General features: G+C 57.9%; 46 protein-coding genes (1 of these 46 running past the window's edge). 40 read left to right on the top strand and 6 right to left on the bottom strand.

Annotation, left to right across the window (positions count from 1 at the left end):
* The 5 genes from ctaD to H4Q31_RS00210 form a co-directional block, all read left to right on the top strand.
* Window positions 1-1,043, top strand: the 3' portion of a protein-coding gene (ctaD, locus tag H4Q31_RS00230; protein WP_185177064.1) for a cytochrome c oxidase subunit I. Its footprint begins 763 nt before the window's first position; 1,043 of the gene's 1,806 nt are visible here — the last part of the coding sequence; the start codon falls outside the window, past its left edge; the stop codon is at window positions 1,041-1,043.
* On the top strand, window positions 1,040-1,657 hold the full coding sequence (locus H4Q31_RS00225) for a cytochrome (ubi)quinol oxidase subunit III (RefSeq protein WP_185177057.1): 618 nt from the start codon (window positions 1,040-1,042) through the stop codon (window positions 1,655-1,657). The genes ctaD and H4Q31_RS00225 overlap by 4 nt, the downstream gene beginning before the upstream one ends.
* A gap of 4 nt (window positions 1,658-1,661) precedes the next feature.
* Complete coding sequence (locus tag H4Q31_RS00220; RefSeq protein ID WP_185177056.1) at window positions 1,662-1,979, top strand: cytochrome C oxidase subunit IV family protein; 318 nt, start codon at window positions 1,662-1,664, stop codon at window positions 1,977-1,979.
* A gap of 117 nt (window positions 1,980-2,096) precedes the next feature.
* The gene (gene ctaG, locus H4Q31_RS00215; protein ID WP_185177055.1) at window positions 2,097-3,008 is read left to right on the top strand and encodes a cytochrome c oxidase assembly factor CtaG; all 912 of its coding nucleotides are present in this window, start codon (window positions 2,097-2,099) and stop codon (window positions 3,006-3,008) included.
* A 101-nt stretch (window positions 3,009-3,109) separates the two neighbouring features.
* Window positions 3,110-3,574: a DUF420 domain-containing protein gene (locus H4Q31_RS00210; RefSeq protein WP_185177054.1), complete on the top strand. Its 465-nt coding sequence runs from the start codon at window positions 3,110-3,112 to the stop codon at window positions 3,572-3,574.
* 100 nt (window positions 3,575-3,674) lie between these two features.
* Here H4Q31_RS00210 and H4Q31_RS00205 read toward each other — a convergent pair whose 3' ends face one another.
* Entirely contained in the window at window positions 3,675-4,589 is a 915-nt protein-coding gene (locus tag H4Q31_RS00205; RefSeq protein WP_185177053.1) for an RluA family pseudouridine synthase, read from the bottom strand.
* 155 nt (window positions 4,590-4,744) lie between these two features.
* Here H4Q31_RS00205 and H4Q31_RS00200 point away from each other — a divergent pair, with 155 nt between their 5' ends.
* From H4Q31_RS00200 to H4Q31_RS00180, 5 genes are read left to right on the top strand one after another with little or no spacing between them, the layout of a single operon-like run.
* On the top strand, window positions 4,745-5,470 hold the full coding sequence (locus H4Q31_RS00200) for a hypothetical protein (protein ID WP_185177052.1): 726 nt from the start codon (window positions 4,745-4,747) through the stop codon (window positions 5,468-5,470).
* 27 nt (window positions 5,471-5,497) lie between these two features.
* Complete coding sequence (locus H4Q31_RS00195) at window positions 5,498-5,905, top strand: GntR family transcriptional regulator (RefSeq protein WP_185177051.1); 408 nt, start codon at window positions 5,498-5,500, stop codon at window positions 5,903-5,905.
* Window positions 5,902-6,837, top strand: a complete 936-nt coding sequence (locus H4Q31_RS00190) for an ABC transporter ATP-binding protein (protein ID WP_185177050.1) — start codon at window positions 5,902-5,904, stop codon at window positions 6,835-6,837. The genes H4Q31_RS00195 and H4Q31_RS00190 overlap by 4 nt, the downstream gene beginning before the upstream one ends.
* Window positions 6,834-7,739, top strand: coding sequence for an ABC transporter ATP-binding protein (locus tag H4Q31_RS00185; protein WP_185177049.1), 906 nt, complete (start codon window positions 6,834-6,836; stop codon window positions 7,737-7,739). Before H4Q31_RS00190 ends, H4Q31_RS00185 begins: the two co-directional genes overlap by 4 nt.
* Window positions 7,732-9,012 (top strand): ABC transporter permease, encoded by a 1,281-nt coding sequence (locus H4Q31_RS00180; protein ID WP_185177048.1) that lies wholly within the window; start codon window positions 7,732-7,734, stop codon window positions 9,010-9,012. Before H4Q31_RS00185 ends, H4Q31_RS00180 begins: the two co-directional genes overlap by 8 nt.
* A gap of 277 nt (window positions 9,013-9,289) precedes the next feature.
* Here H4Q31_RS00180 and arfA read toward each other — a convergent pair whose 3' ends face one another.
* Complete coding sequence (gene arfA / locus H4Q31_RS00175) at window positions 9,290-10,801, bottom strand: arabinosylfuranosidase ArfA (protein WP_185177047.1); 1,512 nt, start codon at window positions 10,799-10,801, stop codon at window positions 9,290-9,292.
* 169 nt (window positions 10,802-10,970) lie between these two features.
* On the opposite strand from arfA, the gene H4Q31_RS00170 reads away from it, so the two are divergent.
* A complete protein-coding gene (locus tag H4Q31_RS00170) occupies window positions 10,971-11,954 on the top strand; it encodes an ArsR/SmtB family transcription factor (RefSeq protein WP_185177046.1) in 984 nt (327 codons plus the stop codon).
* Window positions 11,917-15,219 carry a DEAD/DEAH box helicase gene (locus H4Q31_RS00165; RefSeq protein WP_185177045.1) on the top strand — a complete coding sequence of 1,101 codons (3,303 nt, stop codon included), beginning with the start codon at window positions 11,917-11,919 and terminating at the stop codon, window positions 15,217-15,219. The genes H4Q31_RS00170 and H4Q31_RS00165 overlap by 38 nt, the downstream gene beginning before the upstream one ends.
* Window positions 15,220-15,266: 47 nt before the next feature.
* Here H4Q31_RS00165 and H4Q31_RS00160 read toward each other — a convergent pair whose 3' ends face one another.
* On the bottom strand, window positions 15,267-15,842 hold the full coding sequence (locus H4Q31_RS00160; protein ID WP_185177044.1) for a dienelactone hydrolase family protein: 576 nt from the start codon (window positions 15,840-15,842) through the stop codon (window positions 15,267-15,269).
* Window positions 15,843-16,047: 205 nt separating this feature from the next.
* Here H4Q31_RS00160 and H4Q31_RS00155 point away from each other — a divergent pair, with 205 nt between their 5' ends.
* Complete coding sequence (locus H4Q31_RS00155) at window positions 16,048-16,968, top strand: aldo/keto reductase (protein ID WP_185177043.1); 921 nt, start codon at window positions 16,048-16,050, stop codon at window positions 16,966-16,968.
* Window positions 16,969-17,250: 282 nt separating this feature from the next.
* On the opposite strand, the gene H4Q31_RS00150 is transcribed toward H4Q31_RS00155, so the two are convergent.
* On the bottom strand, window positions 17,251-18,060 hold the full coding sequence (locus H4Q31_RS00150) for a helix-turn-helix domain-containing protein (RefSeq protein WP_185177042.1): 810 nt from the start codon (window positions 18,058-18,060) through the stop codon (window positions 17,251-17,253).
* A 136-nt stretch (window positions 18,061-18,196) separates the two neighbouring features.
* Between H4Q31_RS00150 and H4Q31_RS00145 the strand changes: the two genes are divergently transcribed.
* The 17 genes from H4Q31_RS00145 to H4Q31_RS00065 all read left to right on the top strand — a co-directional run bounded on the left by H4Q31_RS00145 (window position 18,197) and on the right by H4Q31_RS00065 (window position 45,421).
* On the top strand, window positions 18,197-19,012 hold the full coding sequence (locus tag H4Q31_RS00145) for a phytanoyl-CoA dioxygenase family protein (protein ID WP_185177041.1): 816 nt from the start codon (window positions 18,197-18,199) through the stop codon (window positions 19,010-19,012).
* Between the two features lie 295 nt (window positions 19,013-19,307).
* Window positions 19,308-21,740, top strand: a complete 2,433-nt coding sequence (locus tag H4Q31_RS00140; protein ID WP_185177040.1) for a glycoside hydrolase family 2 TIM barrel-domain containing protein — start codon at window positions 19,308-19,310, stop codon at window positions 21,738-21,740.
* Window positions 21,718-22,626 (top strand): ABC transporter permease, encoded by a 909-nt coding sequence (locus H4Q31_RS00135; protein WP_185177039.1) that lies wholly within the window; start codon window positions 21,718-21,720, stop codon window positions 22,624-22,626. The genes H4Q31_RS00140 and H4Q31_RS00135 overlap by 23 nt, the downstream gene beginning before the upstream one ends.
* A 13-nt stretch (window positions 22,627-22,639) precedes the next feature.
* Complete coding sequence (locus H4Q31_RS00130; RefSeq protein ID WP_376698197.1) at window positions 22,640-23,575, top strand: carbohydrate ABC transporter permease; 936 nt, start codon at window positions 22,640-22,642, stop codon at window positions 23,573-23,575.
* Window positions 23,576-23,645: 70 nt separating this feature from the next.
* Window positions 23,646-25,238, top strand: coding sequence for an extracellular solute-binding protein (locus tag H4Q31_RS00125; protein ID WP_185177038.1), 1,593 nt, complete (start codon window positions 23,646-23,648; stop codon window positions 25,236-25,238).
* A gap of 129 nt (window positions 25,239-25,367) precedes the next feature.
* Window positions 25,368-26,399: a LacI family DNA-binding transcriptional regulator gene (locus H4Q31_RS00120; RefSeq protein WP_185177037.1), complete on the top strand. Its 1,032-nt coding sequence runs from the start codon at window positions 25,368-25,370 to the stop codon at window positions 26,397-26,399.
* 226 nt (window positions 26,400-26,625) lie between these two features.
* The gene (locus tag H4Q31_RS00115; RefSeq protein WP_185177036.1) at window positions 26,626-28,068 is read left to right on the top strand and encodes an ABC transporter substrate-binding protein; all 1,443 of its coding nucleotides are present in this window, start codon (window positions 26,626-26,628) and stop codon (window positions 28,066-28,068) included.
* Window positions 28,069-28,161: 93 nt separating this feature from the next.
* On the top strand, window positions 28,162-29,052 hold the full coding sequence (locus H4Q31_RS00110) for a carbohydrate ABC transporter permease (RefSeq protein ID WP_185177035.1): 891 nt from the start codon (window positions 28,162-28,164) through the stop codon (window positions 29,050-29,052).
* A gap of 27 nt (window positions 29,053-29,079) precedes the next feature.
* A complete protein-coding gene (locus tag H4Q31_RS00105) occupies window positions 29,080-29,913 on the top strand; it encodes a carbohydrate ABC transporter permease (protein WP_185177034.1) in 834 nt (277 codons plus the stop codon).
* Between the two features lie 176 nt (window positions 29,914-30,089).
* A complete protein-coding gene (locus tag H4Q31_RS00100; RefSeq protein ID WP_185177033.1) occupies window positions 30,090-34,070 on the top strand; it encodes a DUF5722 domain-containing protein in 3,981 nt (1,326 codons plus the stop codon).
* A 156-nt stretch (window positions 34,071-34,226) separates the two neighbouring features.
* Window positions 34,227-35,873: a hypothetical protein gene (locus H4Q31_RS00095; RefSeq protein ID WP_185177032.1), complete on the top strand. Its 1,647-nt coding sequence runs from the start codon at window positions 34,227-34,229 to the stop codon at window positions 35,871-35,873.
* The gene (locus H4Q31_RS00090) at window positions 35,845-38,316 is read left to right on the top strand and encodes an alpha-L-rhamnosidase-related protein (RefSeq protein ID WP_245347369.1); all 2,472 of its coding nucleotides are present in this window, start codon (window positions 35,845-35,847) and stop codon (window positions 38,314-38,316) included. The genes H4Q31_RS00095 and H4Q31_RS00090 overlap by 29 nt, the downstream gene beginning before the upstream one ends.
* 130 nt (window positions 38,317-38,446) lie before the next feature.
* On the top strand, window positions 38,447-39,550 hold the full coding sequence (locus H4Q31_RS00085) for a GntR family transcriptional regulator (protein WP_185177031.1): 1,104 nt from the start codon (window positions 38,447-38,449) through the stop codon (window positions 39,548-39,550).
* 246 nt (window positions 39,551-39,796) lie between these two features.
* Window positions 39,797-41,467, top strand: a complete 1,671-nt coding sequence (locus H4Q31_RS00080) for an ABC transporter substrate-binding protein (protein WP_185177030.1) — start codon at window positions 39,797-39,799, stop codon at window positions 41,465-41,467.
* A 91-nt stretch (window positions 41,468-41,558) separates the two neighbouring features.
* A complete protein-coding gene (locus tag H4Q31_RS00075; RefSeq protein WP_185177029.1) occupies window positions 41,559-43,475 on the top strand; it encodes an outer membrane protein assembly factor BamB family protein in 1,917 nt (638 codons plus the stop codon).
* An 11-nt stretch (window positions 43,476-43,486) separates the two neighbouring features.
* A complete protein-coding gene (locus tag H4Q31_RS00070; RefSeq protein WP_185177028.1) occupies window positions 43,487-44,320 on the top strand; it encodes a carbohydrate ABC transporter permease in 834 nt (277 codons plus the stop codon).
* Between the two features lie 132 nt (window positions 44,321-44,452).
* On the top strand, window positions 44,453-45,421 hold the full coding sequence (locus tag H4Q31_RS00065) for a methylenetetrahydrofolate reductase (protein WP_185177027.1): 969 nt from the start codon (window positions 44,453-44,455) through the stop codon (window positions 45,419-45,421).
* Window positions 45,422-45,485: 64 nt separating this feature from the next.
* On the opposite strand, the gene H4Q31_RS00060 is transcribed toward H4Q31_RS00065, so the two are convergent.
* Complete coding sequence (locus H4Q31_RS00060; protein WP_185177026.1) at window positions 45,486-46,670, bottom strand: epoxide hydrolase family protein; 1,185 nt, start codon at window positions 46,668-46,670, stop codon at window positions 45,486-45,488.
* Between the two features lie 148 nt (window positions 46,671-46,818).
* Here H4Q31_RS00060 and H4Q31_RS00055 point away from each other — a divergent pair, with 148 nt between their 5' ends.
* From H4Q31_RS00055 to H4Q31_RS00020, 8 genes are all read left to right on the top strand, one after another.
* Complete coding sequence (locus H4Q31_RS00055; RefSeq protein WP_185177025.1) at window positions 46,819-47,775, top strand: helix-turn-helix transcriptional regulator; 957 nt, start codon at window positions 46,819-46,821, stop codon at window positions 47,773-47,775.
* A gap of 277 nt (window positions 47,776-48,052) precedes the next feature.
* On the top strand, window positions 48,053-49,051 hold the full coding sequence (locus H4Q31_RS00050; RefSeq protein WP_185177024.1) for a Gfo/Idh/MocA family protein: 999 nt from the start codon (window positions 48,053-48,055) through the stop codon (window positions 49,049-49,051).
* A gap of 3 nt (window positions 49,052-49,054) precedes the next feature.
* Window positions 49,055-49,498: a DinB family protein gene (locus H4Q31_RS00045; protein WP_185177023.1), complete on the top strand. Its 444-nt coding sequence runs from the start codon at window positions 49,055-49,057 to the stop codon at window positions 49,496-49,498.
* Between the two features lie 40 nt (window positions 49,499-49,538).
* Window positions 49,539-49,733: a hypothetical protein gene (locus H4Q31_RS00040; RefSeq protein ID WP_185177022.1), complete on the top strand. Its 195-nt coding sequence runs from the start codon at window positions 49,539-49,541 to the stop codon at window positions 49,731-49,733.
* A gap of 542 nt (window positions 49,734-50,275) precedes the next feature.
* Window positions 50,276-51,472, top strand: a complete 1,197-nt coding sequence (locus H4Q31_RS00035) for a Gfo/Idh/MocA family protein (protein WP_185177021.1) — start codon at window positions 50,276-50,278, stop codon at window positions 51,470-51,472.
* 14 nt (window positions 51,473-51,486) lie between these two features.
* Window positions 51,487-52,392, top strand: coding sequence for an AraC family transcriptional regulator (locus H4Q31_RS00030; protein ID WP_311771647.1), 906 nt, complete (start codon window positions 51,487-51,489; stop codon window positions 52,390-52,392).
* On the top strand, window positions 52,389-53,159 hold the full coding sequence (locus H4Q31_RS00025) for a sugar phosphate isomerase/epimerase family protein (protein ID WP_185177020.1): 771 nt from the start codon (window positions 52,389-52,391) through the stop codon (window positions 53,157-53,159). Before H4Q31_RS00030 ends, H4Q31_RS00025 begins: the two co-directional genes overlap by 4 nt.
* A gap of 161 nt (window positions 53,160-53,320) precedes the next feature.
* Complete coding sequence (locus tag H4Q31_RS00020) at window positions 53,321-53,809, top strand: C40 family peptidase (protein WP_245347368.1); 489 nt, start codon at window positions 53,321-53,323, stop codon at window positions 53,807-53,809.
* A 116-nt stretch (window positions 53,810-53,925) separates the two neighbouring features.
* Here the strand turns inward: H4Q31_RS00020 and H4Q31_RS00015 are convergent, their stop codons facing one another.
* Entirely contained in the window at window positions 53,926-55,239 is a 1,314-nt protein-coding gene (locus H4Q31_RS00015) for an MFS transporter (protein WP_260440073.1), read from the bottom strand.
* A gap of 486 nt (window positions 55,240-55,725) precedes the next feature.
* Between H4Q31_RS00015 and H4Q31_RS00010 the strand changes: the two genes are divergently transcribed.
* A complete protein-coding gene (locus H4Q31_RS00010) occupies window positions 55,726-56,490 on the top strand; it encodes a helix-turn-helix transcriptional regulator (protein ID WP_311771646.1) in 765 nt (254 codons plus the stop codon).
* Window positions 56,491-56,559: 69 nt separating this feature from the next.
* Complete coding sequence (locus H4Q31_RS00005) at window positions 56,560-57,435, top strand: ROK family protein (protein WP_185177018.1); 876 nt, start codon at window positions 56,560-56,562, stop codon at window positions 57,433-57,435.
* Window positions 57,436-57,671 lie beyond the last annotated feature (236 nt).

Raw genomic sequence — 57,671 nt, 5'->3', positions numbered from 1 at the left:
GCACCTTCTCGCGCAAGCGCCTGTTCGGCTACAGCTCGATGGTGTTCGCTACCGTCCTGATCGCCTTCCTGGGCTTCATGGTATGGGCGCACCATATGTTCACGACCGGCCTCGGCCCAGTAGCGAACGCGCTGTTCTCGATCGCGACGATGTTGATCGCGGTGCCGACAGGGGTTAAGATTTTCAACTGGCTGTTCACTCTCTGGGGCGGTTCGATTCGCTTCACAACGTCTTCGCTCTTCGCGATCGGCTTTATTCCGACCTTCGTTATGGGCGGCGTTACCGGGGTTATGCTCGCTGTCGCTCCGGCAGACTATCAATACCATGACAGCTACTTCGTTGTCGCTCACTTCCACTACGTTATCGTAGGCGGATTGGTCTTCGGTCTCTTCGCGGGCCTGCATTATTGGTGGCCGAAGATGTTCGGCCGCATGCTGAACGAGAAGATCGGCCAAGTGACATTCTGGACGTTCTTCGTCGGCTTCCATCTGACGTTCTTCGTTCAACACTTCCTCGGTCTCTTGGGCATGCCGCGCCGTGTATGGACGTACCTGCCGGATCAAGGCTTCGATAACATGAACTTCATCTCGACGATCGGCGCCTTCTTGATGGGCATCGGCACGATTGCGATGATCATCAACGTTATCGTGACTTCGGCTAAGCCGCGCAACGCTCTGGCGGATCCATGGGAAGACGGCCGTTCGCTCGAATGGACGATTCCTTCACCGCCGCCTGAGTATAACTTCAAGCAGCTTCCGCTCGTACGCGGTTATGATGCATGGTGGAAAGAGAAGATGGAAGGCAAGACCGAGATGACGCCTGCCGAACCGGTCGGACCGATTCACATGCCGTCTCCGTCCATTCTTCCGCTCGTCATGAGTATTGGCTTGTTTATCGCCGGCTTCGGCTTCATGTATGACAAGCTGATCGTCACCTTCGTTGGCATGGCGATCACGCTGGGCTGCATGCTGCTTCGCTCGGTATTCGACGATCACGGCTTCCACATCGAAGTGGAAGAGCAAGAGAAAGGGGTGCAGGCATGAGCGCACATCATCACGTAGAAGGCCAACTGCCTCATGAGCCCGAGAGAGCGACGATGGAAGGCCGCAACAAGATTCTTGGCTTCTGGATCTTCCTTGGCGCCGAGACCGTCCTGTTCGGCACCTTGTTCTCGGCTTACCTTGCACTCCGCCACAACATCGGAGATGGCCCGGCAGCGTCCGAGATCTTCGAGCTGTCGACGACCTTCATCGCTACGATGATTCTGTTGTTCTCCAGCTTGATGAGCGTATTCGCGGTACAGGCGATGCATCAGCACAAGGTCAAAGCGATGATCGGGTGGCTCATTGCTACGGTTGTGCTCGGACTTTGCTTCCTCGGCCTGGAAATCTTCGAGTTCAATGCCTACGTTGGAGAAGGCCATCGGATGCCTACCAGCGCATTCAGCTCCTCGTTCTATACGCTGGTTGGCTTCCACGGCGCGCACGTCGCGTTCGGAGTTCTGTGGATTACGCTGCTGATTCTTCAGATTCTGAAGAAGGGGCTTACCGTCGTTACCGCACCGAAAATATACGTGTCGGCGATCTACTGGCACTTTATCGACGTAGTATGGGTATTCATCTTCACCGTTGTTTACTTGATGGGAAAGGTGGGTTAACCAGATGTCGAGCAACCATTCGGTAACTGAAGGAGAAGCGAGACGTCATAAGGTTGAAGGCCCGCGCAAGCATATCGTCGCTTTCATCCTGTCTTTGGCTCTGACGCTGATTGCCTTCGCGACTGTCGCATCGGGCGAGATCAACACGCAATTTACTTACATTATCTTGGTGGGCATGGCGCTTGTCCAAGTGTTCGTTCAGATGGCTTTCTGGATGCACATGAAGGATCGCGGACATCTGTTCCCGATCATCGCGATTATATCCGGGGTGGTCGTTGTCTTCACAATGGTCATCATGGCGCTTTACTGGGTATGGTGGTAAATACCAAAGGTTAAACTGCAAAGAGGCGGAGCGTATTTCCGCCTCTTTTTTGATATTAGGAATGGGGGCTCCCCCTGATGGAATTCAAGGGGGAGATTTAGAAAGGAGGGGATAAGGATGATGGGACTGCAATATTTCTCGTTCGCCGAGCTCTGGAGCCCGTATTTCCTTGTCTTCATGCTAGCTGTCGCGACGCTCTATTCTTTCGTCGTTGGCCCATGGCGCGGCCGGTTCGCTGGAGCGGAGCCGGTGCCTGTTGGCAGGCAATTGACGTTCTACTTGGCGATGGCGCTGCTCTATTTCGCGCAGGGCGGGCCGTTAAGCTTGCTGGCGCACTTGATGTTCACGTTCCACATGACGGATATGGCGGTCTCCTATATTCTCGTGCCTCCCATGCTTCTCGCCGGGATTCCCGCGTGGCTGTGGAGAGCCATCTTCCGTCCTCGGTTCTGGAAGCCATTCAAGTTCATGACGAATCCAATCTTCGGGTTGCTGCTGTTTAATCTGCTGTTCTCGTTCTACCACATTCCTAGCATTCACGACTGGATCATGGTTCATTACGTCCTGCATGGCATCTTCTATGCGGTATTACTCGGGGCGGCCATGTTGAACTGGTGGCATACCAGGTGTCCCGTACCGGAATGGGCGGCATTGTCTTCGCTGAAGAGACTGGGGTATATCTTCCTTAACAGTCTGCTGCTGACTCCGGCTTGCGTCATGATCATATTCGCAAGCACAGCCATGTTCGCGGTCTACAATGATCCGGAAGTGTGGGCGACGGCCATGCGGTACTGCGTCTCCGGCAATACGGCTGAGCTGCTGGCACAGTTCAAGGGACCGGCCTTCTTCAATTTGATGGATGCCCGTGAAGATCAACAGCTGGGCGGCATCGTCATGAAGCTGCTGCAGGAGTTCATTAATATCTGGGCTCTGTTCACCGTGTTCATGGAATGGTATCGCAGGGAGAGGGCGCAGGAAGACGATCCTGCATTCGATCATGCGGCTTCGGGACAATTGAACAATGTGTGACGCTCCGCTGCGATGTTTGAACAACGAGCGAACACAAGGTACAATGTTAACAGTTGGCAGCTTATCTGGCCAATATTGTCGATGGAGCAGGTGAACCGTTCATGACTTGGTATGAGATATTTCCGACGATCAGCACGAGCTTTATTGCCCTTAGCGCGATTCTGGTCGCGATCGGCTGGCGCTTGATTATTCTTGGCAAGAGGGAAGCGCATCAGAAGGTCATGATCGCCGGCGCTATTGCGGCCGTTATCTTCTTCCTGATCTACATGTCGCGGACGATATTCGTGGGCAATACAGAGTGGGGCGGTCCGGATAACCTGAAGACGCTGTATACGATCTTCTTGGTGTTCCACATCGTGCTCGCGATGGTTGCGGCGGTGTTCGGCATTACGACGCTCACGCTGGCGTTCCGCAAGAGCTTTGCGAAGCACAAGAAGTGGGGACGCGTAACGGCGACGATCTGGTTCTTCACAGCGGCGACGGGCATCACGGTCTATGTGCTGCTGTATCTGATGTATCCAGGCGGCCATACGAAGCCGGTCATTGATGCGATCTTTGGCACATGACCATATCCTGAAGGATAAGCTAGGACAATAACGAAGGGGCAGAGCGAATGCGCTCTGCCCCTTCAGGCTGTCTAGAGAGTCTCGATGCTTATACGACAAGTTAATCACGCTGGAACGGACGAAGCAGCGCCTTCGGGATCGGACTCTCGAAGCGCAGCGTCTTCCCTGTCGTCGGATGAACGAACGACAGAACATTGGCGTGCAGCCCAAGCCGGCCAATCGCGCGGGATCTCGAGCCGTACTTCTTGTCGCCGACGATCGGGTGCCCGATGTCCTGCATGTGCACGCGAATTTGATTTTTACGCCCCGTCTCCAGACGCACCTCCAACAGGGAATAGCCATTCCCGGTCTGAAGTGTCTTGTAGTGCGTGACCGCGTGCTGCCCGTCGTCCGGGCGCTGGCTGGAATACATCTTGAGCGTCTTGCTCTCCTTCAGCCACGACTCGATCTTGCCTTCGGCCTGTCGCAATGTGCCTTCGACGAGCGCGATGTAGCTTCTCTCCTGCACCGCCTCCTGCCAGTCGTTCTGCAATGCCTGCTGAACCTTCTCGCTCTTGGCGAACATCATGACGCCGGACGTGTCCCGATCGAGCCGGTGCACGACGAAGATCCGGCTTGTCGGGTTGTCCTGCCGCACGTGCTCCATCAATTGCCGATAGGCAGTAATCGCGTCCGGCTCGTGCGGCGCGGAGATCGAGAGCAGGCCGGCGTCCTTCTGAATGACGACTAGATCGTCATCCTCGTATAGAATGGATAAGCCTATGAAGCGAGGCTTATCCACAATCTTCTCCTTGCTCACGCTAACTTGCTGCCCGGGCCGAAGCGGATAATTATAGGCCTTCTCTACGCGGCCTTCTACCGACACTTGGCCTCTCGCCAGCATCGACTTGACCGAATTGCGGCCTTCTGGGGAGAGCTTATTCAGCAAGAAAGCCAGCAGCTCGCTCCCCTCTGCGACTTCGAATGTTCTGATGCGATCCGGCTTCGTGCGGCTGCCGGTCGTTTTGCGATTCATCGATTAACCTCCTTGGGGTTGTCCCTATGCACTGATTATAAAGCGGCAGAAGAGAGAAGGGAAATCGCAACGGAAATCAGGTTCCATTATTGACAGCGGGTTCCAACTGTGATTATACTGTGTATATAGATGAGCACAGTGGAGGAGTGACCACTATGAATGGCTGGCAGGCGGTTCGAACGATTATCGCTTTCGAGCTGAAGAGGGATTGGTTGGGCGTCTTAGTGACGGTAGTGTTCGCTCTGTATTTCGGTGTGCTCTACTCGGGGTTGACGGAACCGCCGGAAGATGGAAGCTCGGTCTCGAACATGTTGAACGGCATGCGCGACTGGATCTATCTGTTCGCTCTCCCTCTGTTCGGCTGTGTGATGAACCGGACATGCTTCGCTTATTGGCGGAATGATCCCTTCACGAGGAGATTTGCCCATTGGCGTACGATGCCGATTCCGCTGCGGGCGATCGCGTCGGCCAGGCATGTGCAATCCATTCTCCTGCTCCACCTAGCGGGAGGCTTGTTCATCGCCGTTCCGTGCTTACTGAATCCGTCGTGGATGACCGTCGGTGATGGCGCATCCTGGATCCCCGGCGGTATCGTCTGGATCGCGTATGCGCTGATCGTGCAGACAGGGTACATTTACATGGAGCTGGGCTTCTCGGGGAGAACCTTCGTGAAGTTGTATCTTGGCTTCGTCGCTATCACGGGAGTTCTAAGCACGCTGCTGGCCTGGCAGGGCGTAAGTCTCTACCTCGAAGTTCTGAGGCTTGCCGATACTCAGCCGGTGCTGGCGCCGTTGGCTGCGATTACGGCCGCTATCGCTGCCATCAAGCTTGGACATGAAATGACGGTCCGGCGAATGCAGAATAGAAGCTATACCTTCTGACAACTCGGAAGGAAGAGGGGTGGGCATATGTGGATACCCGTGCATATCGATGAGAACCGCCCGGAGCCCCTGTACCATCAGATTGAGTCGCAGCTAAGAGGGCTAATCCTGGGCGGGCAGCTGGCCGAAGGAACGCTGCTGCCTTCCATCCGGGAATTCGCCGCTTCGCTGAAGTGCAGTGTGATCACGGTTCGCCGAGTCTATCAGGACTTAGAGAACGAAGGGCTGCTTCGCACTCGGCAGGGAACGGGGACTTTCGTCTCCCGTGTTGATCCGGAACAGCGGCAAGGGCACCGGTTCGAACGAGTCGTCGAAGCCTTCGAGAAGGCAGTCGAGACGGGACTTCAGCTGCAATGCACGCCGGGAGAGATGGAAGCCATTCTGCGCGAGGTGATGGATCGGCAGCTTGCGCAGCGAGAGGGGGATTCGAGATGATCGATTGGAGTGCGGAGCCAAGGACGGCAGCGGCCTTCTCGCTTCGCCAAGTCACGATCCAGCGGCAGGCGTTCACGTTAGGCCCGCTCGACCTGGACATTCCGGCCGGGTACGTGACCGCCGTTGTCGGAGCGAACGGCTCTGGGAAGAGCACGCTGTTCCGGCTGCTCCTGAATATGGAGCCGTATGACCAAGGCCAAGTTGAGCTGCTCGGCAAGCCCGCCGCAGACGCTGATGCGGATGTGGAGCTCAAGCGGCGAATCGGTTATCTGGCCGAGCTGCCGCATGCCTATGAGAATTCGCTGACCGCCGAGGAGAAAGCCCGCTTCGCCTCGAGGTGGTATCCGAGCTGGGATTGGAGCCGCTATCGCAAGCTGCTGCGCAGCTTCGACGCGGAGAGCTCAGACAAGCTGCGGAAGCTGTCCAAGGGGATGCGGCGCAAGGTCGAGCTCGCCTGCGTGCTGGCGCCTAATCCGGAGCTGCTGCTGCTTGACGAGCCGTCCAGCGGACTTGATCCGTTCGCGTGGCAGACGATGCTGGCCGAGCTTCGCCGCTTCATGGAGCAGGGGGATCGCACGATCGTGATCGCCTCGCACATACCAGACGAGGTGAAGCGGCTGGCGGACTATATTCTTTTCCTCCATCGAGGGAGGCCGTTAGGATTCTATGAGAAGGACGCGCTGTTCGACAGCTGGCGGACGATCGTCTTGTCGGCGCAGGAGGGCGCGTCGGCAGAGAGCGATCTGAAGCGGGTGCCGGGAGTGCAGGGCTGGATTAGATCGGCGCCTGGCATCTATCAAGTGGAGACGGACCGCGCAGACGACGCAGAGGCGTTCTTGAGCTCACAAGGCTATCAGATTCTGTCCAAACAGCGGATGGAATTGGAAGAGATACTAGGTTGTCTTATTCGTGGGGAGGAAGCGAGAAGATGAATCCGTTAGTGATCGAAAATGTAGTGAAGCAATACGGCGACAAGACCGCCGTGAACGGCATCGGGCTGGAGGTGGCCGAAGGGGAGATTTACGGCCTGCTGGGCGCCAACGGCGCTGGCAAGACGACCACGATGCGGATGGTGCTTGGCTTGATTGCGCCTGATGAAGGATCCATTCGCTACTTCGGCAAGCCCTACAGCCAGGAGCAGCTCAGCATGCTGGGCTACTTGCCGGAAGAGCGAGGCATGTACCCGAAGATTCGAGTGAGCGACCAGATCATCTATCTCGCGCAGCTTCGGGGGATGGCGCGCAAAGATGCCGACGATAACCTGAAGAAGTGGCTGAAGCGCTTCGACATCCCGGAATACTACAATAAGAAGGTCGAAGAGCTGTCGAAGGGCAATCAGCAGAAGATCCAGTTCATTGCCGCCATTATCCATCGGCCGAAAATCCTCATTCTAGACGAAGCCTTCAGCGGATTGGACCCCGTCAACGTCGAGCTGCTGAAGTCGACAGTGAAGGAACTGCGGGATGAAGGCGCGAGCATCCTGTTCTCGACGCACCGGATGGAGCACGTCGAAGAGCTGTGCCGCAACATCACGATCATGCACCGATCGAATCCCGTGCTGCAGGGCTCGATCAAGTCGATCAAGTCGAAGTTCCCGCTGGAGCGGGTCGTGCTGGCGGCCGACAAGTCCATCGAAGGGCTGGCGTCGATTCCAGGAGTGACGGAGGTGCAGCGTCATGAGCACGAAGGCTATGAGCTGAAGGTGCAGTCGCCGGATGTCGCGCAGCGGGTATTGAGCCATGCGCTGTCGCAAGGAACGATCCGCAAGTTCGAATTGATGGAGCCAACGCTCAATGAGATCTTTATCCGAACGGTAGGTGAACGCCATGAATAGCATGTGGACTGTTATGTCCTTCACGATGAAGAATAAGCTTCGCAACCGCGCCTTCGTCATTACGACGATCGTACTCGCGCTGCTGATGGTGGTGGCGGCGAACGTGCCGACGTTCCTCGATAAGTTCGCTTCCGGCGGCGGTCCGAAGAAGATCGGCTATGCAGTTGGAGAGCAAGCGGATATTATCAGCGGTCTGGAGGCGTACTTCGCTGGACAAGAGGAGCCGAAGGCGCAGCTCGTGCCGATTGAGGCTTCCGGAACGCCGGATGAGCAGACCGCCGCTTTGAAGCAAGCGATCACGGACAAGAAGATCCGCGGGTATCTGACCTTCACCGAGAACGAAGAAGCAGGCTTCCCGAACGTCACTTATTATTCGAAGAAAATGCTGGATTCCGGCACGGCCGAGGCGCTCGGCACCGGTCTGCGCGAGGTCAAGACCGAGCAGGCGGTGAAGGAAGCGAACCTGACGCAGGCGCAGCTGTCGAAGCTGTTCGACCCGGTTCAGCTGGAGAGCGTACAGATTAGCGACAACGCCAATGGCAAGACGGCGGAGGAGCAAGGAACGGCGATTGGCTTAACCTACGTCGTACTCATTCTGCTGTTCATGTCGACGATGATCACGGGACAGCTGATCGCGACCGAGATTACGGCGGAGAAGAGCTCGCGCGTCATGGAGATTATCGTGACCAGCGTCTCGCCGCTGAAGCAGCTGTTCGGCAAAGTGCTCGGCACGTTCCTTGTCGGCCTGCTGCAGCTGGTTGTCATCGTCGGAGCGGCGGTCATTAATCTGGCATTGCCGCAGAACCAGGCTTCCTTGCAATCGCTCGGCATTCGGTTGGATTCGATCGAGCCGAACATGATTATCTTCGCCATCGTCTTCTATCTGATCGGCTTCTTCCTGTACGCGATGCTGTTCGCGGCGGTTGGCTCCATCGTCAGCAAGACCGAGGACCTCGGCCAGGCAGTCATGCCGATCACACTCATCACGCTGGCGGGCTTCTACATCGCCATCTTCAGCATGACGCATCCGGACAGCTCGCTCGTCACGGTCTGCTCGTTCATCCCGTTCTTCTCGCCGTTCATCATGTTCATGCGCATCGGCCTCGCGAATCCGGCTTGGTGGGAGGTCGTCCTGTCGATCGGTATCCTCGCCGCAAGCGTACTCTTGCTCGGCTGGCTGTCGGCGAAGATCTACCGCACCGGCGTGCTCATGTACGGCAAGCGGCCGTCGGTGAAGGAATTGATCAAGGCGATGAAGGCTTATAAGGTGTGACGGTATCGCGCATAAACTGTGAGTAACGGCTATAATTGAGATGAGTTACAAAAGCCTTGATGGACTAGAATCCTGGTCTATCAAGGCTTCTTTGTAATGAAAACAATTTCTATTAATGGCAAAATTACCGGAGTTGTAATACCCCTTTGATTTGGTGCTTATTTGTCTCATTCATAACGGTTAGCACATAAGTGTGAATAAACAGCAGAACCCCTTGCGGCAGCAAGGGATTCTTTGCTCTACTTCACGCATCCGGGAAGAGCGTCGGATGCCGCGGTTATTTCCTTGTGCTTAAACGAATCACGTTCCAGGAAGCGGGAGCTAGTGCGGCTTCGATTCTTGCGCCGTCGAGCTTCGCGCCGCCGCTCGCATGCGGCTTGACCGTGTCAGGCGATTCGGCGGTATTGACGGCCTTGAGGTCAGCGCCCTCCAGCACGAGATGCTCCAGTACGGTGCACGTTCCGAAGCTTCGGAGATCCACTTCGAACGGCAGCGACTCGCCCAAGTGGCGATTCACCGCGAATATCGTAACCTCGCCGGCTTCTTCATTGTGGATGGCGATCGACTCCAAATAAGGAACGTCGGTGATCTCCTTCGTATCGTACTTAGGCGATTGAGCGAGCGGAACAAGCGCCTGACCGCGGCCGTAAAGCGATGCATGCATGAACGGATAATAGATTGTCTGCGCCCATGCCGCGCCGCCGTTCTTCGTCATGATCGGCGCGATGACGTTGACGAGCTGGGCCAAACACGCGATCTTCACGCGGTCTGCGTGCTTCAGCAGGCTGATGAGCATGCATCCGACGACCAGAGCGTCTTCCAGCGTATAGACGTCCTCGAGCTGCGGGGGCGCGACTTGCCAAGGCTCCAGCTTCTTATCGGATGCGTGCGAATGGAACCAGACATTCCATTCATCGAAGGATAGATACATACGCTTCTTGCTTCGCTTCTTGGCCTTGACGTAATCGCAGATGGCAGAGACGCTGCGGATGAATTCGTCCATCTGCAGGGAACGCGCCAGGAAGGTGGGGGCATCGTTCTCGTGATTGCCGTAATATTGGTGCAAGGATAGATACTCCACGTGATCATATGTATGATCCAGCACGGTGGCTTCCCATTCTGCGAAAGTAGGCATCCCCAGCGCGGAGCTTCCGCAAGCGACGAGCTCGATCGAAGGATCGACCCACTTCATGACTTTGGCCGCCTCCAGAGCGGACCTTCCGTATTCCTCCGCCGTCTTGTGCCCGATCTGCCAAGGACCGTCCATCTCGTTCCCGAGGCACCACGTCTTAATATTGTGCGGCTGCTGGTAACCGTGGCTCGCCCTGAGATCGCTCCAGTAACTGCCGGACGGATGATTGGCATATTCAACGACGTTCCGCGCGTCTTCGATCCCTTGCGTGCCGAGGTTAATCGCCCACATGACTTCAGAGCCGGCAGCCTTGGACCAATCCGCGAATTCATTCATGCCGAAGAGGTTCGGCTCAACGGTCCGCCAGGCGAGCTCAAGCTTCCGCGGACGGCGATCGACGGGGCCGATTCCGTCCTTCCAGTCGTAGCCGGATACGAAGTTGCCGCCAGGATAACGGATGATGGGGACGCGCAGCTCGCGTACCAATCGAAGCACGTCTTGACGGAAGCCGCGAGCGTCCGCCTCCGGATGGCCCGGTTCGTAAATCCCGCCATACACGGCCCGGCCGAGATGTTCGATGAACGAACCGTACAGCCGATCGTCAACGTTGCCAATCACGAAGTCTTTGTCTACAATCATGGTTGCCTTTAACGTCATGCCGATCACACCTCTTCTTATGGATATATGTCTCAAAAGTGCAGCAGATCATCCTAAGGTGATTAAACAACAGTTGTTTATTGATTTGCAATAATATAAATTGATAATCCGAAAAAGTTGCAATAGATTTATATTTATATAATTTCAAGAAGAGGGGAGATGACAAGAGATGGGGATCAGGGCGAACGGAGACCCTAAATATATGGCGCTCTATGATGCTCTAGCCAGCGATGTCAGGTGGAGAATCATGGAGATGATTGCATCGGAAGAGATGAATGTGAAGGAGATTGCCGCCTGTCTGGGGCTCAGTCCGGCCATTGTCACGATGCATTTGAGGAAGTTGGAGCAGGCGGAGCTGATCGGTTGCCGCAGAGTCCGGCGGAACGGAGGAACGCACAAGCTATGCAGCCTCAAGCAAAGCATGATTGAGATTGAACTTCCGTTAACGAGATCGGCCCGTTCCTATCGCGAGCAGACGATTCCTGTCGGGCATTATACGGCGTTCGAAGTGTTCCCTACATGCGGGCTGGCAACGAAAGAGCAGATAATTGGCCAGTTCGACGATCCGCGTTATTTTCTAGATCCCGAACGTGTCAATGCGGCGATCCTGTGGTTCGGACAAGGTTATGTCGAGTATAAGACGCCGAATTATTTGCTTGCGGGCGAGAGAGCGGAGGAGATCGAGATCTCCATGGAGATCGCCTCGGAAGCGCCGGGTCTCAGCGACCACTGGCTGTCGGACATCCGCTTCGTGTTCAATGGCGTGTCGCTTGGCACATGGACCAGTCCTGCCGACTTCGGTCGAGCGGCTCGCGGGAAGTACACGCCGGACTGGTGGCAGAGAGAGGTCAACCAGTACGGCTTATGGAAGACGATTCGCGTGAACGCGAACGGCACATTCATGGACGGGGAGCCGCTGTCGGATGTATCGATCGAAGACTTGCGGCTGGAGGAACCCTTCTGGACCTTGCGATATACGGTAGATGGCGACGCTGAGCACGTAGGTGGGCTGACGCTCTATGGCGCCGGATTCGGCAATCATGACAAGGATATTGTGGTGAGAGTGTATAATTCAAAAACCACGGATTCCAGGCTGCATAGAGAGGAGGCGCATGATGAACGGACGAAGCGCGGGCAAGCCTGCCTTAAATGAGCGAGCCATAAGATCGCTATGCGGCGAGACCGCTTATCGGAAGGGAGAGGCGTATTGCCGTGCGGGCAAGGTGTCGCTGGCGCTCTCGGAGATGAGCGGCGGGCGGACCTTGTATGACGCGGCCATTAAGGATAACGGCAACTGCCGCGTCACGTTGGCCTTGCAGGGCGACGAACTGTTGCAAGCGGAGTGTGTCTGCTCTGCGGGCTTCTCATTCGACACTTATTGCAAGCATGTCGCCGCCGCTCTGCTGCGGCTCTTGGAAGAGCGGCGGATCGGAGAGCAGAGAAGGGGAGAGCCGGAGGGATTCGAGCTCCCGGGAGCCGAAGATAGCCGGATCGCGAGCCGTGTGCTCGAGCTGTTCAAACGCGAGCCCCGTCCCTCAAGCGGCGTCCGCAGCCGCTTCGAATCCCGGGAGCAGTTGGCGGCCGAGTTCACGGTCGCGCCTTATCGAAGCGGACCGCGGAGGCGCTTGCTTGGGATCGAGCTGCGAGTCGGGCCAGGTCCCGGCAAGACATATGCCGTGCCCGATATCAGGGAGCTTCTGGGCTGCTATGAGCGCGGACAAGCTCTCGCCGTCTCCAGGCACTTCACCTACGACCCCGCCTCGCACTGCTTCGAGCCAGAAGCGGAGGCGATCCTTCTGCAGCTGCTCGAGGTGCGCCGCGACGAACGGCTCCAACGCGAAGCTGTTGGCGCACTGTACACCGGCGAGGTCGCGGATACACGCACCTTGCCGATTCCGCCGCAGGCTTGGGCAGCGATAGCTCCCAAGCTGGCGGCTGCTCCGCTAGTCAAAGTGAGCGATGGCGAACGAATCTATGACGGCGTTGAGCTGACGGAGGAGCCGCTGCCGCTGCGGTTCGCCTTCGACCAGATTGAGGGAGAGGGCTTCCAGCTTGATGTGCAGGGGCTGGAGGGCGTGCTCATGATGGAGCCGTACAGCATGGCGCTGTCGGAGGGCCGCTTCTTCCGGCTCAGACCGGCGGGAGCCGGACGGCTGGCCGAGCTGCAGAAGATTCTTAGAAGCGGCGAGAGGGATCGGATCCTCATCCCGCCGGGCCAGATGGAATCGTTCATGGAGCGCGTCGTTCCCGGCTTGATGCAGCTAGGCGAGGTCCATATCTCGAGGACCGTATCGGACCGGATGGTGAGAGCGCCGTTGGAAGCTCGAATCTATCTGGACCGCCTTCGCGACCGCCTGCTGGTCGGTCTGGAATTCCAATATGGCGACATCGTGATTAATCCGCTGGAGGAAGCGGGAGCGGGGGCACGCCAAGGCGAGAGCCGCATACTGGTCCGCGAAGGCGAGCGGGAGACGCGCATACTGGAATTGCTCGAGTCTGCCGGGTTCGCCAGGAATGAGAGCAGCTACTTCATGGAAGATGAAGACAGCGAATACGATTTTCTACACCATGTTGTACCGCAATTGGAGAAGCTAGCGCGGATCTATGCTACATCCGCCGTCAAAGAGAGACTCTATATCGGCAATCCGCCGCCGAACGTCTCGGTGGAGCTCGACGAGCGCACGAACTGGCTGGAGTTCCGATTCGAGATGGACGGCATCCCCGAGTCGGAGATCCGAGGGATCATTCAAGCTCTGGAGGAGAAGCGGCGCTACTATAGGCTCCCGGACGGGGCGCTGATGCCGCTCGAGACGGAGGAGTTCCAGGAGATGATCCGCTTCCTCAACGAAGTCGCGCTGCCGCGCGGCGAGATCGTCGGATCCAAGTTCCGCTTGCCTGCCGCACGCGGTCTTCATCTGCTGGACGCGCGCGATCGTGACCGCGATCGGGGCGGGCTTGTCCGCCTGGGCAGATCGATCCGCCTTCTGCTGGAGCGCCTCCGCAATCCGGACCACATGGAGTTCGCCGTCCCGGATGCGCTGGCTCCCGTGCTGCGGGATTATCAGCAATTCGGCTATCAATGGCTGAAGACGCTGGCGCATTATCGGTTCGGCGGCATCTTGGCGGACGATATGGGACTGGGCAAGACAATCCAGAGCATCGCCTATCTCGTCTCCGTGCTGCCGGAGATTCGCGCTCGCAGACAGCCTGCGCTCATCGTCGCGCCTGCTTCGCTTATGTACAACTGGCTGAGTGAGCTTCGCCGATTCGCGCCGGGATTCCGGGCGGTTATCGCCGACGGGGACAAATCCGAGCGCGCCAGGATTCTGAACGCGGCGGAGGAGGCCGACGCCGTCATCGTCTCCTACCCGCTGCTGCGGCGGGATATCGCGCGATATGCCAAGCTCTCGTTCCATACGCTCATTCTGGACGAGGCCCAGGCGTTCAAGAATTATGCGACCCAGACGGCGAGGGCCGTGAAGGCGCTGAGCGCCGAGTACCGGTTCGCGCTCACGGGCACGCCCATCGAGAATTCGCTGGATGAGCTCTGGTCGATCTTCGATGCGGTATTCCCGGGATTGTATCCGGATCGCAAGGCGTACGGGGGGATGACGCGGGAGGCGATCGCCAAGCGCGCGCGTCCGTTCCTGCTGCGGCGGCTGAAGCGGGACGTGCTTCGGGAACTGCCGGAGAAGATCGAGTCGATGCAGGTATCGGAGCTGCTGCCGGAGCAGAAGAAGCTGTACGCCGCCTATCTGGCGAAGCTGCGGCAAGAGACGCTCAAGCATCTCGACGAAGGCTTCGGCAGAAGCCGCATCCGGATTCTAGCGGGGCTGACAAGGCTGCGCCAGATCTGCTGCCATCCCGCCTTGTTCGTTGAAGATTATGCGGGCGGATCGGCCAAGCTGGCTCAATTGCTGGAGATGATCGAGGACTGCCGCCAAGCAGGCAGGCGAATGCTCGTCTTCTCGCAATTTACCGAGATGCTCGGGATAATCGGGAAGGAGCTCGGATATCGCGGCGTGCCGTTCTTCTACTTGGACGGCTCCACGCCGGCTTCCGAGCGCGTGGAGCTGTGCGATCGGTTCAACGAGGGAGAGCGCGATCTGTTCCTCATCTCGCTGAAGGCCGGCGGGACCGGACTGAATCTGACCGGCGCGGATACCGTCGTCCTGTACGACCTCTGGTGGAATCCCGCGGTAGAGCAGCAGGCCGAGGATCGGGCGCACCGCATCGGGCAGAAGAAGGTTGTGCAGGTCATTCGGCTCGTCTCCCGGGGGACTGTGGAGGAGAAGATGCACCAGCTGCAGCAGAGGAAGAAGACGCTGATCGCAGAGGTTATTCAACCCGGCGAGGAGGCGCTTGCCGCTCTGACGGAGGAGGATATCTTAGAGCTGCTGTCGATGGAAGCGACGTAGCGGAAGGTGCATTTTCGACCATGAACGTGTTGTGATCTGCTGATAAGCTACTTCGATCGTAGGAATTCCAGCACGCGTTCCACCAGCAACGCTGTCGCTTCGGCGTCATAAGACGGCAAGCTGCTATCGGCGAAGTAATGCTGATCGCCCGGGTACAAGAAGAGCTCGCCATGCCGCTCGGATGCCGCGAGCTCGCGCGCCGCCTCGATATCGCCTTCGCCGACGAAGAACGGATCGGCGTCCATGCCATGGATCTGCACCGGCATGCCTGTCGGCCAGGGGGATCCGAGCATCGCGGGCGTAACACACGCGTAGAAGAGCAAGGCGCCTCGTGCGCCTTCGCGTGTCTGCGCAAGCTTCTGGGCCGGCAGCACGCCGAGAGAGAACCCCGCATAGACGATCTCGCGCGGAAGCTCGAGCGCTGCCCGTTCGCCGCGTGCAATGATCTCTTCGAACCCAACCTCAGTCACATAAGCGAGGCCATCCTCAATCGAGTCGAACGTACGGCCCTCGAACAGGTCGGGAACGTGCACGGTATGCCCGCCAGCTCTGAGCTCCCCGGCGAAGACGTTCATACCCTTCGTCACGCCAAGCGCATGATGGAACAGAAGAACTTCAGCCATCTCACTACTCCTCTTCTATGCGAAAATGATAGATCTGCGTCACTTGTTGTCTCCCCTAAGAGTTCGCCTGCACACCGCCGCAAACCTGCCGGCAGTACAATAATCTTGTTGTGAACGCGCGTTCGCTTGAAGTTGCACGGCCAAAGGTCTATCGTAGGAAGAGAAGATAACTTAACTTAACTAAGCAGAAAGCGGAGGTGCACATATGAAGTACAGACGGTTAGGCAGCACGGAGTTGAAGGTATCCGTCGTTGGGGTCGGCACTTGGCAGTTCGGCGGGGATTGGGGCAAGGACTTCAGCCAGCGCGAAGTGGATGCGATTCTCGACCGCGCCCAGTCGCTTGGGATCAACCTGCTGGATACGGCAGAATGCTATGGGCCGCATCACCGTTCGGAGACGTTCATCGGCGATTACTTAAAGCGCGGCAAGCGGGAAGACTGGGTCGTCGCTTCCAAGTTCGGCCATCGCTGGCACGACCATTGGGAGAACGCTTGGAGCGCGGACGCCATCCGCGTGCAGCTGGAAGAATCGTTGAAGGCGCTGCAGACCGATTACATCGACCTCTACCAATTCCATTCGGGACCGGACGAGGTGTTCGATAACGACGAGCTGTGGACGATGCTGGACAAGCAGGTGGAAGCAGGCAAGATCCGCAACCTCGGCATCTCGATCGGCGCCAATGACAATATCCATCAGACGGCTAAGGCGACTGAATATAACGCCAAGGCGATTCAAGTCGTCTATAACCGGTTGGACAAGAAACCGGAGGAAGCCGTGTTCCCTTCTTGCATCGAGCAGGATCTCGGCGTTCTGGCCCGGGTGCCGCTGGCGAGCGGCTATCTGAGCGGCAAGTATAAGCCGGGAGCGGTCTTTGAAGACAACGTTCGGAAGAATCGCGATCGTGCGGACGTCGACGAGAAGCTCCGCCAAGTGGAAGAGATCGCGAAGACGGAGGTGCCGGAAGGCGTCGACATGGCGACCTGGGCGCTCGCTTGGTGCCTGCAGCATCCGGCCGTCACCTGCGTCATCCCGGGCTGCAAGAGCCCGGAGCAGGTCGAAGCCAATGCGGCCGCCGCTTCCCTTGACCTCGTGAAGGACGATCATCGGGCGGCTTGGGAGGATTAATCGCAGATGCTTAACGGAATGTGGTTCCGTTAATAGCGAGTTGAAGTACGCTTCCCTCGAAGTTACGGAACTGCGTTCCGTTATTTCCGCGTTTGAAGTTGGCTGCTCGAACGAATGCGGCGGATAACGGAACTGCGTTCCTCTAATGCGTCTGCGGGCAAGTAATTGCGTCAAGATAACGGAACACGCTTCCGCTATGGCATGAGGCGGCTGAGCTGCGAACTTGCCGAATAAGCTTCGAGACCTTCTCGCTGTTTAAAGCCGCGTTATCGCGGCTTTTCCTTATTCATCTCGCCCGTTCAACGCTTGGCGATAAGCTCTCGGGCTGACACCGATATATTTGACGAATTGCTCCGCGAAGTGGTTGTAGTTCTGATAGCCGACGTCAAGCGCAGCTTCGGATGCATGGCGGCCTTGGCGTTCCATCAGCATCGCCGCCTGGCGAACGCGCATCCGGTTCAAGTATTCCACGACCGTCTGCCCGGTCTCTTGCTTGAACAGATGGGACAGTCGGGAGACGGACAAGCCGACCTGGCGGGCAAGCGCGTCCATGCGAATCTCCTGCTTCATCGAATGCGACAGCAACTGAAGCGTATGCTCGATCCGAGAGTCTAGCCGCCGGCTCATTCGCCGCGCGAGCAGGAGCAGAATCTCGCGCAGCGAATTCTCGCATAGCTGCTGCCAGAGCCCGAATCGGTCGCGGGAGTCCTGCAGCACGCGGCGGAACGCCCGCTCAACCCGCTCGCGCAGCGCCCCCCCCGGCAGATGCTCGATCCATACCTCCTCGTCCGGCAGATAGCCGTTCTCCGGGAGTCCGGGATAATGAATCCAGAGGAACGTCCAGTGGCCTCCTGTGACGGTTCCATACTCATGAGGCACGCCGGCTCTCAGCAGCGCCGCCTGTCCTTCCCCGCAGCGCCGCTCCCCGGACGGCGTCCGGAAGTATCCTTCGCCAGCCAGCGTATAGACGATAAGCCAGTCCTTCATGCCTTGCGGACGGCTCGTGCGGTACGCGTCGTCGCAGTCGAACAGATCGCCGAAGATCAGATGGCCGTCCCATTCGGGTCCGAGTTCCGTCAGCACCGTCTCCATTGTGCATGCTCCCTTCCGGGCGATGAGATTCGCAGCAGAATACCGTGACTTATTAGCAGCTATCTTACTTCTTCTAAGCTAAGGAACAAGGTATCTTATTGTCAAGACGATTCAACCTGAGAAGGAGAGATCGCTTGTGGATGCCGCTTACCAATCGAAGACGTTAACGGAAGAGCAATTGCGCCATTTCGAGTCGGAAGGTTACTTGATCGTCAAAGGCTCGTTCCGTGAGGAGGAGCTGGCTGAGATAGACGAGACGTTCGAGCAGATCAGCCGCGCCGTCGTGCCTGGATATTTCGAGCCGGAACTGGATGGCAGGGCCGATGATCCGTTGAAGCGTTACCCGCGCGTCATGCACCCTCACCGGTTCAACGATACCGCCAAGAAGTATATGCTGCACAAGCCCGTCATGGACGTGCTGGCTGATCTCTACGGCGAGGAGGCGTTAGCCGCTCAGAGCATGTTCTACTACAAGCCGCCGGGTTCGCGCGGCCAGGCGCTGCACCAGGATAATTTCTACCTCCAGGTAGAGCCGGGCAACTGCATCGCGGCATGGACCGCGATCGATCCGGCCGACGAAGAGAACGGCGGGATGCTTGTCGTGCCGAAGACGAGCGAATATGCGCTCGTCTGCCCGGAAGAAGCCGATGCGCGCGAGTCGTTCACCACCCATTACGTCAAGCCGCCGAAGGATACGAAGGCTGTGCCGGCCGTCATGGAGCGGGGCGACGTGCTCTTCTTCAACGGCAATCTGATTCACGGCTCTTACCGGAACAAGACGAAGGACCGGTTCCGCCGCGCATTCATCTGCCATTACGCCAACGTATCAGCTACTAAGATCAGCGGGTACTACCGTCCTCTGTTCCGGGCGGACGGAACGGCGGTCGATCGGGAAGCGAATACGGCAGGCGGCCCGTGCGGCATTGAATTCAACACGGCGTATCCGCACTGAGCGGCGCATAAAGCCAATCAACAGTCTTCTAAACACCCTGCGGGGAGAACACTTTCAGAGAGTGTTCTTCTTGCGGGGATTTTGACTTGTCATACGCTTATTTTTACCACTTGTATCGCTGCTGTTGACACTGATTTAAGGGCGATAGTATACTCGATTCACAAGCAAATGAAAGCCCTTACATACGGAAGGGTTTTTCTTTCAGACAGAAATGTAACCCGTTACATGAAACCTGTTACATTTGGCGAAATCCCTCGATTTATGGCGCTTTTATCCCCCTGAAAGGAGCAGGAGAATGAGCGACGGCAGAATCGTGCAGAACCTGAATTTGGATTGGCATTTCAAGAGAGGCGATGAGCCTCGGGCCTGGTACAAAGGATTTGACGATGCCGATTGGCGAAGCGTCACATTGCCTCACGATTGGTCGGTGGAAGAGCCTTTCTCGAAGGAGCATTCAAGCGGAACGGGATATCTGCCCGGAGGCACCGGCTGGTACCGGCGATGGTTCGAGCTGCCGCACGAATGGAAGGGCAAGCGGGTCAGCATTACTTTCGAAGGCGTCTACAACAATTCGCAGGTGTGGTGCAACAGCTACTACTTGGGGAAGCGGCCCTACGGATACAGCACGTTCACTTATGATTTGACCGACTTCATCAGCTTCGAAGACGGCGGCAATGTCATCTCCGTCAAGGTCGATCACAAGGATATTGCGGATTCCAGATGGTTCACAGGCTCGGGCATCTATCGGGATGTATACCTGACGGTCACCGACCCGATCCATATCGCTCCGTACGGTGTCTTTGTGAAGACGCCGGAGGTGACGGCTGAGCGGGCAGCCGTTGCCGTGGACGTCCGCATCTCCAATGAGACGAACGGCGATGAGGAGGTTCGAGTTCAGCATACGCTCCGCGATCAAGACGGTCAGCTGATCGGTTCGGCGCTGTCGTTCGTAACGATCCAGGCAGGAGCTGAAGCGAAGGTCGAACACGCCGTTGAGGTGAACCGGCCGAATCTCTGGTCCCCGGATTCCCCCTATCTATACGATCTGACGACTGAAGTGGCCAAGAATGGCGAGGTCGTCGACAGCTTGCAGACGCCCGTAGGCATACGTTGGTTCACGTTCGATGCGGAGAAGGGCTTCTTCCTGAACGATGTCCCGATGAAGATCAAAGGCGTCTGCGTCCACCACGATGCCGGCTGTCTCGGCGCTGCCGTGCCCGAGAAGGTGTGGGTCCGAAGGCTCGCGGCGCTGAAGGAGATGGGATGCAACGCCATCCGAATGAGTCACAATCCGCCGGCGCCTAATCTGCTTGATCTGTGCGACCGTATGGGATTCCTCGTCATGGACGAAGCGTTCGACGAATGGGAAGGCGTGAAGAACAAATGGTCGACCGGGCACAACGTCTATCCGCCTAAGCATTACGGCTATTACGAAGATTTTCCCCAGTGGGGCGAGACCGACATCAAGGAGATGGTGCTCCGGGACCGCAATCATCCATCCATTATCTTGTGGAGCATCGGCAACGAAGTCGACTATCCCAACGATCCGTACTGCCACCCTTACTTCGATACGATGACCGGCAACAACGACGCCAACAAGCCTGCGGCCGAACGGATGTACGATCCGAACAAGCCGAATGCCGAACGATTGGCCGTCATCGCGAGACGACTCGTGAAGTACGTGAAGGAATGCGACGACACAAGGCCTGTCACCGCAGCGCTGGCTTTCCCGGAGCTGTCGAACTTGACCGGCTATGCCGACGCGCTGGATGTGGTCGGCTACAATTACAAGGAGCATCTGTACAGCGAGGATTTAAGCCGATATCCGGGGCGCGTGATCTACGGCAGCGAGAATAGCTCCAGTCTGGAGGCGTGGCTTGCCGTTCGGGATAACCCGGCGATCAGCGCCCAATTCATCTGGACCGGGATCGATTACTTGGGTGAAGCCCGCGGCTGGCCGGTTCGGGCGGCGCAGTCCGGATTCCTGGATCTGGCCGGCTTTAAGAAGACGGGCTATTACTACCGGCAGAGCTTGTGGAGCGAGGAGCCGATGGTATTCCTCGCTGCGGCCAAGGCAAGCGATCCCTGGATCGCCGAGAGACGCAGATGGGCAGGCGTCGATCCGCATTGGAATTGGGCGGCAGGAGAGAAGGTCGAGGTCTTCTGCTATACCAATTGCGAGGAAGCGGAGCTCCGGCTGAACGGCAGATCGCTTGGGGCTAAGAAGCTGAAGGAGGACCCGCGCGGCTATCTATCTTGGGAGGTTGACTACGAAGCAGGAACGCTGGAAGTCATCGCTCGAGGAGCCGATGGGACCTCCCGGATCTGCCGACTCGTAACGGCATCGGAGCCTGCGAAGCTGGCGATGACCGCGGATTGCGCGGAGCTGCGGGCTAACGGACAGGATATCGCTCACGTTGAGATCCAGGTCACCGACGGCAGCGGACGGCTCGCGTACTTGGCCGACCATCCGATCACGCTGTCCGTGACAGGGCCGGGAACGATCATCGGCATGGAGAGTGGAGACGTTCAGGATCTCGAGCCCTACAGCTCCAGAATAAGGAAAGCCTACCGAGGCAAGCTTCTTGCCTACGTTAGAGTGGGCACTGAACCTGGAGAGATCGTCGTGACGGCGGAAGCTCCCGGATTGGGAGCGGCTCGGGGCGCGATCGCGGCCAAGTCGACTGCCCGGAAGGAGGAGAGCCATGTTAGCCCGATTACGGAGTAATCGCACGCTTCTAATCATGTGTCTGCCCGCCATCGCCTTCTTCGTCGTATTCGCGTACTTGCCGATGCCCGGCGCCTATATGGCCTTCATCCAATTCAATTACTCGGACGGCATCTTCGGCAGCAAATTCGTCGGACTAGACAACTTCCGATTCCTGGTCTTGACGGGTGATCTCTGGCGGCTGACCTTTAACACGATCGCTTACAACATCGCCTTCATCCTGTTCGGCAACGTGATGCAGATCCTCGTCGCGGTTCTGATGAACGAGCTGCGCCTCAAGTGGTTCCGCAAGGTGTCCCAGACGCTGATGTTCCTGCCGTACTTCATCTCTGTTGTCTTGATCGGCCTGATTGCCTATAACATCCTTAGCTATGACTTTGGCCTGTTGAACAGCGTGCTGCGATCGCTGGACATAGAGCCGGTTAAGACGTACTCCGATCCGACAATATGGCCATTCATCATCGTCCTTACCTTCCTCTGGCAATCCACCGGTTACGGTTCCATCATCTACTTCGCGGCGATTATGGGGCTGGACAGCGAGGTCGTCGAAGCGTCGGAGATCGACGGAGCCAACGCGTTCCAACGCATCTATTACATTATTCTGCCCTGGCTCAAGCCGACGTTTATCATCCTGCTGCTCTTCTCGCTCGGCGGCATTCTGAAGGGGAATTTCGGTTTAATCTACAACCTGGTCGGAGCGAACAACTCCGCGCTGTATCCGACCACGGACATTATCGAGACGTTCGTGTTCCGGGCCTTGATGACGAACTTCAACTTCTCGCAGGGAAGCGCCGTCGGCTTGTACCAGTCCGTGTTCGGCTTCGGGATCGTCATGCTGGCTAACTGGCTCGTCCGCAAGATCTCTCCGGAGAACTCATTATTCTAAGAGGAGGGCCGCTATGGATAACGCCCTAGAGACTCGAATGGACGCCGGCCTGGAGTCACGAAGCATTCGCACCGATGCCAGCGGCAGGTTCATCCGAGGATTCGGTTATATCGTGATCGGTTTGTTCGCGCTGTTCAGCCTGCTGCCCTTCCTGCTCGTACTCGGCACGTCGTTCACAGCGGAGAGCGCAATCCGGCAATACGGCTTCAACCTGATTCCAAGAGTCTTCAGCACATTCGCTTATGAGATTGTATTCGAGAATCCGCAAAGGATCGTCGGTTCCTTCATCCTGACGATCGGTCTGGTTGTCGTGGGGACAGCGATTGGCCTGTTCATCATCGCCATGACCGGCTACGCCCTGCAGCGCCCCGACTTCGCCTATCGCAACAAGATCTCCTTCTTCATCTACTTCACGACGCTGTTCTCCGGCGGCCTCGTCCCGTTCTATCTGCTCATCACCCAGTATCTGCAGTTGAAGGACAATTACATGGCCGTCCTGCTGCCCGGACTTCTGTCGCCGTTCCTGATCATTATGATGAAGAGCTTCGTACGCTCCATTCCGCACGCGATCACGGAATCGGCGAAGATCGACGGCGCAGGCGACTTCACGATCTTCGTGAGGCTCATTCTGCCGATGACGACGCCCGCGCTCGCGACGATCGGCTTGTTCTTGGCGATCAGCTACTGGAACGAGTGGTACCACTCGATGCTCTTCCTATCGGCGGATATGGAGTACCGTCCGCTGCAGTATTTCCTCTATCAGACCATTACGACCGCCGACTTCATTCGCAACTCGGCGGCAGCATCCAACGTGCCGCTGCGCGACGTGCCGCTTGAGAGCATGAAGATGGCGACAGCGGTTGTGGCAACACTGCCGGTTATCTTCTTCTATCCGTTCGTTCAGCGGTACTTCATCAAGGGGATTACCATCGGAGCGGTCAAAGGCTGATGTGACCGGGGCCCTAAAGCCTCTGCACATAGTATGGCAAGGTTAAATCAATTAAGGGGAGGAAATTCGATTGTCCAAGGTGAAGAAAGCCTCATTCCTGGTTCTCTCGACAGCTCTGACGCTCAGCTTAGCCGCTTGCTCGGGCAACAATAACAATGGCTCCAGCGCAAGCTCAAGCCCAGACTCCGGCAGCAGCTCATCCGCCGGCAGCTCCGATGTGGATACGTCAAAGCTCGTCAAGATCAGCTATCTCGTATTGGGTGACAAACCGACCAACGGCCAATTCGAGAAGGTCATGGAGAAAGTCAACGCGCTTATGAAAGAGAAGATTAATGTGGAGCTCGAATGGCAGTGGATCGAGTGGACGGATTGGCAGACGAAGTACAATCTGGCGCTGGCGTCCGGCGAACCGTACGACTTGATTACGATCGGCACAGACTGGCTGGATACGTGGGCGAACGCGCAGCGCGGAGCGTTCATGCCCCTGGACGATCTGCTGCCGAAGTATGCGCCGCAGACATGGGAATCCGTCTCGCAGGAGAGCTGGCAGCAGAGCAAATATGACGGCAAGATCGTCTTGATTCCAGAGGACCAATATACCCAGTGGGTCAATCACGGCTTCTTCTATCGCGGAGACTGGGCGAAGGAGGCCGGTATCACGGAGCCGATCAAGGACTGGGAGACGATCGGCAAGTATCTTCAGTACGTGAAGGATAACAAGCCGGACGCGATTCCGTGGGATGCGACGACGAGCGAGAGCGTATGGGACGGATTCGTCACCTCGTATACGGATGAGATTAACCCGTCGATCTCGACCGGCTACCTGCCGATCTTCTATGGCAAATCGATAGATGATCCCTATACGATCACGAGTCCGGTCTACGACGATACGTTCCTGAACTTCGCGACGATGATGAAGGATTGGGCGGACAAAGGCTACTGGCGCGAGGACGTGCTGAACAACAAGAACAATACCCGGGATGCGCTGCAAGCCGGACTAAGCGGCATGGACCAACACCATTCCCAGACGTTCAGTACGCTTCGCGTTCAGATGGATAAGAAGCAGCCGGGCTCCGAATTGCAGATGTTCCCGTTCTCGCGTACAAGAGGCAATCTGCTCAGCACGCTGATCACGCACGGCGGAACGTCCGTAGGCGCGCACAGCAAGAACCCGGAACGCGCGCTGATGGCGTATGACTTGATCCGCAACGATGAAGAGATCTATCATCTGATCAACTACGGCATCGAAGGCGTCCAGTATGAGATTAAGGATGGCAAGCGGGTTCTTCCGGAAGGCTACGATGAGACAAATGACAGCTTCTATTCCGACTTCTGGGGCGGCCGCGTGGACAAATTCGAGATTCCGACGGACCAGGTCTGGGATCAGATCGGCACGCTGTATCAAGAATATGATAGCTATAAGAAGCCTTACCCGTACGGCCAGTTCGCCTTCGACAAGACGCCAGTCGACGCGGAGCTGACGGCGATCAACCAGGTAACGGGAGAGATGGGGCCGGCCATATCCTACGGCAAGGCCGGAGACCCGGCACAGGCTGTCGAAGAATTCCGCAATAAGCTTAAGCAAGCCGGCTATGACAAAGTGATGGCCGAGCTGCAGAAGCAGATGGATGCTTACAAAGCGATGGTTGAGAGCCAGGGCTAAGAGCCAATTGGCATGAATCGATCCCTCCAAGGGGGCGTGCGGCGACAAGACTGTGCTGTCCCCTTGGAGGGAATTTGTTTATAATATGAACAAATATATGTCCATGCCTAGAAAGGGACTATGCAGGCCATGAAGCAGGTTACCGTATATGACATCGCGAAGGAAGCGAAGGTATCCGTCGCCACCGTATCCCGCGTGCTGAATGGAACGGCGCCCGTCCGAGCCTCGACACGTGCCAAGATCGAAGCGATTATGCACAGGCATCAGTTTCAGCCGAACGCTCTTGCGCGCAGTTTGTCGAAGAAGGAGACTGGCATCATCGGCGTCATTCTGCCCGATATTACGAACTCCTTCTTCCCCGAAGTATTCTCCGGCATTATGCAGGAGGGGCAGGAGACGGGATACACGTTCTTCCTGTGCGATACGATGGGGCAATACGACAAGGAATCCGAGTTCCTGAATATTATGCGGGAGAAGCGTGTGGACGGCATCCTGTTCATGGGCGGGCGCATCAATCTGAATGATTGCGACGAAGCACTGGTTCAGGAAGTGATGGAGCATGCGAACAAGATTCCGCTCGTTCTGGTCAACGGGAATCTGAAGAACGCGAACTTGACGCGGGTGGCGACGGACGAATACGCAGGGACGATGCTGGCGGTTCGCCATCTGATCGAGCTGGGCCATACGAGGATCGGCTTCATCGGCGGTGAGAGCCATATGGCGACCACGATGGTCAAGATGCGGGCTTATCGCAAGTGCTTGCGGGAGGCGGGCTTGCCGATTCGGGAGGAATGGGTACTGCCGGACGACTTCTCCGTAGATGCCGGGAACAGGCAGATGCAGCGGCTGCTGAGTCAGACAGAGCGGCCGACGGCCGTCTGCTGCGTGAACGACTTCACCGCCATCGGCGCGATGAAGACGGCAATCGATCAAGGGATGCGAGTCCCGGACGATATCTCCATCGTCGGATTTGACGATATCGTGCTTGCCCGCCACTTCATACCGGAGTTGACGACGGTGTCCCAACAGGCGAGCGAGCTAGGACGAACGGCAGTGCAGGTGCTGCGCCAATTAATTAACCAGGAACGAGTGAAGAAGCTCACCTCCCTAAGTCCCAGGCTGGTCATCAGGCAGAGCACCGCTTCGCCTCGATCGGAATAACGAAGTCCGTTTGAAGCTGTCGCCGGAAGATAACCGGGGCAGCTTTTTCTTGTTCTCCCTTAACGCCGCCGGCTTAGCCTTGTCGCAATCTCATAGTCGAATGTCCGAGATTTAGGCGAATATGGGGAGCCTTAGCCCATATATTTCTAATAACAACAATAGAAAGCGCATACAAAAAAGAGAACTGGGGGTCAAGCGGCCGCCTGATCCACAAAGGAGGAAGAAGATGACTATCGGCAAGAGGAGATTGGGGCTCATCGCAGCTTCGGTGCTCAGCATCTCTCTCGTCATCGGCTGTTCCAACGGCAATAATGGCAACTCGAGCAGCAGCCCAACCAGTGAGCCAAGCGATTCCGCTTCCGCATCCGCCAGCGGGACAACGGGGAGCGGGGGCGATCCGGCGGAGAAGACGACCATAACAATTACGTACCGGGATGACGGCACGGGCGAGAACGGCTCGATGTACAAGTGGATCACGGAGATGGCCGCCGATTTCCCGAACAAGAACGTAGAAGTGAAGCCCGCGCCGATTCAAGCTTCGGAAGGCGACTACTTCGCGAAGGTGGCCTTGGCGCTCAAGTCCGCGGATAACGCGCCTGACATCGTGACGGAGGACACGTTCATCCTGAACTCGGACGCCAGCGCCGGCTTCCTGACGCCGCTTGACGACAGGCTTGCGATCTGGCCGGATTGGACGAACGGCTCGTTCATCGAAGCGTTGAAGAAGGGCGTCACAGCCAGCGACGGCAAAGTATACGGCGTCCCTTACAACACGGATTCCAGAGGCTTGTGGTATAACAAGGAGATTTTCAAGCGCGTCGGTCTTCCGGAGGATTGGCAGCCGAAGTCGTGGGACGAAGTCTTGAGCGCGGCCCGCACGATCAAGGAGAAGGAGCCGGACATCGTGCCGATCTGGATGAATATGGGCAAGGCGACAGGCGAAGCGACGTCGATGCAGACGTATGAGATGCTGCTCTACGGGACGGGCGAGCAGCTGTACGACGACGCCACCGACAAGTGGATCACCAAGAGCCAAGGGATAATGGATGCGCTGAACTTCATCAGCACCGTGAACAAGGAGAAGCTCGGCCCGCCGCTCTCCCTCGTGCTGAACGGGCAAGCGGGCAACACGTCCGCCCGAGAATATTTGCCGCAAGGCAAGCTGGCAATCTCGCTGGACGGTTCGTGGATCGTGGGCAATTACCTGGATACCGGGGCCTCGCCATGGCCGGAGTATAAGGATGTGCTCGGCTTCGCGCCGATGCCGACGAGCCAAGGGCAGGCGCCGGGAACGATCACGCTCGCCGGCGGATGGGCGCTCTCCATCCCGAGCAATGCGAAGCACAAGGACGAGGCATGGGAATTCATTCAATTCGCGCTTAACAAAGAGAACTCGCTGAAGCTTGTCACGCTGCTCGGAAGCATCACCGTTCGGGCCGACGTGGGAGCGGAGCCAAGCTACACTCAGCTGCCGTTCAACGGGATCGCGACCGAATTCCTGCAGAACGCCGAATTCCGGCCGGCGCAGGACAAATACCCGGAGGTATCGACCCAGATCCAGACGATGGTCGAGTCGGTAGCGTCGGGGACATCCCCTGAGGATGCGATGAACAAATACGCCAGCGATGTGGCCCGGATCGTGGGCGAGGAGAACATCGCGGAGAGATAGCGGCTGTCAGGCTTGCTCAAGCAGGTTCTCGCGCGCGGGACTGCTTGAGCAAGCGCTATTATCGATTTTCCGCACGTGGAAGGGGTACGAGCGATGAGCAGCTTGACGGTCCAACCGGCCTACAAGAGGAACAAGACCTACACCTGGCTTTTCTACTTGCTTCCTTCGATTGCCATTATGCTGGTGTTCTTCATCTATCCGATCCTGCTGACGTTCTTCTACTCCTTCACGAATCTCGCGCTGACGGGCGAAGCGGCCAGAGAGCTTAAGTTCGTCGGCTTCGATAACTACACCCGCATGTTCGAAGACTCGACGGTCACCGTCAGCATCTGGAATACGCTCGTCTTCCTGATCGGCTCCGCCGTTATTGGACAGCAGGTGCTGGGATTCCTCATTGCTCTTCTGATGAAGCATAAGAGGAGATTCTTCCGCCGAGTGATCGGCACAGTCGTGCTGGCGGGCTGGGTGACGCCTGAGATCGTGTGCGCCCTCTGCTTGTACAGCTTCTTCTCGGACAGCGGAACGCTTAATTCGATTATAGGCGCGTTCGGCATCTCGCCGATCGCGTGGCTGTTCACCGTTCCGATGCTGACGATCATCCTGGCGAATATCTGGCATGGAACGGCGTTCTCGATGCTGGTATTCCAAGCGGCGCTCGACGACGTGCCGAGCGATATTGAGGAAGCTGCGGTCGTAGACGGCGCATCGAGATGGCAGATCCTTATCCGCATTACGCTTCCGTACATTAAACAGACCATAACGACGAATATGATGCTCGTCACCCTGCAGACGCTCGGGGTGTTCGGGCTGATCTATGCGATGACCGGCGGCGGGCCGGGGACGAAGACGACGACGCTTCCGATCTTCATGTACAACCAGGCGTTTATCAATTATCAGCTCGGCTACGGGACGGCGATCTCGCTGCTGCTGCTGCTGATGGGTATCGTGCTGAGCCTGTTCTACATTCGATCGATGCGAGATTAATCCTCGACAAGGACAAGGAGATCCCGTATGAACGCGAGACAACGCAAGGTGCTCTATCGGATTCTGCCCTATGCGGTTCTGACGCTGATCGGCGTATGCTTCCTGCTTCCTCTTCTGTGGGTACTGGTGGCTTCGGTCGATACGAACGCCATGCAGACGCTGAAGTGGCCGCACCGGCTGACCGGCATGAACTATCAAGAGGTCATGACGAGCGGGGAGAACCAACGCGCCTTCCTCGTCGGTCTTCTGATGTCGGCGGGCCAAGCGTTCCTGGTCGTCGTGCTGGCCCTGCTGGCGGCGTATCCCCTATCGCGCTATCAGCTGAAGTACAAGAAGCCGTTCATGCTGACAATTCTGTTCATGACGTCGCTTCCGATTACGGCAGTGATGGTGCCTGTCTATCAGCTGTTCCTGACTCTTCATCTATACGACAACATCTTCGGCGTGATCTTGTTCTACGTGGCCTCCGCCATGCCGTATGGCATCTGGATGCTGAAGAACTTCATGGACTCGGTACCGACCGATCTGGAGGAAGCGGCGTGGGTTGACGGCGCTTCCGTCTTCGCCGGCATGCGCAAGGTGGTCGCTCCGCTCATGGTTCCGGGCATCTGCACGGTAGCCATCTTCACGTTCTCCGGCAGCTGGGGCAACTTCTTCGTGCCGTATATTCTGCTGCAGACGCCCGAGAACTTCCCGGCTTCGCTGAAGCTGTACCAGTTCTTCGGCCTGCACGGCATGGTCGATTACGGCAGTCTGGCGGCGTTCTCGGTGCTGTACGCGGTGCCGTCCATTATCTTGTACATATTGTCCCAGCGGTTCATGTCCAAGGGCTTCGGGCTGCAGGGCGGGACGAAGGGGTGATTAGAATAACCATCTTGAATCTTTGGCGGTCCTGCGGGGCTGTCAGAGATTTTTTTGTGCCATGTGATACGCTTATTTAGTTAAGTATACTAATTAATTGATAATGTTGTAAAAAGAATACCTTGCTGATATATTATATTCGTATTCTTCCATAAACCCTATTGAGGAGGTAGCTTATGTCACGCAAGGGAAAGGTGTCGGCAGCTATAACGGCTGTCATGCTTCTCCAGCTCTTGCTGTCTGCCGTAGCAGGGGCAGGCGCGTACGACCTGGAGCTGCAGCAATCAGACAATGTCTATACAGGACAGGACCTGCTGCCCGCGCTCGTCATCGATGATTTCAACACGGCGGAGGACGCAGCGAAGTGGAAGGCAGGAATGAACACCAAGGAGATTCATTACGCGACCAGCATCTTGAACGGTCCGAACGCTCCGTATGAAGGAGCCGGACTGCTGGAGCAAGTGCCCGAACAAGTCAAAGTGTATGAGTGGAGGTCAATCTACAGGGAGTTCGAGCAGCCGCTGGATCTATCCGCGTACCGCTACCTGGCGTTCGCTGCGAATAGCTGGGGCTGGCAGTCCGTCGAGTACTTCATGAAGATTAAGCTGTATAGCGGAGACAGCACATTTGAGAGCGTTGCCAAGATAGACCACGACAACTGGACCCGTGTGTTCATCGGCTTGGAGGATTGGACGGGCCGGTCGTCCGTGACGCGGATCGACGTGTCCTTCCTGCAGAACTTCGATCTGGAGGGGATCGCGCCGGGAGCTCCGGGCTACGACTACTGGGACGGGCGCTTCCAGATCGATTACCTGACCGCGACGAACGCCTTGGATCTTGCCTTTAACGTGGAAGGCGACACGGAGGGATTCTCGGCGGCGGGCGGCGAGCTGGCCTCGTCCGGCGGACAGCTCGTCTATACGCTGGGCGGTGAGGGCGGCACATTGGAATCGCCGGCTTTGAGGATTGACGCGGGGAGGCGCAACGGCATGTCGATTGCGATGACGAACGACACGGGCGCGAGCGAGCTGACGGTGCAGTGGAAGACGGAGGAGAGCGATTGGAACGATGCCGATGCCAAGACCTTCGCGATCCCGCCTTCGGGCACGTTCTCGCGGGACCTTAACTTCTCCGACATGCCCGGCTGGAGCGGGACGGTGACAGCTATCCGGATCGGTGTACCCGCTTCTTCGGGAACGCTGAAGATCGATCAGCTTCGCTTCAAGTCGATGCCGGTGCTGGAGAAGCCTTATGACGGGACGGCCCAAGCGCGAATAGCCGAGGACGGAGGCATCGCGATCGAGGGCACCGTCCGGCAGGCGTTCGTCGATGCGCATCCGGATGCGCGCCTGTACTTGTTCGAGTTAGCGACTTACGAGGATCCGAAGACGGTTCTCGAAGAGCGCACGCCGCTTGCCGAGGCCGCGCTTGGCGCGTCGTTCCGGTTCGATACGACGCTGCACGACGGCGAGCGGAGCCGGCTCTATTCGAAGTTCGCCGTCGCGGCTGATACGGGGGATGGCGGGTACACGCTAATCGCCGCGCCTCAATACGTGGTCAACGCGGAGGCGATCGCCGCCAACGACGAGCCGTATCCGGAGGCGAAGAGCATCAAAGGGCTTCAGGTGCAAATGACGGGCGACGCTCAGGAGCTGGGCATCAGCCACGCGGCGCTCAACGTCCCGTACAACGAGTTGACGTACAAGACGAACAACCATCCGGACAACACGATCTCTTACACGGTGGAAGGGAAAACCTATTATTTCCGCAAAGACCGAATCGAGCAGCTCGACCGGCAGATCAAGAGCCTGTCGGATAACGGCATTATCGTCTCGCTAATTCTGATTATGTACGATACGAAGAATTCCGACTCGGCTAACGAATATTTGATTCACCCGGATTCGGAGCCGGGCGGTACCGTCTATGCGCTCAACACGTCCAACGCGATCGGCGTGGAATACGTGAAGGCGGCGACCAAGTTCCTGGCCGACCGCTACTCCATGCCGGGCCAGCCGTACGGCCGGGCCGTCAACTACATTGTCGGCAACGAGATCGGCCAGAACAAAGTGTGGAACAACATGGGGCCGAAGCCGCTGGAGGAATACGTCCGGCAGTATGAACAGACGCTCCGTCTCGTCGATACGATCGTCAAGTCGGCCTATGCGAACGCAAGGACGTATGTGTCGCTGGACCACTTCTGGGATGAGAATCTGGGCAGCGACTCCGTCTGGAAATACGACAATAAGGCGATCGTCGACCGGCTGAACGCGCTGACGAAGGCGGAGGGCGACTTCGGCTGGAACATTGCGTTCCATCCTTATCCGCAGGATCTGTTCAACCCGCGCTTCTGGAACGATGCGGATGCGACGGACTCGCCGAATACGCAGCTGATCTCGTTCAAGAATTTGGACGTGCTCGTGAATTACATGAAGCAGCAGGAGGAGTTGTACAACGGCTCGATGCGCCGCATTATTCTGTCGGAGCAGGGCTTCCACAGCTTGACGAATTCGCCGGAGGATCAGCAGCTTCAGGCGGCGGCTTACGCCTATGCCTACTACAAGGTGCGGTTCCTGGACGGGATTGACGCGTTCATTCTGCATCGGCATGTCGATCACGGCCAAGAAGGCGGATTGAATCTCGGCCTGTGGACTCACGCGCCGGGGACGGTGGTGACGCCGGACCGGCACAAGGCCGTCTACGACGTGTTCAAATATATCGATACGAGCCGGTCGCTCGAGGTGACGGACTTCGCGAAGTCAGTGATCGGCATTGGCGATTGGACGGAAGTCATCCCGAACTTCGACCCGGCGCAGCTGGCGGATCGTTCGCTTCCGCAGGCGGGCGGGCTAAGGTTCGTCAGCGAGGACAATAAGGGCGTCAAGTCCGCGGAAGCCAGCGGCTTCGAATCCGGCACGGACGGCTACGCCGCTTCGGACGAGGTGACAGCGGTCAATAGTGTCGCAGGAGCAGCCTACGAGGGAAGCCGTTATCTGTCGGCTTCCGTGAGCAGCGATTACGGCCTAAACTGGGCAGGCGTTCAGAAGACGTTCGCAGCTCCGGTTGACGCGAAGGCGACGCCGTACTTCTCGGCGGCTATCCAAATTCCCGCCGCGAACCCGAACCTGTCTTACTACGCGAAGTTCATCGCTTATAGCGGAGCGGACACCATAGAAGGCACGGCGAGGCTGGACCCCGAAGCTGGCTGGCAGCATCTCGCGATGCCGCTCTCGGATTGGAGCGGATTCCGATCCATTGACCGCGTGAAAATATGGGTTCGCTCGGAGGGCGGTCTGCCGTGGCGGGGCGAGATTCGGATCGACGATGTCTCCTTCATCAAGCTGGCGAAGCCTGATCCGGAGCAAGCGAACGTCGAAGTGGACGCGAAGCTGCTCGCGGACCGGCTGGCGGCCGGCGCGCAGATTAGCGTCACCGTCACGAACCACGGAGCCGATAAGCTGAACAAGAAGCTCGCCGTCCAGACGACGGAAGGGCTGGCGGTGGAACCGGCGGACCTGAAGCTCGGCGACATTGGAACGGACGAGAGCGGGACCTTCATGCTTCAAGTGGTCAGCTACGAGCCGCGGGAGGGCGTAGAGCCCGCGATTATGCTGAACTACGAAGGACGCGTCTTCGCGTTCGTCCTGCAGGAAGCCGATGCAGGACCGGGGCCGGCGGTTGGACTGCCTTACCGGTTCGAGGACGGAGACCTGCAAGGATGGACGGCAGGGGAGAACGTAGCCGGCGTCGCCTCGGTCCAATCCTTCGCGAACGGGCCGACGACGCCGAGCGAAGGTCAATATGCGCTGGCGGCCCATTCGGAGGTCGCGGCAGCCGACGCGTGGCGAACGGTCAAGGTGACGCCTGACGAGCCGCTTGATCTGAGCGGGGCGAGCGCGTTCACGTATGACATCGACTCGTATGGCGGTGTGCCCGGAGCGGCCTACGAGACGCGGCTCACGCTGAAGAGCGCTGTTGGCGGCGACTTCGTCTATACGTCCGCCATGTCGCCGGACCGTTGGAATGCGATCTCCGCGGATATCTCCGCATGGACTGGGCGCTCGTCGGTAACGAGCATCGAGATCTCGTTCCGAGCCGTCGGTAACGACATGGCCTGGATGTCGGATTTTCAATTAGACAATATCAACGCAGAGTTCTAAAGCAAGAGGAGGCTGCCCCGACCGAGCGTATGGTCAGGGGCGGCTTTTATTTTCGAATCATTATCGTATATTTAGTTGTACTTCTAATGAATAAAGTATATTATAGTTAACATCAAAGAATACTTTAGTCGTCGCTGGGGGATGGAGGGGTTGGCTATGCGGAAGGGGGAAGAGTGCCGGGTGGATTCATCTGAACGCTATGTCGGCCTATTTTATTTTCTATGGCTGGGTCAGCATGGTACGGAAGGTCCGTATGACAATACGAAGATTGTGTCGGAACGGCCCGAGGCGGTGCATGATCCGAACCATCCGGCTTGGGGACCAGTCCATGCTTTTCATTTCTGGGGAGAGCCGCTATATGGCTACTACTTAAGCGACGACGAATGGGTGCTTCGCAGACATGTGCAGCTGCTTACGGCCGCCGGCGTCGATTTTCTCGTGTTCGATACGACGAACTCCTCTACCTACAAGAATGTCTATGACAAGCTGTTCCGCGTCATGGACGAGATCCGCGCCCAAGGATTCGCAGTGCCGCAGTTCGTCTTCTACACGAACACGGATTCCGGCAAGCGGGTCGGGGAGATCTTCGAAGACGTCTACAAGCCAGGCCGTTACCCGCACCTGTGGTTCCGACTGGATGGGAAGCCGCTGATCATCGGCAATCCCGAGGAGTGCAGCGAAGAGCAGCGGGCCTTCTTCACGTTCCGGTTGAATCAGTGGCCGAATGAAGCAGCCAGGACGAACGGCTTCCCCTGGATTGAATTCGAGCGGCCGCAGCGAGTGTTCTACAACGATAGAGGCGAGAAGGAAGTGATCAGCGTATCGGTGGCCCAGCATCCGAGCGTCGCTATGAGCGATACTCCCTTCTATGGGTACGGCGGCAATTGGGGCCGAGGTTATTCCGATGGCGCGGATCCGGAGGAGGCGAATTCTCTCGAGGCGATCTATCGCGGGGCCAATCTGGCGGAGCAATGGGAATTCGCGCTTGCGGAGGATCCGCGGATCGTCTTCGTTACGGGCTGGAACGAATGGATCGCGATGCGGTTCGACGGCGTGCCGGAGAGACCGGTGTTATTCGTCGATCAGGCAACGCTGAATTTCAGCCGCGATATCGAACCGATGAACGGGGGATATAACGACAACTATTATATGCAGTTGATCGAGTATATCCGGCGGTTCAAGGGGACGGCGCCTCCGGTGTTAGCCGGCACGGCCGCAACCTTGAACCTCTCGGACGGCTTCGGCGGATGGGACGGCATAACGGCGGAGGTTCGCGATTTCGAAGGCGATACAATGCCTAGGAGCCACCGCGGGTATGGAGATCTGATCTATACGAGCGATACGGGACGCAACGACTTCGTCTCGATGAAGGCGGCCCACGATGACCGATATATATACTTCTACGCACGGACGCGTGAGCCGCTAAGTCCCTGCACCGGCAAGCATTGGATGATGCTGCTGATCAATACGGACGGCACGGCCGATAAGGGCTGGCATGGATACGACTTCATCGTGAACCGTTCCGTCATCGACGATTCGACGACCTTGTTGGAACGGAGCACGGGCGGCTGGGTCTGGGAGAGAGTTGCCGACATCTGGTACGTTGCCGCCGGGCGCGAGCTGCAGCTCGCTGTGCCGAGGGCAGCGCTCGGGCTGGATCGGCCGGGAGAGCCGCTGTGCTTCGAGTTCAAATGGGCCGATCATATGTTAAGCGATGGAGATATCATGGATTTCTACCGGTATGGGGATGTCGCGCCGGAAGGAAGGCTGAATTATGCGTACCGGGAAGCTGAACGCCGATGACCAGGCCGGCGCAGGCAATTCCGTAAGCTATAGCGATCACTTGGAGGACAAGGGAATGAACAGCAATCATTGGACGGCGCAATGGATATGGGCTGCCGGGACAGCTGGACATAGCGATGTCTTCGTGGAAGCGCGTAAGGCGTTCGACATGGATGAGCTGGCCGGAAGGGCGCAAATTCGTATATCAGCCAATCAGTCCTATAAACTCTATCTGAACGGAGACATGATCGGGAGAGGACCGGCTCCGTCCGATCTGGCTTGGATGTCTTATGACGTCTATGAAGTCGCAGACCGATTAATCGCCGGCAAGAACGTGCTCGCTGTCGTCGCGAACAACTTCGGCGAGGAAGCTATCGTGACGAAGCAATTGCAAGGGCCGGGCGGGCTTATTTGCCAGTTGGATCTCTACGGGAGAGATGGCGGCGGCTGCTCAAGCCCGATCCGGTCGATAGCCAGCGGAGCCGATTGGAAGTGCAGGCGCTCCAACCGCTGGAAGCGCGCGAGCCGACTTCATCTCTGGGGCGGATTCCGGGAGATCTACGATGCCTCGGAGGAGGACGGCTGGGAGACGGCGGCGTACGACGACGCGTCTTGGCCTTGGGCCGAAGCGGTCGCGGCTGCCGAACAGCAAGATTCCCCTTGGCCGCGTCTTCTGCCTCGCGAGATTCCATTCCTCCGCAGTACGCTGGTGCGGCCGGCTGCTATCATCGCGGCGGAGCCCTATAGGGGAAGCCTGTCTTCGCCGGAGGCCTTACTGGCTGATGCCCGAACGACCGGCGAAATGACGATGGATGCCTCCGTGCCGGGAAGCCTCCCGCAGGTCACGTACGACTTCGGATCAGAGGTCGTGGGCTATCCGAGGCTGGAGGTGTATGCGGAGGAAGGCGGCGTGCTTCAGCTGTTCTGCGGAGAGTCACTGGAGATGACATTAACGGATACCTTCCTCCTGCGCCAAGGTGTTAATCGCTTGACCTCCTATGGCAGGCGGGCATTCCGGTTTATGAAGGCTGCGGCGATGGGGACGCCTGCTCCGCTTCAAGTGAGGCGGCTGGAGGTCGAATTCGTCCACTATCCGTATTCGGGCGAAGCCTCGTTCCGTTGCAGCGATGAGAGGTTGAGCCGGATCTGGGAGACAGGGCGCTATACGACGCTGGTCAACAGCCAGAGCCACTTCGAGGACTGCCCCTACCGCGAAGCCGCATTATGGGTGGCGGATGCGGTAGTTATGGCCAAGGTCGTCTATCAGATCTCGGACGATCCGGCCCTTGTGCGCAAGTCGCTGATGCAGGGAGCGCGCATTCAGAACGAGGACGGCTCGATTCCGGGGACCGGTCCGCAGCGCAATCCGTTCATGCTGCCGGACTTCTGCGCGCATTGGCTCTTCGGCGTATGGGAGTATTACGCTTATAGCGGAGACCGGGCTTTTCTGGAAGAGCTCTGGCCCGGCGTGCTTCGGCTGGCGGAGTGGTTCGCGGCGCAAGAGGATGAATCGGGGCTGTTCGCAAGAGCGGATCGCGAAGGCTGGTGGTGCTTCATCGATTGGTCGGAGGATATCGAGCGGAAGGATCGCGTCACCGCGCTCTCTTGCTTCTACTATAAATTCCTGATCACGGTCGCAGCTATCGCGTCGGAACTGAACGAGACCGAGCGCGAGGCGAAGCTTCGCGGCCAAGCGAGCTGTCTGCGCAATTCCATCCGCGCCTTGCTGCGGGTGGCGGGATCGGCTGTCTATGCCGATTGCATGACGGACGAGGGAGTGTCGTCGAGTGTGACGGCGCAGACGAACTTCGCGGCTGCATGGTCGGGCGTGATGGACGATCCGGAAGTGTCGCTCTTCATAGAAGATTATTATTTGGCAGGGAAGCTGCCGCCGATTCGAGGCGCTTTCTTCTACCATATCGTGCTTGAGACCCTGTTCCGCTACCATTATGCGGAGGAGGCGGTCCGATTCATCCGCGACTACTGGGGAGCGATGCTGGATCGCGGGGCGACGACCTGGTGGGAGACGTTCGATCCTTCGCAGCCCTTCCCGACGATCCCGAGTCCCTATCTGGGCCATACGCCAACCTATCTGCAGGATTCGGTTCCCGTCAGCCTCTCGCATGGCTGGGGGGCATCCCCCACGTATCTGCTAAGCCGCGAGCTGCTTGGCGTGAATATGTCGGCGGCCGGAATCGCAGGCGTCATCCTGCAGCCCGTCGCCGTCCGGGGGATCGAATGGGTGGAAGGCGTCGTTCCGACAGTGCGCGGGGACGTTCGCTCGGAGTGGAGAAGAGGAGAGGACGGCAGCTTGCGGTATGAGGCGGTGCTGCCGAACGGACTGTCTTGGACGACCGTCGGTCTGGAGGACGTGGAGGTTACCGAGGAAGAGGGCTGCGTTCGCGTGACGGGCCGAATGCAGCCCGCCGATCGATTGACGAACGTATCCCAGGCCAGGCTGTAAGCAGCCGGAGAGCTGGAGATAGGACTTCATAACAAGCGACGCCAAGCCGGAGGGCAGGGGTCGCTTGTTTGTGTCTTGCGAAATCGGATGCTCTAAAGTATACTTAAGCCAACCTAGAAGGGGTGATCATGTGGATACGGAGAAGATGGACAAGACTCCAATGTATCAATATATCGTTAATGATATCAAGCGCAAGATCGAGTCCGGCGAGCTTAAGCCGCATGACCCGCTGCCGACGCAGATCGATCTGGCCAAAGAATATAACACAAGCGAGATTACCTCCCGCCGCGCCCTCTCTGATCTGGTGCAGGAAGGTTACGTCTATCGGATTCGCGGCAAGGGCAGCTTCATCCAAGAGAATATGCGAGCAGCCGCCGGCTCGAAGCCGATTCACACGATCTATTTCGCGCATCAGAACCAGATCAGCAACTTCAATCACCCGTTCTTCAGCGAGATGTTCGACGGGATCAAGGACGTATGCGAAGAGAACGGCGTAGCCTTTCATCTGTGGGACATCGGCCAGCATTATGAGCTGCCTGAGGATCCCGATGCCGGCATCATTCTGCTCACGATCGCAGATACGTTCGACTTGTCGCGTCTGACTGCATGGCAGAAGGAAGGCCGGAAGCTGGTCACCGTTCATTTCTATTACCCGCATCTGGGAATTCCGTACGTGATCGTGGACAACTTGACGGGCGGCTATCTGGCGACTCAGCACCTTCTGTCATTAGGCCATCGGCGGATCGGAGTCATCATCACCGGCAATTCGATCCTGGAGATCAACCAGGAGTTCACGCTGCGCCTTCAAGGCTACCGGCTTGCGCTGTCCCAGCATCAGATCGCTTTCGATCCGAATCTGATCGCGATCATGAGCGGGGAAGGCGAACGGCTTGAGATGGGCTTCGAAGGGTTCAAGAAGCTGATGGCCCTTGAGGATCCGCCGACAGCGATCTTCGCTACGAGCGACTACAAGGCGATCGGGGCAATGGAGGCGGCCCGGAGCTTGGGCATGAAGATACCGGAGGACGTCAGCGTCATGGGGTATGACGATGTCAAGGTAAGCCAATATACGTATCCTTCGCTCTCGACGGTAAGCCAGAATACGAGGAAGCTTGGGGAACGGGCAGCCGAGATCTTGCTGTTCGAGTTGAAGGATGGGGACGGTCAACTGCTCAAGGATGAGGTCGTGCCCACGCTGATTCATCGGGAGAGCACAGGGCCTGCGCCAAGATAGGCTTCTGTTATAGACAAATAGAGCAGGGTTGGAGCGGAGAGGCTGTCGAGCAGTACGACAGCCTTTAGCTATATCCAAGCGCTCGATTGAAAAAAGGATTGCGAGAGTCCGTTATATACAGTATACTTTAGACATTAAAGTATACAAATTAACAAAAGGCATACTTTAGTATGTTGACTGCTCAGAGATTTTTTTTAACAGAAGGAAGTAAGCGCTTTAATAACAACATAACGAGGGGAGATTCAAATGAAAATCCGCAAAAGCTCGGCAATGTTAATTGGCTTATTGACAGCATCATCTGTATTAGCCGCTTGCAGCAACAATAATGAGCCGGCGGCGTCCAACTCCAGCCCGTCCGCATCGGCGGAAGCGAGTCCATCCGCAAGTCCATCCGCAAGTCCATCCGAGACAGCGCCTGCCCTGCAAGGAACGATCAACATCGCCTTATCGAATATGTCATCCTCCGTCTGGAACACGGTCGCGCAAGCTTACATGGCGAAGAACCCCGGCGTGAAGGTGACGGTGGATAACAAGCCGGCGGAAGGCTATAAGGAATGGCTGACAGCTCAATTCGCGGCGGGCACGCCGGATGCCGATCTGGTGATCAACAACGAAGTGGCGAATTTGGCGGCCGACAAGAAGTTCGTCGACTACTACCCGTACTTCGACCAGACGAACCCGTATACGGGCAAGCCATGGAAGGATTCGCTCGATCTGGCCGCGATGGGAATCAACCTTGACGGCGTCGCGGCGGAGGATCACCTTTATAATCTGAACTTTGAGTCGGTGCAGATCGTTTGGACCTATAACAAGGAGATCTTCAATAAGGCCGGCATCACCGAACCGCCGAAGACCTTCAACGAGCTGACGGCCGACTTCGAGAAGATCAAGGCGGCCGGATATGTGCCGCTGGCGATCGGCGGAGATGCGAATTCGATGTGGAGCGGTCAGGCCGGTTGGCTGGTTCGGATCTATGCCGACCAATATTTCCGCGACTATATCAATATCAGTCGTTCACAGCCGCAGGATTATACTTATCTGCCCGAGATCGACGACAATTGGAAGTACGATCTGTCGGATCCGTACAATGATGCGAACAGCAATGTCACCAAGAACGAGCTGCGATTCTGGAAAGCGGTCCAAGAGAAAGTCGGCCCATTCAAGATCGCGGGTAACCCCTCGTGGGCAGCATATGCCGAGAATCTGAAGAAGTTATTCTCGTATACGGAAGACGGCTTCTTCGGCGTCAAGGAAGATCAAGCCTATCAATTGTTCTTGACGGGCAAGGCGGCCACGATGATGGGAACGCCGGCTTCTTACTGGCAGCTGCCGAAGGACTTCGAGGATGAGACGAAGACTGGCGCAACCGGCGGCGTTCAGCCGTTCGAATACGGATTCTTCAATATGCCTTCGATGGAAGGCGAAGGCGTTCTGGCTCCGGCTCGTACGATTCAAATCCCGATCGGCTTCTACGGCTTCGTCGCCAAGGATGCGGAACAGAATGCGCTCGATATGGACTTCATGATGTATCTGACGAGTCCTGAAGGTTACAAAGTATATGCGCAAGCCATCCAAGACAGCGACGACGCCTCCCTATCGGGCGCGCCTGCACTGAAGGACATTGTCCTTCCGGATGAGATGACGAAGGCGTTCGCCGACTTCGAGCCGATCGGCAATACCGAAGGCTATCAAACGCCGGGCAACGTATTGTCCCGCGGTATCGACGGTTATCAGCCTTCCGTTCAGGACTGGGTCGGCAGCGTGCAGCGCTTCTTCGCCGGCGACATTACGACAGAGCAATACTTGAACGAGCTGCAGGCGAACGTCGACAAGTACCTTGAACCAAACCTGAAGCAGGGCAAGAAGGAGTTGTCGGATCTGGAGACGCCGGAGAAGCGGCCGCCGGAACGCAACTAACGGACTCACATCTGCACAGGTCCGCTCGGGCCTGTGCAGATTCATCATTAAGGAGTCATCCACAACCGATGAGCAAGGTAAGGAGGAGCCTATGAGAAGAACCCCACAGATCCTGCTGGCGCTCGCGCTCCTGATCGGACTCGTTCCGCAATACGCAGCGGCTCAAGGGGAATGGTCCATAGAAGGCGCGGACGATATTACGTCCATATCGGCCATGGGCGACGGAAGCCGGATCGCGATCGGCAGCCATGGCTCCAAGGCGGTCGTGTACGATAAGGAAGGCACCCCCCTCTACGAGAAGGAAGCGAACAACGTCATCAACGCGGTTGACTTGCTGGATGACGGCACATTGCTCGTCGCATCGGACGACAGGCATCTCTATGCTTATGACAGCGAAGGGACGCCGCTCTGGGATGCCGATATGAAGCGCCAGGTCAAGAGCGTATCCGCATCCGAGGACGGCTCCGTCATTGTGGCGGTCGTTCAACGCGTCAACGATCTCCTGTTCATGAACGGGCAGACCGGCGAACAGATCGGCGCCGCTGCGATCGGCGCGACGATGAAGACAGCCCAAGTGTCCGATAACGGGCAATGGGTTCTAGCGGCTACTGCCGACCAATATTTGCATTTGTTAGACGGCACCGGGAAGCCTCTGCTCAAGATCGGGGCCTCGGGACAGATTCAATCCATCGACATTACCGGCGATGGAGACATCGCCGCCGGCACGAGCGACGGCCGGGTCGAGCTGTTCACCTCGGATGGCGAGCCCGCCGGCAATATCGGCATTCAGAGCAGCGTCTCGGCGGTTGCCTTCTCGAAGGACGGGGCGTCTCTCGGCGTTGCCGATCTCACCGGCAATTTCTATATCTTCGATAGCAGCGGCAAGCAGCTGTGGGAGATGAAGGTTGGGGAGGCCGGCCGATCCGTCGAGTTCTCGCCCGACAGCAAGACGATGTATGCCGGAACGGACGACGGCCGTATTCTTCAACTGGATGTCAGCAGCGTCGTCGCCGAGGCCAAGAGCCAAGCGCGGATGAGAATCATCGCATGGACAATCGGAGCGGCGGCGGCTATCGTGCTTGTTCTGCTTCTGCTGCGTTGGATGCAGAGACGCGGCAAACTTGGCATTTTCAGAGAGATCTGGCGTTCCAAATGGATCTACCTCGGCCTGGCTCCGAGCTTCATTCTCATCTTCACATTCCTGTATTTCCCCGCCTTCTCGGGGCTGTTCCACTCCTTGTATCAATGGCAGCCGGGCGGCAGAACAACGTATATCGGATTGGACAATTTCGAGCGGATGATCCACGATCCCTACGTCACGAAAGGGCTCGTCAATCTGCTCATTCTGATCGTCACCGGGCTGATCAAGTCGCTGATTCCGCCTCTGATCGTGGCGGAGCTGATCTATCACCTTCGCAGCAAGAAGCTGCAGTATGGATTCCGGACGGCATTCACGGCATCCATGATCATTCCGAGCGTCGCGGGACTGCTGATCTGGCAGAATTTCTACGATCCGAACATGGGGCTGTTCAATAACTTTCTCCACTTGATCGGGCTCGGCTCGTGGGCGCACGGCTGGCTCGGCGATCCGGATACGGCGCTGTGGGCGCTTATCTTCATCGGCTTCCCGTTCGTCGGCATCCTGCAGCTGCTCGTCTTCTATGCAGGTCTGCTGTCTATCTCGAACGAACTGATCGAGTCGGCCCGAATGGACGGAGCCAGCCTTCCTCGAATCATTCGTTCCATCCATCTGCCGCTTCTCTCGGGACAATTCAAATTCCTAATCATTCTCGGGCTGATCGGCATCATTCAAGACTTCAACAGCATTCTGATCGTGACCGCCGGAGGTCCGATGGATTCCACTTACGTGCCTGCCCTGCAGATGTATTACGCGGCGACGAAGTTCAACGATCTTGGCTATGCATCGGCGCTCGGCGTCAGCATGTTCGCGGTCATTCTGGTCATCACCGTCATCAATATGAAGTTCATCAAATCAGCGGAAGAGTAGGAGGGACAGCCATGAGGTTTCTGCAAGCGATCCATATTCGCCAGATCGTGATAGTCTTGTTGCTGGCCCTGCTCGTCTTCATGACCTTGGTGCCGATTCTGTTCATGATCGTCAGCTCGTTGAAGAGCAACGCACAGATCGCCGGCAACTTCTGGGGGCTCCCGTCCCCGGCCAGATGGTTCAATTACGGCGAGGCGTTCCGCACGATCTGGCGCTATATCGTCAACACGGTGGCTTATGCCGTGATCGGAAGCGTGTGCGTCATGCTGTTGTCCGCCATCTCGGGTTATATTTTCGCGAAGAAGACCTTTCCCGGCAAAAATATGCTCTTCCTCATGATGCTCGCGATCATGATGATCCCCGGCGTGTTGACGCTGATTCCTTCTTACGTGCTGTATGAGAATATGGGGCTCACCAATACGCCATGGGTCATCATCGTCTCCAGCGCGGCCGGCGGCCAGATCTTCGGCACGTTCCTATGCCGAACGTATATGGCCGGTCTGCCAGGCGAGCTGTTCGAAGCGGCGCGCATGGACGGGGCAACGGAAGCAAGAGTCTTCCTGCGCATCGTTCTCCCGCTCTCGCTGCCGATTCTGGCGACGCTGTTCATCATGCAATCCGTCGGCGTGTACAACGATTATGTATGGCCGCTGCTGACGATCCAAAACAGTCGGCTGCAGGTGATATCCGTCGGCTTGACCATCTTCACGCAGCAGTTCGGGGTGACCGACAAGGGGACGCAGTTCGCGGCTTACGCGATCTCTTCGATTCCATTGCTATTCATCTTCTCCTTCGGGATGAAGTACTACATCCAAGGGATGACGCAAGGCGCTCTTAAGCTATAACCGCGCTGATATAGCCGCAGGCTATAACCGGCTATAGAATATTCCATGCTCCTTATGGCGAATAAAGGCTTTCAGATGCGGGGACCGAGGTGCTAAACTGAGGTATGACCTTCAAGGATAAGGAGCACACGCATGCTGAAGCACAAGATCGCCGGCAGGCAAGCCGGCATTCTGACATATGGAATGACGCCGCCGAAGCGTTCGGGCGACACGGAGAGAATCGCCGAGATCGCGCGCAAGCAGGTCGAGCGGCTGAAGGACACGGGGATCGACGGGCTCGTGCTGTACGACGTGCAGGACGAGGCGGACCGCATCGACACGGATCGGCCGTTCCCGTACCTGTCGACGATCGATCCGACCGAGTACAGCGAGCATTATCTGAGCGGGCTGGTTATGCCGAAGATTATCTACAAGGTGGTCGGCAAGCAGCCGGAGGACGAGTTGGCGGCGTGGATTCGAGGCGGTCAGGGCGAGAGCGGAGGTCACGGTCCGGTCGAAAAGGCGGATCGCTTCTCCGTCTTCGTCGGCTCCTCCTCAAGCAAGCAAGCGGTCACGATGCGGCTGCCCGAAGCCTACCGGCTAAGCCGGGAGCTGAACCCGCAACTGGCGCTCGGCGGCGTCGTCATACCGGAGCGCCATGAGAGCAAGGGCGACGAGCATCTGCGGGCGGCGGCCAAGCAGGAAGGCGGCTGCTCGTTCTTCATCTCGCAAGCGGTGTACGACGTGGAAGCTTCGAAGAACTTCCTGTCCGACTACTATTACTACTGCCAGGAGCAAGAGATCGCAATGGCGCCGATTCTCATCAACCTGGCGCCGTGCGGCTCGCAGAAGACGCTGGCGTTCATGAAGTGGCTCGGCATCAGCGTGCCGAAGTGGCTGGAGAACGAGCTGATCCACTCGCACGACATTCTCGATAAGTCGATCCGGCTGTCGAGGAAGATTTTCGAGGAGCTGTTCGAATTCGGCCTCGAGAAGGGCATCCCGATCGGCTGCAGCGTCGAGAGCGTGTCCACGCGCAAGGTCGAGATCGACGCCTCCGTCGAGCTGCTGCGCGAGATGAAGAGCTACATGGACAGCCGGCTGCGGGTCGGCGTGAACTAACGGTGGAATCCAGATAAGCAGAACGCATCCGGTCGATGCGCTCTGCTTTTTTTTGGTTCATTCGTTATCTCAGCTGGCGGAAGAACTTGCGGATGTCGCCGATCATGAGATCCGGCGCGTCGATGCCCGGGAAGTGCGATCCTCTGTCGAACTCGCTCCAGTGGACGATATGGTTGCCCTGCTCGCCGTAGCGGCGGATCGCGACGTCCGATTGCTGGAACACCGCTACGCCAACCGGCGTTTGGGACGGGGGCTTAGGCGCCCAAGCAGCGGGATCATGCGCATTGTCGTAGTACATCCGAGCCGAGGAGTTGTCCGTCCCGGTGAGCCAGTAGAGCATGAGATTGGTCAGAAAATGTTCCTTGCTCACAGCGTCGGCATAATCGCCGAAGCCGTAGAACAATTCGGCCGTCCATGCGAGCAGTCCCACCGGCGAGTCATGAAGCCCGTAAGCCAGCGTCTGCGGCCGCGTCGATTGGATCATGTTGAAGCCGAACCGATCCTTCATGAATTCGCCGAGCCGCCCGAGGCGAACGCGCTCCGCGTCCGTCAGCTGCGCGAATACTTCGTCTTCCACTTGCCCGAACGGGATGAAGCCCATCGTCGCCGCATTCACGTGCACGCCGACGACACGGCCTTCCGCCAACCGCCCCAGCTCCGGCGCGATCATCGCCCCCATGTCACCGCCCTGCACGCCATAGCGTTCGTAGCCGAGACGATCCATCAGCTCCGCGAAGGCGCCGGCCGCCCGCCCGGACGTCCATCCGGCCTCCGTCGTCGGACCGGACAGGCCGAAGCCGGGGAGCGAAGGGATGACCAAGTGGAAGGCGTCCGCAGGATCGCCGCCGTAAGAGGCCGGATCGGTCAGCGGCCCGATCAGATCGAGGAACTCGACGGGGGAACCCGGCCATCCGTGAAGGAGCAGCAGCGGCGTCGCGTTCGGCTCCGGCGAGCGGACGTGGAAGAAGTGGATGTTCGCGCCGTCTATGGTCGTCGTGAATTGCGGGATCTCGTTCAGGCGCTCCTCCTGCTTCCGCCAGTCGAAGGATGACTGCCAGTACTCCGCCATCTCCTTCGCGAATTGGAGCGGCACGCCGTAATTCCAGCCCGCCCCGGGGAGCTCGTCAGGCCAGCGCGTCAGCGATAGGCGGCGGTTCAGATCTTCCAGGGCTGCTTGCGAAGTCTCGATACGGTACGGTCGAATCGTTGCTGCGGCTTCTTTAGCTTGCGTGTTCACGTTCAGGCTCATGGTTTGTTGCCTCCTCAATAATTGGAATTTGATCCTTATGTCTCTACTATAGTCCCCCTTTCCTGACAACTATCTGTCAGGGAGATAGAGGACATGGCAATATTTATTCGAATTTCTTATTTAAGTTCGAATGAGGAGTGGATCGATTGTGAAAATAGAGCGGCTGCTCGGCATTACGATGATGCTGCTGGGCCAGCGCCGGGTGAACGCCCAGACGCTGGCGGACAAGTTCGAGGTCTCGCTGCGGACGATCTACCGCGATCTGGAGACGATCAACACGGCCGGCATTCCGATCGTGTCCTACACCGGAACGGACGGCGGCTACGAGATTATGGAGCAGTTCCGCATCGACCGGCAGATCGTTACCTTCGAGGATCTGCAGGCCATTCTGGTCGCGCTGCGAGGCGTGCAAGCGTCGCTGGACGATCAGGAGATGGACGGCTTGTTGAGCAAGATCAAGGCGCTGGTGAGCCGGTCGGAGCAGCTTCAGATGGAGGAAGCGGGCGAGACCCTTCTTTTCGACACGAATCTGTGGCATGGGGGCGGGCTGAAGGACCGCTCCATACTGGCTTCGCTCCGGCGGGCGGCGAAGAATCGGAACGTCGTCTCCTTCCTCTACACCAACACGGAAGGACTCGGCGAGCAGCGGGAGGCGGAGCCGATCGGGCTCGCATGGAAGGGCTACGCTTGGTACTTATACGCCTATTGCAGGCTCCGCAGCGATTATCGGACATTCCGCCTGTCGAGAATGACCGGCTTGCGCGTGCATTTGGAGCATTTCGCCGCTCGCGGCGTCCGCATGGAGGAGCTGGATGCCCGGTGGGGCAATCAGGAGATCGATCCGCAGGTGGAGCTGATTCTGCAGTTCCGCCCTCGCGTCAGAGTGAGGGTGGAGGAAGCGTTCGACGCCGAGAAGGTCGAGACGCAGGAGGACGGCACCTTGCTCGTTCGGGTCAGCTATCCGGACAATCATTGGATGTACGAGAATCTGCTCAGCTACGGGCCGGACGTGCTCGTGCGGGAACCGGCCTTCGTGGCGGAGAAGATCCGGAATCTGGGCGAGCAGATCTGCCGGAATTACGCCGATGAGCGAGCGAGGCCGTAAGCGTCTCGGCGGTTGGATATCCCGGAAGCTACGAGCAACGATACTCGGCGGTGTGGACAACGTGGATAACCTGTGTATAAATATGGGGATAACGCGGGTTCGGTGGATAAGATCCCTTGATTCGCTAACCGCAAGGACAGGCGATTCGCGGCTTGCGACTAGTGGAATTCGGCAGGCGGGGAGCGGCGAGCGCCATTCTTTACAATCGAATGATTAGAACGTATGGTAGAGGTAATAGATGGAATGCCATCCCAATCGGAGAGGGGAAATGGAATGCATGGACAATCAGCGCACGGTCAAATGGGGCATTATGGGCCCGGGCGGCATCTCCGCTAACTTCGCTTCGGAGCTGAAGCACGCGCCGGGGGCCGAGCTCGTCGCGGTCGGGGGGCGCTCCAAGGAGAAGGCGGAGGCATTCGCCGCGAAGTTCGGCGTCCCCGGAGCATACGGAAGCTGCGAGGAGCTGGCGAACGATCCCGAGGTCGAGATCGTCTACATCGGCACGCTGCATCCGGTCCACAAGGAGAACGCGCTGACGCTGCTGCGCGCGGGCAAGTCGATCCTGTGCGAGAAGCCGTTCACGATCAACGCTTCGGAAGCGAAGGAGATCGCGGCGCTCGCGCGGGAGAAGGGCGCGTTCGCGATGGAGGCGATGTGGACGCGTTATCTGCCCGTTGTCCGGCAGGCACGCGAATGGCTGCGCAGCGGAGCGATCGGCGAGGTGAAGCTGCTGAAGGCGGAGTTCGGCTTCGACGGAGGCTGGAACCCGCAAGGCCGCCTGCTCAACCGCGAGATGGGCGGCGGCGCGCTGCTGGACGCGGGGATATACCCCGTATCGTTCGCTTCGATGGTGTTCGGGCGTCAGCCGTCCCGAATCCAGAGCACCGTCCGCATCGGCGAGACGGGCGTCGATGAGCAGTTCTCCCTGCTGTTCGATTATGAGGACGGCGCCGTCGCTTCTCTACATAGCGGCGTGCGGCTGGACATGACCAACGATGCTTGGATCTATGGCACGAAGGGGAAGATCTACGTGCCCGACTTCCTGCGCGCCAAGGAAGCGACGCTCTTCGTGAACGGCGAAGAACCGGTGACGGTCCGCGACGACCGCAGCTTCGTCGGCCATGCGTTCCAGGCGATCGAAGCGATGAACTGCCTGCGCGAGGGACGCAAGGAGAGCGGCGAGATGCCGCTCGGCGAGACGGTCGAGCTGATGGAGACGCTGGACGCGATTCGCGCCCAGTGGGGATTGACGTATCCGGGGGAGGAAGAGGGATAAACCATGAGCGCGATCACTAGACTAGAAACCTATCTTCAAGAAATACCAAAGCTCGTAACCGGTTTTGAACAGGAGGCCTTCCTCCGCAAGCCGGCGCCGAACAAGTGGTCGAAGCAAGAGATTCTGGGGCACCTGTGCGACTCGGCGGCGAACAACCATATCCGATTCGCGCGAATTCTCCTGTCCGGCGAGCCCGTTAAGATTGAAGGCTATCAGCAGGATGAATGGGTCCAGCTTCACGGTTATCAGCACAATTATAGCTGTCTGGAGCTGCTGGCCTTGTGGATTCACCTGAACAAACAGATCCTCTATGTGATGAGACATGCTAGCGAATCGGACCTCAACAAATCCTGCGTTCTCAGCGATGGCAGCCAGGTTAGCCTTCGCTGGCTGTTCGACGATTATTTGGATCATATGGTCCATCATCGGGAGCAGATTGAAGGCTGAGGGGGAAAAATGAAATCAACTATTCTCCGCCTACGACCAGTTGGAGCTTGGGCGTATCGACAGGGCAAGGCTGATCGACGAAGTCACGATCCAACTCTACTGCCGCATCGGTCTAAGCAAGAAGCACCATCCCGACGATCTGCCAGACTACCTGCAGGCGTGGGAGTATTGGAAGGGGCTGTGCGGTAAGCGCGGGGTTGAGTTGGATGCCCATGGCTTGGAGCATGTCCGATGAGCAGGAGCGTTCCGCTTGGAGCAGTTCGGAGTCTCAATAACGGAAGCCGCTGCCGCTATTTTCGCTAATATCCCGCGTGCGAATGTAATAACGGAACCAGATTCCGTTATTTAGTGGTTTTTGAAACGCTCACTCATCCAACTTGAGCAAATAGCGGAACACACTTCCGTTAAGCAATCAAACACGGCGAAAAACGGCGCAATAACGGAAATGGCTTCCGTTATAGTGTAGTGCGAGCTCGCCTGCTGAAGTCGCCTTCCAATGCCGCTTGTGCACACCTCATTTAATTCTCATTTCCTACTTCCCTCAATCGTTTGACTGTGGTTAACTGATCGAAGGTTCCCGCAACCGCCTCACACCCTATGTGGTACAATAAAATTGAGCAGCAATGTAACCGCTTACGACAATGGCGGTCAAATCCTGTCGGCGCAGATAGAGATGCCGCGCGGGGCTAATGAACGCTGCGCGGACGAATGAAGGCCGCATGGAACGAATGAAATCGCTGTACGATGATCCGATGACGAGGAACGGAGGTAAGCGCAATGACGAATGAACGGCAAGCAAGCGCACCAACCAAGGTGAGGTACGGCGTGATCGGCGTCGGCAACATGGGCAGCTCCCATGTGGATACGATCCGCTCCGGACGAATTGCCGGAGCAGAGGTAACAGCCATCTGCGACGGCGTCGCCGGCAAGCGCGAGTGGGCCAAGGAACGTTGGCCGGATATTGCCGTTTTTGAAGATTCCGCGTCCATGCTGGCTTCGGGGTTAGTCGACGCGGTACTGGTCGCTTGCCCGCATTATGATCATCCGCCGGAAGCGATCCAAGCGTTCGCGAAGGGCATGCACGTGCTCATCGAGAAGCCGGCCGGCGTGTATGTGAAGCAGGTGCGGGAGATGAACGAGGCGGCGAAGGCGAGCGGGAAGAAGTTCGGCATCATGTACAACCAACGGATGAACCCGCTGTACCGGAAGCTGCGCGAACTGATTGCCACTGGCGAGCTCGGCGAGATCCGCCGCACGAATTGGATCATTACGAACTGGTACCGTTCGCAAGCTTACTATGATTCCGGCACGTGGCGCGCGACGTGGGCCGGCGAAGGCGGCGGTGTGCTCATCAATCAATGCCCGCACCAGCTGGACTTGTGGCCTTGGACGATCGGCATGATGCCGTCGCGGATTCGCGCGTTCTGCCAAGAGGGCAAGCATCGGAACATCGAGGTCGAGAATGATGTCACCGCCTACGCCGAATACCCGAACGGCGCAACAGGCGTGTTCATCACTTCGACGGCGGACGCGCCCGGCACGAACCGCTTCGAAGTGACCGGCGACCGCGGCAAGATCGTCATCGAGGACGGCCGGATGACGTTCTGGCGGCTGCGCGAATCCGAGTCGGAATTCAACGCCCATAACACGGTTCCGTTCGGCAGGCCGGAAGCCTGGAAGATCGAGATCCCGCTGGATGGGCCCAACCCTGAGCATGCCGGCATCATTCAGAACTTCACGAATGCCATCCTGCACGGCGATGAGCTCGAAGCGCCGGGTGAAGAGGGCATTCTCGGCCTGTCTATCTCGAATGCCATCCATCTGTCCTCCTGGATCGACGGATGGGTTGATCTGCCGCTGGACGAGGAGCTTCATCTCGCCGAGCTGAACAAGCGAATCGCCTCCTCGAAGTATCGCCAGGACAGCTCGGACGCTCCCGCGGCCAAGCCGGTGGATATGAGCCGCACATTCTAAAGGGGAGAGCGGACGTGCCGACATCGACAACTACGAAGACATTCGCATCGATGCAGCAGCCGATCGAGATGAGCTACCGCAATGAAGCGCCGATCGCGAACGCGTTCCATTCGCATCCTTACTACGAGATTTATTACTTTCAGGAAGGCGAGTGCACGTACCTGATCGGCGACAAGCTGATGGCGCTGCGGCCCGGCGACCTTATCCTCATGCACGGGATGACGCTGCATTCCCCGAATCCGTCGCCGAATGCGCCGTATATCCGCTCGATCGTCCATTTCGATCCGGCCTATGTGCACCAATTGCTGCAGGCCGAACCCGCTGCTGCGCTTCTCCAGCCGTTCGAGGAACTGCGCAACATTCGGATCGCGCTGCCGGAAGCGGAGCGGTTGGAGATGGAGCGGATGCTGTCCGAGATGGCGGCCGGATACCGGTCTTGGCAATGGTCAAGCGGCTCGCGCCCTTCGCGCCTCGGCCGGTTCGAGGTGCGGTTCCTGGAGCTGTTGCAGCGAATCGGCGAATGGTGCGCCGAGCCGGTCAGCGAACGGGCGCATGGTTCTTCGCATGAGCGGCTCGTTCAGGATGTCGTCTCGTACTTGGAGGCGCATTACCGCCGCGACATCTCGCTGGACGACATCGCTGCGGCGATGCACGTTGCCAAGCCGTATCTTTCGAACCTTTTCAAACGGATAACCGGTACTACCATCTTCAAATATCTGTACCAGCGCCGCATCAATCAGGCTAAGATTCTATTCCGCTTCGAGCCGCAGCGGTCGGTCACCTCCGTATGCCGCGAGGTCGGATTCGTTCATCTCGCGCACTTCAGCCGCTTGTTCAAAGAGACGGCGGGCATGAGTCCGGAGGCTTACCGCAAGCGGATCGCGGAGATCCCCAATTCGAAGGAGGAATCGCACGCATGAGACGAGAGCAGATTGCCGCTCAGCTCTATACCGTCAGAGAGTACACGCAGACGCCGGAAGCGTTCCGGCTGACGCTGAAGCGGGTTGCCGAGATGGGGTATGCATCCGTGCAGGTGTCGGCCATCGGGCCGATTCCGCCGGAGCAAGTGAAGGCGTATGCCGATGAAGCGGGACTAAGCATTTGCGCGACGCACATTGGCTTTGACCGCCTGCGGGATAACCTTGACGCCGTCATTCAAGATCACAAGCTATGGAACTGCCGTTATGTCGGCTTGGGCTCGATGCCGGATCGTTATCGCGCAGATCGGGAGGGATATGAAGCGTTCGGGCGGGAGATGGCTCCGATTGCGCGCAGGCTGCAGGATAACGGACTGCAGTTCGTCTATCATAATCACCGCTTCGAATTCGCGCGGATCGACGGCGATCGCATCGGCATGGATTATCTCCTGCAAGAGACCGATCCGGAAGCGTTCGGCATGGAGCTTGATGTGTATTGGGCGCAGGCGGGCGGCGGAACGGCGGCCGATTGGGTTCGCAAGATGAAGGGGCGCATGGCGGTCGTGCATCTGAAGGACATGGCGATCGTAGAGGATGCCGCCGTGACGGCGGAGCTGGGCGAAGGGAATATGGACATCTCCGGCATCGTCGCAGCCTGCCGGGAGATCGGGGTGGAATGGTATGTCGTGGAGCAGGATAACTGCCGGCGAGACCCATTCGAGAGTCTGGCCATTAGTTATAGACGATTAATGAGAGAAATGAGTTCGTAACATTAAGGAATTCTCACTTTTTTCTCAGAAAGCCTCCTGATGCGTTGCTGGAAGCGGATTCGTCTCTTCTTTGGGAAATTATAGGCAATTTGAAGTGTGCTATAGTAATTCCCAGAGAGAACAACAACGACTGACAACGTGTCAAGGAGGAAATACGGTTCATGACGAGCAAGATGAAAAACATGCTGAAGCTGAAAGCGGCTGCCATTGGCATCCTCGCAACTGTCGGGTGGTTCGGTCTGGCTGCGGGTCATTCCGGTCAAGCAAGCGCTGCGACTGCGGAATCTCTTGAACTAGTTTCTCTGGGCAAACAATATATCGGCACTCCTTACGTATTCGGCGCTACGGCGGGCAGCACTACCGCCTTCGATTGCTCTTCGTTCACCCAATACATATATGGCAAGCAAGGCATATGGCTCCCGCGCACGGCTGCCGCGCAAGCCAACAAAGGCAAGAAAGTAGCCAAATCGTATCTGAGCATGGGCGATCTCGTGTTCTTCAAGACGGGAAGCAAAGGCATCGGACACGTCGCGATCTATGCAGGCGATGGCAAGATTCTGCAAGCTTCCAGCAGTCAAGGCGTGACGGTCTCGTCGATGAATTCGGCTTATTGGACTAAAAATTATGTGACGGCCCGCAGAATTCTGTAAGGATATCTGCGCGCGTAGAGCCCTTCGCCGGGAGACCGGCGGAGGGCTCTTCTTGGTTGTGCGCCCTCCTCGGGGAGACCACTCTTCTTCGATTGCTCGGGATACGGCGGCGGATACTATCGGCTGCGTCCGATCCAGACGAAGGAGACGATTCCTCCGCAGACCAGCAGGGCTGCGGTGAAGGCAAGCGCCAGATGGAGGCCGCTTAAGAAGCTGCCGCTGCCCGAGACGATAGCGCCGAGCAGGCCGACGCCAACTGTTCCGCCCAACTGACGGCTGGAGTTAAGAGCTCCGGAAGCTGTGCCGGACAACGTGCGGGGTGCGGCTGACATGATCGCTGCCGTCAGCGGCGGGATAATGAAGGGGATGCCGAACCCGATCAGGAGCAGCCCGATCAGGTTCATCGCATAAGCGGAATCCGCGTTCGACCATGCTTGGAGCAGCGCTCCGGCGGCGGCCAGTGCGAACCCGGCTGTGAGCGGTGCTCTCGGACCGGTGCGGGCGGCGATTCGGGCGGTCATAATCGGTCCGAAGGTCATCGGCAGCGTGAGCGGCAGCAACGCCAAGCCGCTGGCGTGCGCGGACCATCCGCGGGATTGCTGGAAGTATAGCGGCAGCAGGAAGAGGATGCCCGACAAGCCGGCATTAATAGCCATGCCGGACAGCATGCCGGCGGAGACGGTCGGATGCTTGAACAGAGAGAGCGGCAGCATGGGCTGCTTCCCCTTCTTCTCCGCGAACCCGAACAGAGCGGCTGAGCAAGCGAAGACGGCCAGCGCCAGCACGATGCGGGCAGAACTCCAGCCGTACGCGCCGCTCTTCATGAGCGCATAGGAGAGAGAGGCAATGGAGGCGAAGGCGAGCAGCAAGCCGGCCGGGTCAATGCCGCGCTGCTTCTGTCGCTGCGTCTCGCTGACGAACAGATAAGCCGCGGCCAGGCTGACGAGGCCGAGCGGCACGTTAAGAAGGAAGATGCTGCGCCAGCTGAGCGAGTCGACGAGCGCGCCTCCGACGATAGGCCCCGCCACCATGGCCATGCCGGTGACGGAGGCCCAGATGCCGAGCGCGCGGGTGCGGCTCGCAGGCTCGGGGTAGGCGTGCGCCAGGAGCGCCAGCGAAGCCGGCAGGAGCGCTGCGCCGCCGAGGCCGAGCACGGCGCGGCAGGCGATCAGCGCGCCGAGCGACGGGGCGGCGGCGGACAAGGCGGATGCGGCGACGAAGATGACGAGTCCAGCGGCGTAGACGCGTCTGGCGCCGAGCCGGTCGGCGAATGCGCCCATGCCGAGCAGCAGGCCGGCGAAGACGATGGTGTAGGCGTTAACGCCCCATTGGAGGCCGGTTAAGCCGCCGCCTAGGTCGGAACGGATAGCAGGCAGCGCGACGGAGAGAATGGTCGTGTCGAGCAGCACCATGAAGTAGCCCAGCGACAGCCCTGCAAGCGCCCATCCCCTGGGAGCAGATGGAGCGGAGGCTGCGAGTGCTGCGGAGGCTGGAGTCTCTGGTGACGCTGGGGACGTTGGAGATGATGCGGAACTTGCGGGCGATACGGATGTTTCGAATGATGCGGAAATTGCGGAGATTGTTGGTGTTGTTGATTTTATTGCTGGTGTGGTTGTTGCAGAGGGTGCAGAGATGGATTCTTTCATAGCGGTCCTCCTGGAAGAACGATGAATGACAGGCTATTGGGAATGCCGATGAGCGAGAAGATGGCGTTGTTCCCGAAGCATAGTGTAAGATGACATTAAATGAGGCGCGAGCGGAGGGTTTATCCTAGGAGAGTAACTCCTACCATGGGAATCGGACTCCTCTTAGCAGCGAAGATCGTTGGAAGGAGTGTGGCCCGAGGATGAAGGAACAGGCGGAGCTAAACCGGCTGCAAGAGTTGGCTGATTTTCTGCGAACACGGCGCAACACGGTTGTCTCCTCGCCAGGCGGGACTGCCGGGAGAGGGCAGGCGGAGAACGCCGGGCCTCAGGCGCGCGGAAGTGGCGTTGCTGTCAGGCATGAGCGTGGACTGGTATACATGGCTGGAGCAGGCGCGGCCCATTCAGGTGTCGGCTCAGGTGCTGGAGAGCCTGTCGCGAGCGCTGCAGCTAGATGCGAACGAGCGGAAGCATCTCTACTTGCTGGCGCTTCGTCAGATGCCGGCGGATACGCTTCATCGGGAGAGCGCAGTGAGCGACCGGCTTCAGAAATTCCTTGACCAGCAAGGCGATCAGCCCGCAGTTGTGTACGATCCGCGGCTGAACATCGTCGGCTGGAACAAGCCGGCTTGCAAGGTATACGGTGATTATGCACAGATGACGGAGCGAGAGCGCAATTCGGTCTGGCGGATCTTCATGGACCCTTATTTCCGAGTGCTGCTGCGCGAAGGCTGGGAGGGGAAGGCTCGGCTTCGGCTAGCGCAATTCCGGGCTAATTACGGGCAGTTCACGGGAGATTCATGGTGGACGGAGTTCATCGCGGAGCTGAGCGAGACGAGCGAAGAGTTCGCGGAATGGTGGCAGCAGCATGACGTGTTGGATTCGCCGGAGGGGAGCAAGCTGCTCTATCATCCGGTCGCCGGAACGCTATCGTTTGACCATATATCTTTTCACCCTACAGACGCCCCGGATCTATCCATAACGGTACATCTGCCGCTGGAGGACACTGCTGCGAGAATGCGCTTGCTTGTGGGTTAATTCCGGGTCGCATTCCGCCGCCTAACCAATTACAATAGATTCATATGAACTCAGGCAGGAGGATCAGCTATGCGGATTGGCGCTATCGAGGCAGGCGGCACCAAGATCGTCTGCGGCATCGGCAACGAGCAAGGGATCATCGAGGATCGTGTCAGCTTTCCAACGGAGCAGCCGGACAAGACGATCCGCAAGATGGTCGAATATTTCCAAGGCAAGCAAGTGGACGCGATCGGGATCGGCTCGTTCGGCCCTATCAATATTGATAGAAGCAGCCCCGAATATGGCTATGTGACGACGACACCGAAGCCGGGCTGGTCGAATTATCCGTTCCTGCCTACGCTGCAGCGGGAATTCGACATTCCGTTCGGCTGGGATACCGACGTGAATGCGGCTGCGTTCGGCGAGGCGACATGGGGAGCGGCGAGAGGGCTGGACAGCTGCCTGTATTACACGATCGGAACCGGCATCGGCGTCGGCGTGTACGCGGAGGGCAAGCTGGTGCACGGACTGCTTCATCCGGAAGGAGGCCACATTCTGACGAGGCGGCATCCGGACGACAGCTACGAGGGCTTCTGCCCTTATCACGGCGACTGCCTGGAGGGGATGGCGGCAGGTCCGGCGATCGAACGCCGCTGGAAGGCGAAGGGCAGCGAGCTTCCGCAAGACCATCCGGCCTGGGCGATGGAGGCCTTCTACATCGGACAGGCGGTGGCCGGCTCGATCCTGCTGCTGTCGCCGAAGAAGGTCATTCTTGGCGGCGGCGTCATGCATCAGTCGCAGCTGTTCCCGATGATCCGCGAGGAAGTGCGCCGCAACCTGAATGGTTACGTCAGCGCTGAGGCGATTCTCGAATCGGCAATCGACGACTACATCGTACCGCCGAGCCTTGGCGACAATGCCGGCCTGTGCGGATCGCTGGCGCTCGGCCTGAAGGCGCTGCAGTAAGTGCAGTAAGTGCAGTAAGTTAGACGGAATAGCGGTTGAGTTGAGGCTTTCCCTTCGGGGAGAGTCTCTTCTTTTTTTTGCTAGGTATCCGGTTTGGACGAGTATCGCAGCCGAGAATGAGCTCAAGGCGGGTGAGTTAGTCGGTTTGGACGAGTATCGCAGCCGAGAATGAGCTCAACGCGGGTGAGTTAGTCGGTTTGGACGAGTATCTCAGCAGAGAATGAGCTCAACGCGGG

This window comes from Cohnella lubricantis (assembly GCF_014212015.1).
Lineage (GTDB): Bacteria > Bacillota > Bacilli > Paenibacillales > Paenibacillaceae > Cohnella > Cohnella lubricantis.
Note: the sequence above shows the minus strand (reverse complement) of the source record. Positions and strands in the feature narration are given on the sequence as shown.

Excerpts from the sequence above, each read along its gene's own strand:
- H4Q31_RS00095 (WP_185177032.1), top strand. The coding sequence starts at position 34,227 with ATGCGGAAGGGGGAAGAGTGCCGGGTGGATTCATCTGAACGCTATGTC.
- H4Q31_RS00225 (WP_185177057.1), top strand. The coding sequence starts at position 1,040 with ATGAGCGCACATCATCACGTAGAAGGCCAACTGCCTCATGAGCCCGAG.
- H4Q31_RS00210 (WP_185177054.1), top strand. The coding sequence starts at position 3,110 with ATGACTTGGTATGAGATATTTCCGACGATCAGCACGAGCTTTATTGCC.
- H4Q31_RS00100 (WP_185177033.1), top strand. The coding sequence starts at position 30,090 with ATGTCACGCAAGGGAAAGGTGTCGGCAGCTATAACGGCTGTCATGCTT.
- H4Q31_RS00070 (WP_185177028.1), top strand. The coding sequence starts at position 43,487 with ATGAGGTTTCTGCAAGCGATCCATATTCGCCAGATCGTGATAGTCTTG.
- H4Q31_RS00080 (WP_185177030.1), top strand. The coding sequence starts at position 39,797 with ATGAAAATCCGCAAAAGCTCGGCAATGTTAATTGGCTTATTGACAGCA.
- H4Q31_RS00025 (WP_185177020.1), top strand. The coding sequence starts at position 52,389 with ATGAGACGAGAGCAGATTGCCGCTCAGCTCTATACCGTCAGAGAGTAC.
- H4Q31_RS00195 (WP_185177051.1), top strand. The coding sequence starts at position 5,498 with ATGTGGATACCCGTGCATATCGATGAGAACCGCCCGGAGCCCCTGTAC.
- arfA (WP_185177047.1), bottom strand. The coding sequence starts at position 10,801 with ATGACGTTAAAGGCAACCATGATTGTAGACAAAGACTTCGTGATTGGC.
- H4Q31_RS00035 (WP_185177021.1), top strand. The coding sequence starts at position 50,276 with ATGACGAATGAACGGCAAGCAAGCGCACCAACCAAGGTGAGGTACGGC.
- H4Q31_RS00205 (WP_185177053.1), bottom strand. The coding sequence starts at position 4,589 with ATGAATCGCAAAACGACCGGCAGCCGCACGAAGCCGGATCGCATCAGA.
- H4Q31_RS00140 (WP_185177040.1), top strand. The coding sequence starts at position 19,308 with ATGAGCGACGGCAGAATCGTGCAGAACCTGAATTTGGATTGGCATTTC.
- H4Q31_RS00110 (WP_185177035.1), top strand. The coding sequence starts at position 28,162 with ATGAGCAGCTTGACGGTCCAACCGGCCTACAAGAGGAACAAGACCTAC.
- H4Q31_RS00120 (WP_185177037.1), top strand. The coding sequence starts at position 25,368 with ATGAAGCAGGTTACCGTATATGACATCGCGAAGGAAGCGAAGGTATCC.
- H4Q31_RS00130 (WP_376698197.1), top strand. The coding sequence starts at position 22,640 with ATGGATAACGCCCTAGAGACTCGAATGGACGCCGGCCTGGAGTCACGA.
- H4Q31_RS00060 (WP_185177026.1), bottom strand. The coding sequence starts at position 46,670 with ATGAGCCTGAACGTGAACACGCAAGCTAAAGAAGCCGCAGCAACGATT.
- H4Q31_RS00185 (WP_185177049.1), top strand. The coding sequence starts at position 6,834 with ATGAATCCGTTAGTGATCGAAAATGTAGTGAAGCAATACGGCGACAAG.
- H4Q31_RS00065 (WP_185177027.1), top strand. The coding sequence starts at position 44,453 with ATGCTGAAGCACAAGATCGCCGGCAGGCAAGCCGGCATTCTGACATAT.
- ctaG (WP_185177055.1), top strand. The coding sequence starts at position 2,097 with ATGATGGGACTGCAATATTTCTCGTTCGCCGAGCTCTGGAGCCCGTAT.
- H4Q31_RS00045 (WP_185177023.1), top strand. The coding sequence starts at position 49,055 with ATGAGCGCGATCACTAGACTAGAAACCTATCTTCAAGAAATACCAAAG.
- H4Q31_RS00220 (WP_185177056.1), top strand. The coding sequence starts at position 1,662 with ATGTCGAGCAACCATTCGGTAACTGAAGGAGAAGCGAGACGTCATAAG.
- H4Q31_RS00090 (WP_245347369.1), top strand. The coding sequence starts at position 35,845 with ATGCGTACCGGGAAGCTGAACGCCGATGACCAGGCCGGCGCAGGCAAT.
- H4Q31_RS00165 (WP_185177045.1), top strand. The coding sequence starts at position 11,917 with ATGAACGGACGAAGCGCGGGCAAGCCTGCCTTAAATGAGCGAGCCATA.
- H4Q31_RS00135 (WP_185177039.1), top strand. The coding sequence starts at position 21,718 with ATGTTAGCCCGATTACGGAGTAATCGCACGCTTCTAATCATGTGTCTG.
- H4Q31_RS00180 (WP_185177048.1), top strand. The coding sequence starts at position 7,732 with ATGAATAGCATGTGGACTGTTATGTCCTTCACGATGAAGAATAAGCTT.
- H4Q31_RS00105 (WP_185177034.1), top strand. The coding sequence starts at position 29,080 with ATGAACGCGAGACAACGCAAGGTGCTCTATCGGATTCTGCCCTATGCG.
- H4Q31_RS00200 (WP_185177052.1), top strand. The coding sequence starts at position 4,745 with ATGAATGGCTGGCAGGCGGTTCGAACGATTATCGCTTTCGAGCTGAAG.
- H4Q31_RS00155 (WP_185177043.1), top strand. The coding sequence starts at position 16,048 with ATGAAGTACAGACGGTTAGGCAGCACGGAGTTGAAGGTATCCGTCGTT.
- H4Q31_RS00190 (WP_185177050.1), top strand. The coding sequence starts at position 5,902 with ATGATCGATTGGAGTGCGGAGCCAAGGACGGCAGCGGCCTTCTCGCTT.
- H4Q31_RS00170 (WP_185177046.1), top strand. The coding sequence starts at position 10,971 with ATGGGGATCAGGGCGAACGGAGACCCTAAATATATGGCGCTCTATGAT.
- H4Q31_RS00075 (WP_185177029.1), top strand. The coding sequence starts at position 41,559 with ATGAGAAGAACCCCACAGATCCTGCTGGCGCTCGCGCTCCTGATCGGA.
- H4Q31_RS00150 (WP_185177042.1), bottom strand. The coding sequence starts at position 18,060 with ATGGAGACGGTGCTGACGGAACTCGGACCCGAATGGGACGGCCATCTG.
- H4Q31_RS00020 (WP_245347368.1), top strand. The coding sequence starts at position 53,321 with ATGACGAGCAAGATGAAAAACATGCTGAAGCTGAAAGCGGCTGCCATT.
- H4Q31_RS00005 (WP_185177018.1), top strand. The coding sequence starts at position 56,560 with ATGCGGATTGGCGCTATCGAGGCAGGCGGCACCAAGATCGTCTGCGGC.
- H4Q31_RS00115 (WP_185177036.1), top strand. The coding sequence starts at position 26,626 with ATGACTATCGGCAAGAGGAGATTGGGGCTCATCGCAGCTTCGGTGCTC.
- H4Q31_RS00050 (WP_185177024.1), top strand. The coding sequence starts at position 48,053 with ATGGACAATCAGCGCACGGTCAAATGGGGCATTATGGGCCCGGGCGGC.
- H4Q31_RS00160 (WP_185177044.1), bottom strand. The coding sequence starts at position 15,842 with ATGGCTGAAGTTCTTCTGTTCCATCATGCGCTTGGCGTGACGAAGGGT.